A 57,671-nucleotide genomic window follows, 5' to 3' on the forward strand; every position below is an offset into this window, starting at 1 on the left:
GGGGGTCCGCAGCGCCCGCTCGGCGAGCAGCCGCCGCTCCCCCGTGATCGACACCTCCGCCGTCACCGCCGCGTCCGCCGCCGAGGCGCCGGCCGCTCGCGGGGGCGGGCCGGCGGTGCCGGCTCGCGACCCCGCGGAAGTCGCGGTACTCGCGCGCGAGTCCTGCGACTTCCGCGGGGTCGGCGGCCGGGAGCGCGACGGCCGCGTAGCACCGCAGTCGCCAAGCGCAAGGGGCCCGCGCGAGCCGGGGGCCCGGCCTAGCGTGGAAGGAGCGGCGCCGCCGGTGGCGGCCCGCGGAGAAGACCGATGCAGAGGAGAGTCATGCCCGCCCTGACCGACACGTTCACGCTGTCCAACGGAGTCGCCATCCCGAAGATCGGGTTCGGCACCTGGCAGATCCCCGACGGCCCCGAGGCCTACGACGCGACGACCGCCGCGCTCGAGGCCGGCTACCGCCACATCGACACCGCCCGCGCCTACGGCAACGAGGCGAGCGTCGCCCGGGCCCTGCGCGACAGCGGCGTCCCGCGCGACGAGGTGTTCATCACCACCAAGCTCCCGGCCGAGGTGAAGGACTACGAGGGCGCGAAGGCGAGCTTCGAGACCACCATGGCGGCGCTCGAGCTCGACCACGTCGACCTGTACCTCATCCACGCCCCGTGGCCCTGGCAGGACATGGGCTCCGACCACCGCGAGGGCAACATCGCGGCGTGGAAGGCGATGGAGGAGATCCTCGAGGACGGTCGCTCGCGCGCCATCGGCGTCTCGAACTTCCAGGTCGCCGATCTGGAGTCGCTGATCGCGGCGACCGACGTGGTGCCGCACGCCAACCAGATCCGCTGGTTCGTCGGCAACACCCAGGACGAGACGACCGCGTACTGCAAGGAGCACGGCATCCTCGTGGAGGGCTACTCGCCGCTCGCGACGGGCGGCCTGCTCGACAACTCCGACATCGGCGAGATCGCCGCGAAGTACGACAAGTCGGTGGCGCAGCTCTGCATCCGCTACCTGCTCGAGAAGGACGTGCTGCCGCTGCCGAAGTCGACGACGCCCTCGCGCATCGTCGAGAACGCCGACGTCGACTTCGAGATCTCGTCCGAGGACCTCGCGCACCTCGACTCGCTCGTCGACACGGAGTCCTGACCCGCGGGCGCCTGCTCCTGACGGTCCGGAGGCCGTCGCACTCGAGCTCGAGCGCGGCGGCCTCCGTCGTCTCGGCGCGTCCTGCGCCGCCTCCGCTCGCGAGTGCGCAGGAGTTGTCGCAGTGGCCGTCGAGTGCGACGACTCCTGGCTTCTCGCCGGGCTTATCCCGACCGCGGTTCCGTGAGTGTGCAGGAGTTGTCGCAGTCGGTCTCGAGTGCGACGACTACTGGAGTCTCGGGGTGCTCGGCGTAGGAGCGACGGGCGTCCGGCGTCCCGAGGCCGCTCGCGAGTGCGCAGGAGTTGTCGCAGTGGGCGTCGAGTGCGACGACTACTGGCTTCTCGTCGGGCTCATCCCGATCGCGGTTCCGCGAGTGCGCAGGATTTGCCGCAGTCGGTCTCGAGTGCGACGACTCATGGCTTCTCGCCGAGGCGAGCCGGGGCGAGGCGGGGCGAGGCGGGGCGAGCCGGGGCGGGCCCGCCCGCCCCGGCCGGCGCCCGCGCGTCAGGCCAGGCGCAGCAGGCGGCAGCCGTGCGGCTCGAGCTCGAGCTCGACGGCGCCGCCGACGATCGGCAGCTCGGCGCCGCTCCACACGTTGACGGCCGAGGTCGCGCCGGAGCAGCCCAGGTCGGCCAGGTGCGCCGAGTAGGTCCGCGCCGACGAGCCCAGCCAGAACACTCCGCGCCACTGCTCGTCGCCGCGCCACGCCGACCACACCACCAGGTCGCCGTCGCGGACGATCTCGCGGCTGCCGTCGCTGCCGAGGAGCGCGAGGACGTCGCCGTTCGTCAGCAGCGCGAGAGTGTCGGCGGGCGTGTCCGGGAGGTGCCCGCCCATCATCAGCGGCGAGCGGAGCAGGCACCACAGCGTCACGAGCGTCCGCTGCTCCGCGGGCGTGAACCGCGAGAGCCGGTCCTCGCCCACGTGCGCGCGCACGCCGATCCGCCCCAGCGGCAGCATGTCGGCGTCGGCCCACGCGCCGGGGCGCTGGTGCGGCGCCCAGCGCGCGGCCCGCTGGAACTGCTCGTGCAGGTGCGCCCAGTCGTCCCAGAAGTCGTCCGAGATCCGCCACATCTGCGCGGTCGAGCGCAGCAGCTCGAGGTTCTCGAGCGAGAGCTGCTTGCCCGGGGAGAGGCTCAGCACCATCGGGCGGCCGGTCGCGTCGATCGCGCGGGAGAGGGCGGCGATCTCCTCCGCCTGGATCGGCGGGTAGAGCACGTCGTCGAGCTTCACGAAGTCGACGCCCCACGAGGCCAGCTGCGCCATCACGGAGTCGTAGTACTGCTGTGCGCCGGGCGCGCTCATGTCGACGCCGAAGTTGTCCGGGTTCCACGGGCAGACGTTCCCGCGGTCGGCGATGTCGGCGCAGGTCGCCTCCGACCCGAGCACCGGCAGGCCGAGCTCGGCGGCCCGCCGGGGGACGCCGCGCATCAGGTGCACGCCGAAGCGGAGGCCGAGGGCGTGCACGCGCGCGGCCAGCGCCGTGAATCCGCCCCTCGCCGCGGAGGGGAAGCGTCCGGCGGCGGGCTGCGGGCGGCCCCAGTCGTCGAGCACCGGCTCCGACACCTCCTGGTAGCCGCTCGTGCCGGGATCGGGCTCGTACCACTGGATGTCGACGACGACCGTGTCCCAGCCGTGCGGCAGGAGGTGCTCGGCGAGGTACTCGGCGTTCGCGAGCACCTCCTCCTCCGTCACCGAGGCGCCGAAGCAGTCCCAGCTGTTCCAGCCCATCGGCGGGCGGCGGGCGGCCTCCGTGCGCGCGGCGATCACGACAGCTCCAGCGTCACGGTCGCGAAGGAGTGCGGGGGCAGCGTGACGCGCAGTCCTGTCGCCGTGGTCTCGATGCCCTCGAGGGCGACGGGGCTCACCTCGTCGGCGGCGCCAGGCCGGTTGTGCGCGTCGGGGCGGTCGGCCGTCAGGAGGCGGCCGGTCGCGCCGGTCACGGTCCCACCGCGGAAGTCGAGGGAGACCTCGAGCGGCTCCTCCAGGTCGACGTTCGTCAGCGAGACCAGGACGCGGCCGTCCTTCGTGGAGGCGGAGGCGGAGGCGACGGGGATCTCGCGGCCGTCGACCGCGTGCGTCGGGCCGGCGACCGTGGTCGGCAGCACCGTCGCGTCGTGGTGCCCCTTGTTCATCTCGATCACGTGGTAGGTCGGCGTGCGGACCATCTCGCCGCCGTCCGGGTCCGTCAGCAGCATCGCCTGCAGCACGTTCACCGTCTGCGCGATGTTCGCCATCGTCAGGCGGTCGGCGAAGCCGTGGAAGACGTCGAAGTGCCAGGCCGCGACCATCGCGTCGCGGATCGTGTTCTGCTGGAAGAGGAAGCCCGGGTGGGTCCCCGGCTCCACGTCCCACCAGGTGCCCCACTCGTCGAGCACCATCCCGTACTTCTTCTCGGGGTCGTGGACGTCCATCACCGCGGCGTGCGAGCGGAGCAGCTCCTCGATCCCCTGCGCGGCCACGATCGTGCTCCAGTAGGTGTCGGCGTCGAAGTCGGTCGCGCTGCCCTTCGCGTGCCAGCTGCCGCCGATCGTGTAGTAGTGCACCGAGACCGACTCCCACGGCACGGAGGAGAAGGGATGCCCCTCGATCTCGGGGATCACCTCCATCAGCGTCTGCGTCCAGTGGGTGTCGGCGCCGTCGGCTCCGGCCGCCACGCGGTAGAGCGGAGTGTCGTTGCCGCTCTGCACGAAGGTCCCGAACTGCCGCGCCAGGTCGGCGTAGGCGCCGGCGCGCATGTTGCCGCCGCAGCCCCACGTCTCGTTGCCGAGCCCCCAGAAGCGGACGGTCCACGGCTCCTCCCGGCCGTGGGAGCGGCGCAGGTCGGCCATCGGCGACTTGCCCGCGCCGGTGAGGTACTCGGCCCAGTCCGCCATCTCCTGCACGGTGCCGGAGCCGATGTTGCCCGAGATGTAGGCGTCGGCGCCGAGCAGCTCGCAGAGGGCCATGAACTCGTGGGTGCCGAAGGAGTTGTCCTCCGCGACTCCGCCCCACTGAGTGTTGATCAGGCCGGGACGCTCCTCGCGCGGGCCGATGCCGTTGGTCCAGTGGTAGCGGTCGGCGAAGCAGCCGCCGGGCCAGCGGAGGTTGGGGATGTCGAGGGCGCGGAGGGCCTCGACGACGTCCAGGCGGATCCCGCCCTCGTTCGGGACGGGCGAGTCCTCGCCGACCCAGAAGCCGTCGTAGATGCACCGGCCGAGGTGCTCGGCGAAGTGGCCGTAGAGGTGGCGGCTGATGGTGGCGCCGGGGCGGTCGAGGTCGACGGTGACGGTGCTGTTCACGGGGTGCTCCAGGGTGGTGGCGGACGGGTCGGCGGCGGTGTCGGCGGTGTCGAGGACGCCGGGGGCGGCGGCGGTGCTCACGCGGTCTCGCGGACGAGCCGCAGGACGATCGCGCGGTCGGCGTGGAAGGTCGGCAGGTCCAGGCCCGCCTCGCCCAGCAGGCTCCCCGAGTAGGCGGGGGTCGGGGCGTCGGAGTCCAGCGGCACCGTCGACTCCAGCCAGTGCGGGCTCTGCCAGGGCGGGCCGAGCGAGCCGGGGCGCGCGGTCTCGATCCGGTAGCGCGCCCGCGGATCCAGGCCCGGGAGGCGGACGCGGCGGCGCGAGTCCGCGGTCAGCGCGGGCGTGACCAGCGTGTACAGCGCCTCCGAGCCGTCCGGCGCGACGACGCCCCGCAGCGACGGCGCGTCGGGGTCGGAGTCGTCGCCCCCGACGACCCGGCCGGTCGCGATCAGGCCGCGGTGCTCGCGGTACGCCGCGATCCAGCCCGCCAGCACGGGCTCCTCCTCCGCGTCCAGCTCGCGGAGGTCCCACTCGATCCCGAAGTGGCCGAGGAAGGCGATCGCGCAGCGGGTGTGCAGGTCGCTGGTGCGACCGGTGACGGAGTTGACCGGCGAGGCGACGTGCGATCCGAGCATCTCCGGCGGCACGAGCAGCCCGGTCCAGCGCAGCATCCGCGAGCGGTCCAGCGGGTCCTGGTTGTCGGAGGTGTGCACGCGGTCGGTGCGCTCGAGGATCCCCAGGTCGACCCGGCCGCCGCCGGAGGCGCAGCTCTCGATCTCGAGCTCCGGGTGCCGGGCGCGCAGCTCGTCGATCAGCCGGTACAGCGCGAGCGTCTGCTCGTGCACCGCGGCCGTCCCGGTGGCGGGGTGGCCCGCGTCGATCAGGTCGCGGTTGTGGTCCCACTTGAGGTACGCGACGCCGAGGTCGGCGACCAGGCCGTCGAGCACGCCGAGGATGTGCGCGAACGCGTCGGGGTTCGTCAGGTCGAGCACCTGCTGGAAGCGGAACCGCGGCGGCAGCTCCTCGCGGGCCCGCAGGATCCAGTCGGGGTGCGCGCGGGCGAGGTCGGAGTCCTCGTTGATCATCTCGGGCTCGACCCAGAGGCCGAACTCCATGCCCAGGCCGCGGACGTGCTCGGCGAGGGGGAGGAGGCCGTCGGGCCAGGCGACGGGGTCGGGCGTCCAGTCGCCGAGGCCGGCGCGGTCGTCACTGCGGCCGAGGAACCAGCCGTCGTCGAGCACGTAGCGCTCGACCCCGAGGGCGGCGGCGCGGTCGGCCAGCTCGGCGAGGACGGCGAGGTCCTGGTCGAAGTAGACCGCCTCCCAGACGTTGAGCGTCACCGGGCGCGGCCGGCGCGAGGAGCGGGAGACCCCGCGGAGGTGGGCGTGGAAGCGCGCGGCCGCGGCGTCGAGGCCGTGGCCGAAGCTGCCGGAGATCCAGGGGGAGGAGTAGCTCTCGCCGCTCGCGAGGCGCACCTCGCCGGGCAGGAGCAGCTCGCCGCCGCGGAAGGCGAGCCAGCCGTCGCCGCGCTCCACCGCGTGCTCGTGGTTGCCGCCGATGCCGACGTGGCAGAGCCAGACCCGGCCGTCGGCGGAGTCGAAGCCGGGGGTGCCGACCGCGACGACCGTCGTCGCGTCCAGGCCGGTGCGGCCGCGCCGCGAGGAGCGGGAGTGGGTGCCGGTGACGACGGGGTGGCGCTGGGGGATCTTCTCGGTGCCCCAGCGGCCGGAGAAGTCCAGGATCTCGCGGGCCTCGGTCGGGATCCGGAGGGCGGGGTCGACGCCGATCACCTCGAGGTGCCCGGCGCCGTCGTTGCGGACCGAGACGCGGGTCCTGAGCAGTCCGGCAGGGGAGAGAACGATCTCTAGGACCACCCCGATCCGGGCCTGCGCGTCGTGCGCCTCGACGGTCACGGCGGCGCTGCCGGCCTGCGCGACCGCTCCCTCCGCGAGGGCCTCCCCGTCCACCGAGACGGTGTCCACGGTCAGTCTCGGCGACCAGCCGGCGCCCTCCCGGTGCACCCGGAGACCCGGCAGGCCGGCCCAGCCGAAGGTGTGCTCGGGCAGGATCCCGGGCTCGTAGGGGACGTCGGAGGAGCCCTCGATCCCCGTCCGTACGGGAGTTCTTGCGAAAGCTGCGAGATCGTCGTCGCTCGCGTCGAGTCGCGGACCCCAGTGCAGCAGCACGGGCAGGTCGCCTCCCGACTGAGTGAGGAGGGCGGACACGTCATCGGCGACGAGATGGATCACTCTCGGGGATTGCATGTCCCCATTCCTATCGTCGATCCTGGTCTGAGTACAGCGAGAGATCGATCTCGACCCTCGGTCGGATGGACCACCGCGCGGATCGACCCGCGCCGATCGACCACCGCTCGCGCCGCTCATCCCCACCACCCACCGCCTCGACGAGGAGCACCCATGCCGCTGACCCACCCGGCCCCGCACGAGACCCGCCTGGAGCGCGGGGTGCTCGACGCGCGGCGGCGGCTCAACCGCGACTACCTCCTCTCGCTCACCGACGAGGGGCTGCTGCAGAACTTCCTGATCGAGGCCGGGATCGGCGACCAGGGCTGGCACCTGCACCCCTCGCAGGACTCGCGCGAGGCCCGCGGCCTCGACCGGCACTGGGGCTGGGAGACGCCGGGCTCGCAGCTGCGCGGGCACTTCCTCGGCCACTGGCTCTCCGCCGCGGCCCGCGAGGTCGCGGTCACCGGCGACCCGCTGCTGCGCGTCCGGATCGACTCCGTGCTCGACGGACTCGAGCGCTGCCAGGAGGAGAACGGCGGCGGCTGGATCTGGGCGATCCCGCGCGGCTACCTCGACCGCCTCGCGACCGGCCGCCCCATCTGGGCGCCGCAGTACGCGATGCACAAGCTGCTGATGGGCCTCGTCGACCTGCACCTCGACCTCGGCGACGAGCGGGCGCTGCGGATGGCGCGGGCCGCCACGGTCCCGCTGCTGGAGTGGGTCCGCGGATTCGACGACGCCGCGTTCCAGGAGATCCTCGAGGTCGAGACCGGCGGCATGCTCGAGGTCTGGGCCGACCTCCTCGCGATCACCGGCGACCCCGTCTACACCGAGCTGCTCGGCCGCTACGACCGCCGCTCCCTCTTCGAGGGCCTGCTCGAGGGCCGCGACGTGCTGACCAACATGCACGCCAACACCACGATCCCCGAGGTGCTCGGTGCCGCCCGCGCCTACGAGGTCACCGGCGACGAGCGCTGGCGGAGGATCGTCGAGGCCTACTGGGAGCAGGCGGTCACCCTCCGCGGCACCTTCTGCACGGGCGGTCAGACCTCCGGCGAGATCTGGACGCCGCCCTTCGCTTTCGCCGCTCGCCGCGGCGAGAAGACGCAGGAGCACTGCGTCGTCTACAACATGATCCGGCTGGCCGACGTGCTGCTGCGCTGGACAGGCGACCTCGCCTACGCCGACTACATCGAGCGGAACCTCTGGAACGGCCTCCTCGCCCAGCAGAACCCGCGGACCGGGATGGTCGCCTACTTCCTGCCGCTCGAGGGCGGCGCCCGCAAGGACTGGGGCAGCCCGACCGAGGACTTCTGGTGCTGCCACGGCACGCTGGTGCAGGCGCACACGCGCCACTCCGGGCTCGTCTTCTACCGCGGCGGCGACGCCGAGCTGACGATCGCGCAGCACGTCGACGCGAGCCTGCGCCTGCCGTCCGCCGCCGGCGACGCGGCGGTGCGGGTCGAGGTGCTCGACACCGCCGGCTACGTCGGCCCGGACGCCAACGCGGGTGCCGCGGGCGACGTGCACCGCCCCACCGCCTCGCGGATCCGGGTCGAGATCGTCTCGGAGGAGGGGGCCGCGCTGCACGTGCGGCTGCGGGTGCCGGAGTGGACCGTCGGCGAGCCGGGGGTCGCGGGCGACGCCGAGCGCGTCCGGGCGGGCGACGGCGCGCTCCTGATCGAGCACCCCGGCGGCCGCACGAGCGTCGACCTCGCCTTCGGCACCGAGATCCGCGCCGTGCCGATCCCGGACGAGCCGGGCACGGTCGCCTTCGTCGAGGGCCCGATCGTGCTGGCCGGCCTCGTCGACCGCGAGATCGCGCTGCGGGGGCGCCTCGAGGACGCCCCCGCCCTGCTCGCCCCCGACAACGAGCGGCAGTGGACCCAGTGGCTGCGCGGATACCGCGCCGTCGGCCAGCCCGCCGCCGTCCGCTTCCGGCCTCTGCACGAGGTCGTCGACGAACCCTTCTCGCTCTACTTCCCGGTCTCGGCCGGGAGCTGATGGACAGGATCCCCTCCGTGACCTGCGCTCCGCGCTCATGACCGCCTCCACCGCCTCCCCCGCCGTCCGGGCGATGCCCCGCGGCCGCCTCCTGCTGCCGATCTTCGCGATGCTCGTCGGCTTCGGGCCGCTCACCATCGACCTGGTGCTGCCGTTCCTGCCGACGCTGCAGGACGATCTCGGCGTCTCGGTGGCGACCGCCCAGCTGGTCGTCACCGGCGCCACCTTCGGCTTCGCGGCCGGCCAGCTCATCTCAGGACCGCTCAGCGACGCGGTCGGCCGCAAGTGGCCGCTCGGCGTCTCGGCGGCGCTGCACATCGCGGCGAGCCTCGTCGCGGCGATGACCTCGGACACCGCGGTGCTGCTCTCGGCCCGCTTCGTCCAGGGCGCCGCCTGCACCGCCGCGGGCGTCGTCGTCACCGCCATCGTCCGCGACCTCTACAGCGGCAAGCGGCTCGTCACGATGCTCGCGAACCTCGCCGTGATCGTCTCGGTCTTCCCGATCCTGGTGCCCTCCGTCGGCGCGCAGCTGACCAAGGTGATCGACTGGCGCGGCTCCTTCCTCGCGGTCGCCGTCTGGGGAGCGCTCGCGACCGTGATCGCGCTCCTGGTGCTGCCCGAGACGCTGCCCCGCGAGCGGCGGCACCAGGGCGGGCTCGGCCCGTCGCTGCGCAACTCCTTCGGGATGCTCCGCCGGCCGCGCGTGCTGGCGCTCGCCGCCGCCTCGGCCGCGGGCTGGTCGGTCGGCTTCGCGTATCTCGCGACCGCTCCCTTCCTCTACACGAACGTCTACGCGGTCGGGCCCGACCTGTACGGGCTGCTGTTCCTGGTCACCTCGCTCGTGACGATCGCGGTCGGGCAGACGACGGGACGGGTGATCGTGCCGCGCTTCGGACCCCGGTTCGCGATGTTCGCCTCGGCGATAGTCACGGCGCTCGGCGCCGTCGTGGTCGCGGTGCTCGCGCTCACCGGCACGCAGCCGCTGCTCGTCGTCGTCGGCGCGCTGACGTTCGCGCTGGCCGGCCGCTCGCTCGGCTTCGCCCCGGTGCAGTACCTCTCGCTGCAGGGTCCGTCGAGCGAGGCGGGCAGCGTCACGGCGATCCTCGGCACGGTCAGCTTCACGGCGGCCGGACTGGTGATGCCGGTGATGGGCGCGTGGGCCGAGATCTCGCTGATCCCGTTCGCGATCCTGCTGCTGCTCGCGGGCCTGGTCGAGGGCGGCGTGGCGCTGCTGTTCCGGCCGGGCTCGCGGCGCTTCGATCCCGGGGCGCAGCGGCTCGAGGATGAGCCGGCGGGGGCCGCCGCATCGGCCGGCCCCCGCGCGCACGACGAGAAGAGCTGAGATGACCCTCCGGGAAGGAACCACCGTGGAACTGCGCTCCGGCGACTACACCCTCCGCGTCGAGGCGGGCGGCCTCGAGGTGCTCAAGGGCGAGCGCGTCCTTCACGCGAACGACCGGCCGCTGCGCGTCACGGTCAAGACCGTCGCCGCGATCAGCGAGTACTCCGGCGCGCCCTACGACGACGTCTCGCTGTCGGAGGGGGCGATCACCGCGAGCGGGACGATCACCGTCCGCTCCGGGTCGGCCTTCGCGGTCACCGACGTCTGGCGCGTCGCGGGCGACGGATTCTCCGTGCACCGCGACGTCGAGGTGCTGGCGGCCGGCGGCGACCTCGGCTTCTCCACCGCCGTCTCGCTCGGGCTGACCGGGTCCGACGACCTCCGCGACTACGAGTGCTTCGCCCCCGGCGCCTGGTACCGCGACAACGCCTTCGGTCCCGCCGACGCGATGGGCCGCGACCCCGGCAGCGAGTACTTCTGGCGCACCGAGACGCACTACGCGCTGCCGCTGTTCGCCGCGCAGAGCCTCGCGACCGGCGAGACCGTGGCGCTCTCGCGCTGGGCGGCCGACGCGACGCTGCCGCGCCTGGACGTGGTCCGCTCGGAGAACTTCACCGACCCGGAGTGCACCGTCGGCTCGATCGGCCTGAGCCGCCCGCAGGGCACGACGCTGAACTACCTCTACTACGGCTTCGGCGTGCGGACCCCGCTCGACGTGCCGCCCGCGGGCCTGTCGATCGACTACGTCCACCCGGGCGCCGACGGCGAGCGCCCGATCGACAACCCCTACTCCGGCCTCGACTACGACGCCGCCCCGAAGGCCCTGCAGCGGGTGAACCACCCGGTCGAGGTCGGCTTCCGCCAGCGCTACGCCGTCGCGGTCGACCTCGGCCGGTACGACGACTTCGCGACGATGATGCGCGCCACCTGGCGCAGCACCTACGCCCGGCTCCGCGACGACCTGTTCGAGGTCGACAACGAGCGGCACTTCCACCACGGCATGGCGATCCTCCAGCGCCTCACCCGCCGTTACGGCGACTCCTGGGGCCTGCCGTTCGCCTGTCAGCTGCCGGACCTCGACGTCTCGAGCGTCTCCTTCCAGTTCGGCTTCGTCGGGCAGCAGCCGGGCATCGGCTACCAGCTGCTGCGCTACGGCGACCGCGAGGGCGTGCCGGAGGCGTTCGAGCAGGGCGTCGGCATCGTCGACTTCTGGGCGCGGACCGCGCTGCCCGAGTCGGGCCCGCCGCGGATGTGCTTCAACCCCTCGCTCGGCGGCTTCGAGCCGTACCCGCACTACCTGCGGATGCTCGCCGACGGCGTCGAGGCGATCCTCGACGCCTACCTGCACCTGCGGGACCTCGGCGACGAGCGCCCGCTCTGGCTCGAGTTCTGCCGGCGGACCGCCGACTGGCTGCTCGAGGTGCAGGACGCCGACGGCAGCTTCCACCGCGCCTACAACGCCGACGGCTCGGTGCGGATGGACTCGCGCTCGAACACCCCGAGCGTGATCCGCTTCCTCGTGCAGCTGCACCTCGTGACGGGGGAGGGGCGCTACCGCGCGTCCGCCGTGCGCGCCGGCGAGTGGTCGTTCGCGAACATCCACCGCACGCTGGAGTACCGCGGCGGCACCTGCGACAACGCCGACATCCAGGACAAGGAGGCGGGCATCTACGGACTGTTCGGCTTCCTCGCGCTGTACGACCTGACGGAGGAGCCGCGCTGGCTGGAGGGCGCCGTCCGCGCCGCCGACTACACGGAGACCTGGACCTACGCGTGGTCCTTCCCGGTCCGCGCGCCCTGGGCGCATCCCTTCAACCGGTACTCGATCAGCGGACAGAGCATCATCACCCTCGGCGGCGGCGCCGACGTCTACATGGCGGCCTGCTCTTACAGCTACTACCGACTGCACCTGATCACGGGCGACGAGCACTACCTCGATTTCGCCGAGTTCCTGCACCGCAACACCCGCCAGTCGACCGACGTCGACGGCAGCATCGGCTACGCGATGCCCGGCCTCGGCCACGAGAGCGGCGACTTCGCGACCCAGACCCTGCGCAGCCACCACCACTGGCTGCCCTGGTGCACCTTCGTCGAGGTCGACCCGGCCTCGCGCCTGCGCGACACCTTCGGCGTCTACGAGATCGCCGATGCGCAGCGCCTGCCCGCCGCCGAGCGGGCGGCTCGCAACCGCGTCTACGACCGCTACGGGCACTCGCGGAGCTGAACCGACCCCACCGCATCCGGCGCGCGTCTCGTTCTCACGTCGACGCGGCCACACGGCGGGTCCGGCGGCCAGCGGGGACGACACCCGGTGCGCTGCTCCGCCTCCGTCGGCGGACCGGAGCTCGTTCCGCGTGCCGCAGCCGGACCCTCCGCAGCGCCCTCAGCCGCGCCACTCCACGTCCACGCGCACCGCCTCCGCACCGAGCTCCAGCCCGCTCGACACCTCGCGCCCGTCGACCCGCAGCACCGCGTCGCGCAGCGTGCGCACCCGCGTCCCGCCCGCCGGTGCCAGCCACTCCGCGCCCGGCACCCGCCGCACCCACAGCGACGCCCGCCCCGGCGACCACTCCAGCCGGTCCACGACCACCCCGCCGCGCGCGCGCAGCCCCGTCACGGCACCCCGCGCCCACGCGGACGGCAGTGCCGGCAGCACCGTCAGCGTCTCGTCATCCGATCCCAGCAGCATCGCCGCCACGAGCCCCGGCAGTCCGCCGCTGGCGTCGAGGTTGAAGATCCGCCCCGCGTCGTGCCGGGTCGTCAGGGTCGGTGACCAGTGCTCGACCGCGAGCCACTCCGCGCAGGTCAGCGCCGCCTCCCCGTCACCCAGCGCCGCCGCCGCGACGCCCACCTGCACCAGCCCGAACGCCATCTCCATCCGCCCGGGAGGAGCGGTCGGCGCCTCGGCCCGCCACGCGATCTTCGCCGCCACCGTCGCCGCCGCGGCGGCCCGCAGCCGCACCGCGGAGGCGCCGGGGCCCTCGAAGGCCGCGTCGCCCGCGTACCAGAGCGGGTACAGCTGCGACGCGTGCCGGTGCGCTATCTCCTCCGCGAACCGCGGGTCGATCCACTCCGCCAGCGTGCCGTCCTCGGCGACCCGGTACTCCGGCAGCTCCGCGACCACCCGCGCCCAGCGCTCGTCGAGCGAGTCGTCGCCGCGGGCCCGGCCGAGCAGCGCCGTCGCCCGCGCGGCGTCCCGCAGCACGGCGACGTCGATCGTCGCATCGACCGCTATCGGCGAGCGCGCACCACCCGGTGTGTTCTCGGGGGAGTAGGAGGGGACGATCCGGCGCACCCCGTCGACCACGGTCGTCCCGGTCTCGGCGAAGCGCAGCACGCCCTCGGCCAGCTCCCACAGCCGGTCGTCGACGATGCCGCGGTCTCCCGTGGCCGCGACGGCGTCGGCGGCCAGGCGCAGCACCCAGCCGCCGCAGCCCGTCCAGAAGAGGTGCGGGTAGCTCGCCGCGAAGTGGTCCGCGCGGCCGTGCGTCGACATCCGCGACGGCAGCAGCATCCCCTCCGCCCCGTAGACCCGGCGCGCGTTGTCGCGGTAGTCGTCGAGGTGCGGGAGCACCAGCTCCAGGATCGACAGCGCCAGCTCGGGCGTGCCGGTCGGGATCATCCCCGCCATCGCTCCGTTCTGCACGTTGCCGTTCAGCGTGTAGTCGGCCGACCACGCCGGCCGCCAGGTGCCCTGCCAGACGCCCTGCAGCGTCGGCGGCAGCTCGCCGGTCGACGCGACGATGTTCGCGCGGCCGCTGAGGTACGCCAGCTCGACGACGCGGCGGCGCGCGCCCTCGTCGCCGGCACGCGCCTCCTCCCAGAGGTCCTCGGTGAGCACCGCGGAGGAGGCGCCGGCGAGATCGAGGGAGGAGGCGCCGACCAGCCGGCCGTGCCCGTGGCGCTGGGCCTCGCGCAGCTCCGCCCACGAGGCGTCGCCGCTCGTCGGCTCGCCGCCCGCACGCTCCCGGCCCGTCGGCTCGCCGCCCGCACGCTCCCGGCCCCCCGGCTCGTCGCCCGCCAGCGACAGATCGACGCGGAGGAGCGCGCCCGCCCCGGCCGCGACCGGCACCGTCGAGCGGGTCACGACGCCCTCCACGTCCCACGGCGCCCCGGTCGCCGCGGTGACCGTCGCGCGGATCCGCTCGCCCCCGGTCTCGGCGCTCCCGGTCCCGGCGACGGCCAGCAGTCGCCCGACCGCACCGCCCTCGACCGTCGCCTCGACCACGGCCGACGCGTCCGGCACGCCCGTGTCGAACGAGGTGGCGTCCCCGGCGCCCAGCCCGAGCTCGACCGTGCTCTCGCCGTCGCGCTCCGACTCCACCCGCAGCCGGACGCTCTCGCCCCCGTGCGGAGCGATCAGCCGCACCGCGTGCCGCCCGCCGTCGAGGTCGGTCCACTCGACCGCGACCTCGCCCAGCAGCGGGTCGAGCAGGCGCCGGCTCGACGCGACCCCGCCGACCGTGCGGATCGACAGCGTCGCGCACAACCCGAGCGGATCGGTCCAGATCAGGCCGCCGTCGTAGCCGCTCGCCCGCGCCCCGCGCTCGAGCAGGTCGCTCGCCGCGTCGGCGTCCCCGGCCAGCAGGGCGCTCCGCAGCTCGTCCCGCACCGGGGCGAGGTCCGGGGCGGCGGGCCGCGCGTTGACGGGGAGGAAGTAGCGCTCGTGCGCCAGCGAGACGGTGAGCGCGTCGGCCGGGCCGTGCACCACGGCGCCGACGCGGCCGCTGCCGACGATCAGGCCCTCCTCCCAGGTCGGGGCTGCGGTGGCGGTGACGAGGGTGGGCGTGCGCGACAGTGCGCCGTCGATAGGGGCGATGATCGGTTCCTTTCGGGCTCGCGGGAGTGCCTGATATGTTGCGTGGACCCTCAAATTACCTCTCCCGGTGCGATGGCGCGCGGGAGTCGAGAGTTAGGAATCCGCGATGACGCGACCGATCACCCTCTTCACCGGCCAGTGGGCGGACCTCCCCTTCGAGGAGGTGGCCCGCCTCGCGGGGGAGTGGGGCTACGACGGCCTCGAGATCGCCTGCTGGGGCGACCACATCGACGTCGCCCGCTGGGACGATGCGGAGTACGTGCAGAGCCGCAAGGACATCCTCGAGCGCAACGGCCTCCAGGTCTTCGCCATCTCGAACCACCTCACCGGCCAGGCGGTCTGCGACGACCCGATCGACGAGCGCCACCGCGACATCCTCAGCGACCGGGTCTGGGGCGACGGCGACCCCGAGGGCGTCCGGCAGCGCGCCGCCCAGGACCTCAAGGACACCGCCCGCTTCGCCGCCGCGCTCGGCGTGACGCAGGTCAACGGCTTTTCCGGCTCGTCGATCTGGAAGGGCGTGGCCATGTTCCCGCCCGCCTCCGACGAGTGGATCGCCGCCGGTTACCAGGACTTCGCCGACCGATGGAACCCGATCCTCGACGTCTTCGAGGAGGTCGGCGTCCGCTACGCGCTCGAGGTGCACCCGAGCGAGATCGCCTACGACTACTGGACCGCCAAGCGCACCCTCGAGACGATCGGCCACCGCGCCTCGTTCGGCTTCAACTTCGACCCGTCGCACTTCGTCTGGCAGCAGCTCGACAGCGTCGCGTTCGTGCTCGACTTCGCCGACCACATCTTCCACGTTCACGTGAAGGAGTCGGTCACCAACCTCGACGGCCGCAACGGCGTCCTCGGCTCGCACCTGCCGTGGGCGAACCCGCGCCGCGGGTGGACCTTCGTCTCGACCGGGCACGGCGCCGTTCCGTGGGAGCCGGTGTTCCGCGCGCTCAACGCGATCGGCTACACCGGCCCGACCAGTGTCGAGTGGGAGGACGCCGGCATGGACCGCCTCGACGGCGCCCCCGAGGCCCTGGCCTTTGTGAGGAAGCTCAACGCGATCACGCCGCCGGCCGACGCCTTCGACGCGGCGTTCTCGACCTCGCGCGACTGACGCCTCAAAGCCGAGCGTCTCGATCCCGCCGAAGACGGCCGTGCTCGGGACACTCGGCTTTCGTCGTGTGAGCGAGTCGAACAATTTAGCTAACCTGCGTCGAGTTCGAGGCGATCAAATCCACTGCCACGCGTCCTTCGATCTTGATACTTACGGCGCCGCGAAGCAATCCGAAACCTTGAACCGCATGCAGCGGTGTATCGTCAAAAGTGTGACACGGCAGATTATCCGCTAGAAATTTGTTGCACCGTTTAATCAACAGCGCATTGGGGAGGATCACAGAGTGAATGAACGCAGAGACACCGAACCCGAGAAGAAAGCACGCGTGGCGGGGCGGAAAGTGACGGGGCTTAGAAATGAATTGTTACATGCACAAGAAGCATCACTAGAGTTGGCAAAGCTTGGAGTCACCGAATTTGCCCGTCTCGACAACCGTGATTATCGTGCGTCGGTGATTGCCGAGCGACTTGGCATCAAGTCAGAAAATCGTTCCATTGCCCCAGCCCTCTATAGTGCCCTTGAGGACCTGAATAACTCCCTCGCGAAATTGCCAGAATCGCTCTCCGCGACAACCGAAGTAAAAGAAGGTTCTCCAACCTCCGCGCGGGACCGATCACAAGATGGCTCTATTTCTATTCCTGCCCCAGAAGGTTTTGCTGACGCTTTACGGCGAATTCACAGCATTCTCGCGGAGGCGTCGATGCCGCCGCGAATGGAGGGGGAAGCTATTGAGCAGTACTCGAGGATTAAGCGAAGCCGTTCTCGCTCGGACATGATGCTCGAATCCCTTTTCGTGTCCAGTATTGCTGAGTTCGAAATCTTCATTGCCAGATTGGTGGCAATTGGACTAGGGTACAACCCTGCGCCGTTGTATCAGGGTGGAAAGTCTTACGAACTCGCCGAAATCCGCAAACACGAGACCATTGAAAGCCTAGTAGCTAACGCTATCGATGACAAGGTCGATGATCTCATGCGTGACGGTCTAAGCGCCTGGATGAAATATCTGCAAAAAATTCTTCGCGCCGAGACTGACTGGATGACAAATTTACTTATCGAGGTATTCAACCGTCGGCACGTTCTAGTCCACGCAGGTGGGCGTGTTTCGCGGCAATACATCGACAGTGTAAGGCATATAGAACCTACTGTTGTGCTTAACTCGCGTCTTGAGGTCTCTTTCGCTTACCTAGAAGATTCGCAAAATCGTTTGCTCATAGTCGCCATTGCTCTGACGCAACTTGCCCGAGTGGCGATTGCCAATTCCCCCGAGGGGAAGAAGGCGGACAAATTTAGGCCCGACGAGGACTTCACTAAGTTCACATACGACCTGCTCCGGTTCGGACGGTCGGATGTGGTAGCAGACTTATTCCCCAGGATAGATTCGCTATTAACTGAATCTGTAACCATCGAATACTCTCGAGCGAACTGGTTTCATGCTCGAAAAATGCGTGACGGGGTCGCGGCCGTTCGTAAAGATGTCGAGGCGTGGGACGTAAGTGCTATGGATGAGCTTCTCGTCTTGGCCCGACTTTGTATCTTGGAGGATCTGGACGATGCGCGGCGCCTCGCCACTTCTTTATCAAAGAAAGGCAAGTTGTCGCCGACGCAGTTCCTCACGTGGCCAATACTCGAACCTTTGAGACGCGCGAAGAGCCTCGTGGTGTAATGCGCGATTCTCGGTGAGTACTTTCGCCGGTTCGATACTGCCCTCGGGCGAAGATCGGCTGAAGTAGTTAATTTTGTAAGATCTCGTTGTTGCGGCTTGTAACCATTTAAATGCCGAACAGTATGAAAAACCGTCGGCGATCGGAGTTGGAACATCAACTTTGAGGGGTAACTACCGCATCCCCACGTTCCGGCCTCGTTACAACTCGCCACGCGCCGCAACGAACGGACGGCCGACCCCCCGCAGGGAGCCGGCCGTCCGGCCTCGCAGGATCTACAGGCCCTGGGAGAGGCGGTAGTACGCCGCGTTCGAGCGGATGTCGGACTCGAAGCCGCGGAGGGTGGTCGACTCGTCGATCACGAGGAGCTCGACGCCGGCGATGCGGGCGAAGTCCTCCCACGCCTCCAGGCCGATCTGCGTCGTCATCACCGTGTGGTGCGCGGCACCGGCGGTGATCCAGGCGGCGGCGCTGGTGCCGAAGTCCGGAGCGGGCTGCCAGACGGCGCGGCCGACGGGCAGGTGCGGCAGCGTCTGGGGCGGCTCGACGTTCTGGACCTTGTTCGCGACCAGGCGGAAGCGCTCGCGGACGTCGCTCAGGGCGACCACCACGGCCGGGCCGGCGTCGGCGGTGAAGACCAGGCGCACCGGGTCCTCGCGGCCGCCGATGCCCAGCGGGTGGATCTCGAGCGAGGCGCGCTTCGACGACAGGGACGGCGACACCTCGAGCATGTGCGCGCCGAGGATGAGCTCCTCGCCGGGCGTCATGTCGTAGGTGTAGTCCTCCATCAGGCTGGTGCCGCCGGGGAGGCCGGCGCCCATGACGGCGGCGATGCGGATGAGGACGGCCGTCTTCCAGTCGCCCTCGCCGCCGAAGCCGTAGCCGTCGGCCATGAGGCGCTGCACGGCGAGTCCGGGGAGCTGGCGGAGCCCGCCGAGGTCCTCGAAGCTGTCGGTGAACGCCTCGAAGCCGCCCTCCTCCAGGAACGAGCGCAGGCCGATCTCGACCGCGGCGCCGTAGCGGAGCGACTCGTGGCGCTCGCCGCCGGGGAGCAGCTCGGGGACCACGTCGTAGCTCTCGAGGTACTCCGCGGCGAGGGCGTCGATCTGCTCGGAGGTGGCGGCGTCGACGCGCTCGACGAGCTCGTTCACGCCCCAGGTGTTGACGCTGACGCCGAGGCGGATCTCGGCCTCGGTCTTGTCGCCCTCGGTGACGGCGACGTTGCGCATGTTGTCGCCGAAGCGGGCGACCTTCATGCTCTGCGAGGCGGACCAGCCTGCGGCCGCGCGCGACCAGGTGCCGATGGCCTCGGTGACGCGGGCGTCGCTCGCGTGGCCGACGACCGTCTTCCGGGGCACGCTCATCCGGCTGAGGATGTAGCCGTGCTCGCGGTCGCCGTGCGCGGCCTGGTTGAGGTTCATGAAGTCGAAGTCGATGTCCTGCCACGGCAGGGCGACGTTCGCCTGGGTGTGGAAGTGCAGCAGCGGCTTGGCGAGCGCGTCGAAGCCGTGGATCCACATCTTCGAGGGGCTGAAGGTGTGCATCCAGGTGATGACGCCCACGACGGAGTCGTCGGAGTTCGCCTCGATCATGGTGCGGCGGATGGCGTCGGAGCTCTTCAGCACCGGCTTCCACTCGACGGTCACGGGGATCGCGCTCGCCTCGTTGAGCTGCGCGACGACGGCCTGCGACTGCTCGGCGACCTGGCGGAGGGTGTCCTCGCCGTAGAGGTCCTGGCTGCCGGTCAGGAACCAGACGGTGCGGGTGGCGAGGTCGGGGATGATGCTCTGGTACACGCTCATGCGATGGCTCCGGTGGGATTCTGTCCGTAGACGTTCTGGTAGCGGTCGAACAGGGCGTCGATCGACTCCTGCGGGATGGGGACGAGCTCGCCGCCCTGGCGCGCGAGGTGCACGGTGCGGGCGACGTCCTCGGCCATGACGGCCGCCTTGACGGCGTCCTTCGCGTCCTTGCCGATGGTGAAGACGCCGTGGTTCTGCATCAGGACCGCCCGCGAGCGGTGCCCGCTGAGGGTCGCGACGATGCCGCGGCCGATGGAGTCGTCGCCGATGATCGCGAACGGGCCGATGGGGATCTCCCCGCCGAACTCGTCGGCCATCGCGGTGATGACGCAGGGGATCGACTCGGCGCGGGCCGCCCACGCGGTCGCGTAGGTGGAGTGCGTGTGCACGACTCCGCCGACCTCGGGCATCTCGCGGTACACGTAGGCGTGCGCCGCGGTGTCGCTGGAGGGGCTGCGGTCGCTGCCGGGGGTGCCGGGGACGACGTTCCCGTCGAGGTCGCAGAGGATCATGTTCTCGGGCGCGAGGTCGTCGTAGGAGACGCCGCTGGGCTTGATCACGAAGAGGTCGGCACCGGGCACGCGGCCCGAGATGTTGCCGCCGGTCCAGATGACGAGGCCGTAGCGGACGAGCTCGGAGTGCAGCCGCGCGACGTCCTCGCGGACGCGGGCGATCGCCTCCTCGACGGCGGGGGTCTGGGTGGTCATGCGGTGGCTCCCTGGTTCTGCGGGTCGGTGAGGGTCTCGACGGCGGTCTGCTCGACGGCGAGGCCGGCGCGGTAGCGCTCGAGGTAGGCGGAGAAGCCGGCGACGTCGTCCGCGTCGGGGGCGACGGTCTCGAAGCCGGAGTCGCCGAAGACCTGATCGGTGAGGTACGCGTCGAGCGCGACTCCGCTCTGCAGGCGGTAGGCGGCGAGCACCGCCATGCCCCACGGGCCGCCCTCGGAGGCGGTCGCGGCGACCGAGACGGGGGCGTCGAGCGCGCCGGCGAGGAAGCGCTGGGCGACCCCGGCGGTGCGGAACATGCCTCCGTGCGCGAACATCTCGTCGATCCGCACGCCCTCGCCTGCGAGGACGCGCATGCCCAGCGCCAGGGTGCCGAACACGCCGTAGAGCTGCGCGCGCATGAAGTTGGCGAGCGTGAGGCGCGAGTCGGGGGTGCGCACGACGAGCGGGCGGCCCTCGACCAGGCCGGCGATCGGCTCGCCCGCGAGGTGGTTGTAGGCGAGCAGTCCGCCCGCGTCCGCCTCGCCCTCGAGCGCCTCGGCGAAGAGGGTGCCGTAGACGGCGTCGCTGTCGGAGGGTCCGCCGGACGCGGCGGCGAACCGCGAGAACAGGCCGACCCAGCCGGCGAGCTCGCTGGCTCCGTTGTTGCAGTGGACCATCGCGACGAGGTCGCCGGCGGGGGTCGCGACGAGGTCGAGCTCGTGGTGCACGCTCTCCAGTGGGCCCTCGAGGACGACCATGGCGAAGATGCTGGTGCCGGCGCTGACGTTGCCGGTGCGCGGGGCGACGGAGTTGGTCGCCACCATGCCGGTGCCGGCGTCGCCCTCGGGCGGGCAGGCGGGGGCGCCGGGTCGGAGGGAGCCGGTGGGGTCGAGCAGGAGCGCGCCCTCGGCGGTGAGCGAGCCGGCGTCGGCGCCCGCGGGGAGCACGGCGGGCAGCAGCTCGCGCAGCGGCTTCACGGCGCCGGCCGCGCGCTCGTCGTAGAGGTCGACGACGCGCTGGTCGTAGTCGCGGGTCGCCGGGTCGGTCGGGACCATCCCGGAGGCGTCGCCGACTCCGAGGACCTTCTCGCCGGTGAGGCGCCAGTGCACGTAGCCGGCGAGGGTTGTGAGGAAGTCGATCCGCTCGACGTGCGGCTCGGAGTCGAGGACCGCCTGGTGCAGGTGCGCGAGCGACCAGCGCAGCGGGATGTTGGCGCCGAACAGCTCGGTGAGCTCGGCCGACGCGGGGCCGGTGCTGGTGTTGCGCCAGGTGCGGAAGGGGACGAGCAGCCCGCCGTCCGCATCGAAGGGGAGGTAGCCGTGCATCATCGCCGAGACGCCGAGCGCCCCGACGGAGGAGAGCTGCACGCCGTGGCGCGAGGAGGCGTCGGCGACGAGGTCCGCGTAGGCGGCCTGGAGGCCCGCGTGGACGGCGTCGAGGGAGTAGGTCCAGCGGCGGTCGACGAACTGGTTCTCCCACTCGTGGCTGCCGACGGCGAGGACCACGGACGGGTCGGCCGCGTCGACCAGGCACGCCTTGATCCGGGTGGAGCCGAGCTCGATGCCGAGGGCGGTGGCGCCGCTCGTGATCACGTCGGCGGGGGTGGGCCTGCGCTGGTCCATCATGCTCCTCGCTCGGGCGATGTGACCGTTCACAAAGCCCCGGGTCAGCGTAGGCGAAACGGCTCGGGGTCGGCAAGCGAGGGGCCGCCCGACGGGGTCCGACTGCTCCTGCTCCGCCGCAAGCCCCTTCCGCCGGGGCCGCCCGCTTGGTCGCATGAGGCATGCGTGAGATCAGACTCGTCAGACTCGTCACCCGCCTCGAGAACGCCGCCGCCCTCGATCCGCTCGTCGGCCGGGTGAAGCGGGCCGTGAACGCGGTGGTCCGGCCGCAGCCGGTGCGGGACGTGTTGCACGGCGTCCCGGTCGGCCACCCCGTCCATCCGCTGCTCGTCCTCGTTCCCACCGGCGCCTGGGTGTCGGCGGCGGTGCTCGACCTGCTGCCGGGGAACCAGCGCGCGGCGAGGACCCTCGTCGGCGTCGGCGTGATCAGCGTCCTGCCGACCGCCGCCTCCGGCTTCACCGACTGGTCGGAGCTGCACGAGCAGCAGACCCGCGTCGGGCTGGTGCACTCGGCGGCCAACGTGGTCGCGACGGGCCTCTACGCCGCGTCGTGGGTGCAGCGCCGCCGCGGGCGCACCACGAGCGGGAAGGTGCTCGGGATGCTCGGACTCGCCGTCGTCTCGGGCGGCGGCTACCTGGGCGGCCACCTCAGCTACCGGCAGGCGGCGGGGGCGAACCACGCGGAGGACGTGCCGCACCGCTTCCCCTCGGGCTGGCAGGAGCTCGGCGCCCTGGCGGACCTGCCGGAGCGCACGCCGGTGAGGAGGGAGGTCGCGGGCCTCCCCCTGCTCGCCTTCCGGCGGGGCGAGCGGATCGACGTGCTCTCGAACGTCTGCAGCCACCTCTCGGGCCCGCTCGACGAGGGCGAGGTCTCGGCGGACGGCTCGGGGGAGGCGTGCGTCGCCTGCCCGTGGCACGGCAGCGCCTTCTCGCTCGAGACCGGCGAGGTGCTGCGGGGGCCGGCCACCTCGCCGCAGCCGCGGTTCCAGACTCGGGTGCGCGAGGGGCGCGTGGAGGTGCTGCTGCCGCACGCGGGGTGAGGCGGGGGCCGGTGCTGCTCAGGCCTGAGTCGTCGACGCCCGCTCCACCAGCACCGGCGGCACCGGGCGGCCGACGGCGGGCTCCTCGCCGCGCAGCTCCGCGAGCACGACGCCGATCGTGCGGCGGCCGACTTCCGCGAAGTCCTGGCGGATGGTGGTCAGCGGCGGCTGGTAGTGCGCCGCCTCGGGGACGTCGTCGAAGCCGACGACGCTGAGGTCCTCGGGCACGCGCAGTCCCCGCTCGGTGCAGGCGTGCAGGAGTCCGAGGGCCATCTGGTCGTTGCCGACGAACACCGCGGTCGGCAGAAGCGCGGCTCCGAGGAGGCGGAGGCCGGCGCGGTAGCCGGACTCGGCGCTCCAGTCGCCCTCCACGACGGCGACGGGGTCGAGGCCGGCCGCGCTCATCCCGGCGCCGAAGCCCTCGAGCCGCGCCTGCGCCTCCACCCAGTGCTGCGGACCGGCGAGGTGCGCGATGCGGGTGTGGCCGAGGCCGACGAGGTGCTCGGTCGCCAGTCGCGCTCCGGCCGCCTGGTCGACGAGGAGCAGGGAGTCGGCGCCGCGGTCCGTCGCGCCGAGCGTCACCGAGGGGACGCCGATCGCGAGGCTCTCGATCGCCTCCAGCGCGCGCTCCTGCGGGGCGAGGACCACGATCGCCTCCACCGACTCCCGCTGCAGGTGGGCGAGACCGTCGGCCAGCGACTCCGCGTCCGGCGCCGCGTTCACGACCGGGACCCGGTAGCCCGCGTCGCGCGCCGCCTGCTCGATCGCGGCCATCGCGGTGGCGGTGCCGTAGAAGCTGTGGCTCTCGGCGGCGAGGATCCCGATCAGGCCGGAGCGGCTCGTCGCCAGGGCGCGGGCGGCGGCGCTGGGGCGGAAGCCGAGGTCCTCGATCGCGGCGAGCACGCGCTCCCGGGTGCGCGGCCGCAGCTGGGGGCTGTCGTTGAGCACCCGCGAGACCGTCTGGTACGACACTCCGGCCCGCACCGCGACGTCGCGGATGGTCGGCGCGCGGTCGAGGGGCATGGCCACACCGTAGCGGTGCGTGCGCCCCCGCCCCCTCCTGCGAGACGCCTCCCGGGTGCGCGTTCGTCGGCGGGTCGCGTACCGGAGCGGCGTCCCGCGGGCGCGGGTCAGGGGCCGCCGAGCCAGTGGTCGATGCGGTGGTGGTCGGGGGTGAAGCCGTGGTCGACGCCCCAGAGGACGGCCTGCGTGCGGCTGGTCGCGCCGATCTTGCCGTAGACGCTGCGGATGTAGGACTTCACCGTGTTGGGGCTGAGGTAGGTGAGCGCGGCGACGTCGGCGTTGCTCTTGCCCTGCGTGATGAGCGCGAGGATCTCCGACTCCCGGTCGGTGATGCCCTCGTGGCGGCCCGGCCAGTCGAGGCCCGGTGCGCTGCCCGCCCGCCGCGGAGGATCGCTGACGACGACCTCGCCCGCCGCCACCCGCTCGAGCGCGGCCACCAGCTCCCGCGCCGGCAGGGTCTTGGAGAGGTAGCCGTGGACGCCCTGCTCGAGGGCGTCCGCGATGAGCGTCGGCGCGAAGTTCCAGGTGTAGACGACCACGTGCTCGGCCCGCTCGTTGCGCACCAGCTCCGCGATCTCGTGGTGGTCCGACTCCGGCTGGGCGAACGAGTCGTAGAGGACGACGTCGATCCGGTCGGAGAGGGAGGCGTTCGCGTCGATCTCGGCGACGACCACCCGGTCGCGGTAGTGGTCGAACATGTGCGCGAGGCCCGTGAGGACGACGTCGTAGTCGTCGACGAGCGCGACGGTGAGGGGCGCGCGGCGGGTCATGGTCGGACGCTACCGCACGGCTCGTCGGGGCGAGCACACCCCCAGGGGTGTACCGCCGCCTCCTCCGGGGTGGTTGCGTAGCCACCGGTCCCGCAACCGCGGAACCGATCAGCGGGCCCCCGCCCGCACAACGGAAGGACGACCGCCATGCTCGGTCTCATCATCAGCCTCATCGTCGTCGGACTCATCGCAGGAGCGCTGGCCCGCCTCATCGTTCCCGGGAAGCAGAGCATCAGCATCGGCATGACCATCGTGCTCGGCATCGTCGGCTCGTTCGTCGGCGGCTTCCTCGGCTTCCTGATCTTCCAGCACGACCCGATGGACGGCTTCTTCCAGCCCGCCGGCATCATCGGCTCGATCATCGGAGCGATCATCGTCCTGCTCGTCTACACCCGCTTCGCCGGCCGCTCCGCCGCGCGCCGCTGACCCGCAGCGCACGGCGACGGCGAGGTCGCCGCCGACCCGCGCTCCGCGGGCGTGCAGGCACCACGCTGACCGGCGGCCCCGGCCCGGCTCCCTCCACGGGCCGGGCCGTCGTGCTGTGCGCGGGGTGCCCGGGCGTCGTCCGCGGCCTCCGACGCTGCGTCCGGGGGTGCCGACGCTCCGTCCGCGGAGCCCGCGCCGCGTCCTCCGACCTCCGCGTATCAGCGGCGGAGTCCGCGGCTGACGCGTCGGTGGCTGCCGAGTCCGTCGCCGCAGAGTCCGCAGCCGCGCAGTCCGTCACCGCCCAGCCGCTGCGCACCGGGGTGCGCGATGCTCGGGCGATGCCGCTCGTCGTCCCCGATGCCCTCGTCCCGCTCGCGCTCCGGCTCGCCCGCGCGAACCGCACCTTCGTCAGCGCGGAGGGAGCCCGTCGCCGCATTCGGGAGCGCGCGCTCCGTCCCGCCTCCTACGGACCGCCGCCCCGCCTCCGGCCCGGCGTGCGCGTCGACGTGGAGCAGGTCGGCTCCTGGCCGGTCTACACGATCCGCCCGCGGGTGATCCGCGGCGGCGTCGTCTACGTCCACGGCGGCGGCTGGGTGAACGAGATCGCGCCCCAGCACTGGTGGCTCGCCGCCCGCATCGCCGACGAGGCCTCCGTCGCGGTGACCCTCCCGATCTACCCGCTCGTGCCCTTCGGCACAGCGCTCGAGGCGCGCGACGGTGTCCGCGCCCTGGTGCTGCGAAGTCTTGAGCGGCACGGGGCGACCTGCCTCGCCGGCGACTCTGCGGGCGGCCAGATCGCCCTCTCGACGGCCCTCGCCCTGCGCGACGAGGGGGTGGTCCTGCCGCGCACGACCCTCGTCTCGCCCGCACTCGACCTCTCCTGGAGCAACCCGCACATCCCCGAGGTGCAGCCGGCGGATCCGTGGCTCGGCACGCCGGGCGGTCGCGTCCTCGCCGAGAGCTGGCGCGGCTCCCTCGACCTGCTCGATCCCGTGGTCAGCCCGCTGTTCGGAGACCTGGCGGGCTTCGGTCCGCTCACCGTCTTCACCGGCACGCGTGACGTCCTCAATCCGGACGCCCACGTGCTGGCGGAGCGGGCGGCGGCCGCCGCGGTCCCGTTCGAGCTCCACGAGGCCGTCGGGCAGGTCCACGTGTACCCGCTCGTGCCCACGCGGGCCGGCCGCGAGGCGCAGCACGACCTTGTCGAGGGGCTCCGCGCGGCGGTCTGACCACCGGCCGGCCCAGGCGTCCGGCAGGCTCCTCTCAGTCCGTCTTCCGGACGGCGGACGGCGCCGCCGCCCGCTCGTCCACGACGTCGAGGCGAGCCAGCGCGTTCGCCGTCCCCCTGCGGCCCCGTGTCGCGACCAGGCCGATCATCGCGGCCGCCGCGAGGACGAAGGCGAGCAGCGACCAGAACCCGCCCTCGACGGCGAGCAGGGTCGACCAGCCGCCCGATCCCGCCGCCCAGCGCACGAGCCGCTGCCAGAGGAGCGGTCGCGGCTCGGGACGCAGGCGCACCACCGTCTCGCCGAGGGTCCGTCCGGACCGCAGCACGATCACCAGCTGGAGCAGCGGAGCGACGAACGGCAGGGCGCCGACAACCACGTCCCCGGGGCTCGAGCGCGTGTCCACCCCCGCGAGCACGAGGCCGACCCCGGTGATCGAGACGAGCGCGCCCGTGATGAGGCTCAGCGCGAGAACGTCGCAGAACATGCCGAACGCGCGGCGGCGGATCGTGACCGGGCGGGCCAGCTCCGGCACCGCGCCCTCGGCCCGGCGGGTGAAGAGGAGGAGGACGGGGGAGAGGAGGGTGCCGAGCAGGGCGCCGGCCGTGTTGGCCAGCAGGTCGTCGACGTCGAAGAGCCGGTAGGCGCACGGGTAGAGGAACCAGTCGCCCGTGAGCTGCGTGACCTCGATGAGGAGCGAGACGGCGAAGCCGACGGCGGTGCCGCCGATCATCCCGGCGACGAGGCGCCCGCGCAGAGCGAGGTGGCGGACGAGCATCCCGAGGGGGACGAAGAAGACCACGTTCAGGAGCACCTGCGCGGACGCGGGGTTCGTCAGCAGCGCGCGGGGCCCGTCGATCCCGCCCTCCTTCGCGATGTCGCCGACGAAGGCGAACAGGCGCAGCTGCGGACCCGATCCGGTGCGGCAGGCGGCGGTGACCGTCGCCTCGTCGGGCAGGGGGAGGAGCGTGTAGGTGACGAGGGCGAGCGCGTAGACCACGGCGGCGAAGGCCAGCACCGCGTTGCCGATCCCGAGGACGCCGCGCCGCCGGTACTGCAGGGCGGCCCAGGGCACGAGGCCCACGAGGGCGACGGCGGAGCCGAACAGGAGGGCGAGCACGGCGGAGGTCATGAGTCGACAGTAGGAGAGCGGAGGCCCTTCTCGACCGCCCGGCGCATCAGGGGCCTCTGACAGCGCGGTTCGTCCCTCCCCAGCGCGGGATCCGGGCGCTCCTCCACGGATCCGAGCGATCCCCGTCCGCCGCCTCCACGCCCTGCTAGCGTTTCCTGGGTCGCGTCCAAGAAACGCGTGCACCCCCGACCCCTCCACGAAAGACGTCATGCCGCTGCGCTCCCGCCTCCTCGCCCTCCCCGCCGCCGTCGCGGCCGCCGCGCTCCTGCTCAGCGGCTGCACCGCCGAGACGCCGGACGCCTCCAGCACCCCCGTCGACGGCGGGACGCTGACCTACGCGTCCGGCGACGCCGAGCCCACCTGCCTCGACCCGCACGTCGGCGGCAACTACCCGCAGGCGCTCCTCGCGACGCAGGTGCTCGAGTCGCTCGTCTCGCGCGACGCCGACGGCACCATCACGCCCTGGCTGGCCGAGTCATGGACCGTCTCGGACGACGCGCTCAGCTACGACTTCACCCTGCGCGAGGGCGCGACCTTCACCGACGGCACCGCCCTCGACGCGGAGGCGGTCGCCGCGAACATCGCGCACCTGCAGGACCCGGCGACCAAGTCCTCCACCGGCTACCTCGCCGTGGCGAAGGTCGCCTCCGTCACCGCGGTCTCGCCGACCGTGGCCCGCTTCACCCTGACCGCGCCGGACAGCGCGCTGCTCGAGTCGCTCGCGCAGCCGTGGACCGCGATCGAGTCGCCCGCCGGCATCGCTCGCGGCGAGGAGGCCAACTGCGAGGCGCCCGTCGGCACCGGCCCCTTCACCGTCTCGGAGTGGATCAAGCAGGACCACGTGACCCTCACCCGCAACGAGGCCTACGACGCGTCGACCGGCCCGACCGGGGACGGCCACGAGGGCCCCGCGCACCTGGCGAGCATCACCTGGCGCTTCATCCCCGACTCCGCCACCCGCTACGCGGCGCTGCAGTCGGGCGAGGTCGACGTGCTCGACAACGCCCAGCCCGACACTCTGAAGGCCGCGACCGGAGCCACGGACCTCGTCGAGCTCGACGCGCCCCGGCCCGGCTCGGTCAACCGCCTCGAGCTCAACTCCGGCCAGGCGCCGTTCGACGACGAGTCCGTCCGCGAGGCGTTCGTCCGCGGCGTCGGCGTGAACGACGCGATCGACTCCCTCTTCTTCGGCACCGCCGAGCGCTCCTACTCCCCGCTGTCCAGCCGCGAGGCGACCGCGTACTCCGACCCGTCGCTCTTCGAGGACGCCGGGTCCGACTCCGAGACGGCCGCCGCCGAGGATCTGCTCGAGAAGGCCGGCTGGGTGGACTCGGACGGCGACGGCATCCGCGAGAAGGACGGGACGCCGCTGACGCTGCGCTTCCCCGTCAGCACCAACCAGTCGATCCCGGCCGAGCAGTCGCTGTTCGAGCAGATCCAGGCCTCGGCGAAGACCCTCGGCTTCGACGTGCGGATCAGCCTGCTCGACCTGTCGAGCTGGTACACCGCGCTCGCGTCGAACGAGTACGAGCTGGTGAGCGCCCCGTACACGAAGGTCGGACCCGACGTGCTGCGGATCCTCTACTCCTCCTCGGGCATCACCCCCGCGCCGAGCGGCTACTTCGCCAACCACGCGCAGATCGCCGACCCCGCGCTCGACTCGCTGCTCGAGCAGGCGAGCGCCACGACCGACGAGGACGCCCGCGCCGACCTGTACGAGCAGGCCCAGCGGATCGTCCTCGAGGGCTACTGGATCCTGCCGCTCTACGACCAGCAGAACCACTACCTGCACCGGTCGGCCGTCCAGGGCCTCGTCGCCCTCGACACCGTGTCGACCCCCTGGTTCGCCGACGCCTGGGTCTGACCCGGCTCCGCGGAGCCGCCTGCACCGATCGATGAGCGGACGCATGCCGGTCGAGTAGTCGCCGCGGCGGCGCATCGAGACCCCGCGATCGGGACGGGCGGATCTCGATGCGCCCGCTCCGCGGGCTGCTCGATCAGCAGGGATCCGTCCTCCATGCTGGTCGAGTAGCCGCCGACGGTCGCGCATCGAGACCCCGTGCTCCGGAGGGAGCGGACCTCGACGAAGCCCCGCCCCTCCATCGCCCCGACCAGAGAGGACGCCCGCCCGCATGATCCGCCGCGTGCTCCTCCGCCTCGGCGGCGCCCTCGTGGTGCTGTGGGCCGTCGCGACCGCCGTCTTCGTCCTCATCCGCCTCGTCCCCGGCGATCCGGCGCAGGCGATCCTCGGCGGTCCGGGCTCGCAGGCGTCGCCCGAGGCGCTCGCCGCGGTGCGGGAGCAGTACGGCCTCGACCAGCCGCTCCTCGTGCAGTACCTGGTGCAGCTCGGCAGGCTCGCGCGCGGCGACCTCGGCACCTCCTACTCCCTGCGCACTCCCGTCGCGCAGATCCTCGGCGAGCAGCTGCCCGGCACCCTCCTGCTCGCCGTGCTCGCGCTCACCGCCGCATGGATCCTCGCGCTCGCGACCGCCCTCTGGTCGACCCGGGGCGGCCGCCTCGCCGCCGCGGTCGGGTCCGGCCTCGAGCTCACGGCGGCCGCGCTCCCGCACTTCTGGCTGGCGACCGTGCTGATCGCCGTCTTCGCGACCGCGCTGCGCTGGCTGCCCCCGGTCAGCACCGGGTCGCCCGCCGGGCTGGTGCTGCCGACGCTCACCCTCGCGATCCCGCTGGCGGGCTTCCTCGGCCAGGTGATGCGCCGCTCCCTCCTCGACGCGCTGGAGTCGCCGTTCGTGCTCGCCGCTCGGGCGCGCGGCGAGGGCGAGTTCGGCGTCCGCGCCCGCCACGCCCTGCGCCACGCGGTGCTGCCAGGGGTCTCGCTCTCGGGCTGGGCGTTCGGCTACCTGATCGGCGGGGCCGTGGTGGTCGAGACGATCTTCGCGAGGCCGGGGCTCGGCCGGACTCTGCTCGCGGCGGTGACCGTCCGTGACGTGCCGGTGGTGACGGGTGTCGTGCTGGTCACGGCGCTGGCGTACATCGTCGTGACCCTCGCCACCGATCTGCTGACGCGCGTGATCGACCCGCGGCTGGCCCGGCGGGAGGCGGTCGCGTGAGCGAGCTCGAGCTGCGCGCCGCCCGCCCGCTCCGCCGGGGTCCCTCCCGCCTCCGCGCCGGCGAGGTGCTGGCCGCGGTCTTCGTGGTGCTGCTCCTGCTCGCCGCCGTCGCGCCCGGGCTGCTCGCCCCCTCCGATCCGCTCGCCGTCGCCCCGCGCGACGCCTTCACCCCACCGGGTGCCGCCCACCTGCTCGGCACCGACGAGTCCGGTCGCGACGTCCTCAGCCGCCTCATCGCGGGGGCGGGCGCATCCCTCCTGATCGGCGCCAGCGCCACCGCGATCGGCCTCGTCCTCGGCGCGGTGCTCGGGGTGGTCGCGGCGTTCGGCGGCCGCGTCGTCGACGGCGTGATCGGCCGCGTGCTCGAGGTGCTCTTCGCCTTCCCCGCGCTCCTGCTCGCGCTGCTCGTGATCGTGGTCACGGGTCCCGGAGTCGTCCCCGCCACCATCGCGGTCGGCCTCTCCACCGCGCCGGGGTACGCCCGCATCCTGCGCACGCAGCTGCTCGGCATCCGCGACTCCGGCTACGTCGAGGCGGCGCGCGTGCTGGGGCACGGGCCCGTCCGGATCCTCGTCCGGCACGTCCTCCCCAACACCTTCGGGCCGCTCGCCGTGCTGGCGACCCTCGGCGTCGGCCAGGCGATCGTCTGGGCCTCGGCCCTCAGCTACCTGGGCCTGGGCGCCGAGCCGCCCGCGCCGGAGTGGGGCGCGATGCTCTCGGCGGGCCGCACCTACCTCTCGAGCGCGTGGTGGCTGACCGTGTTCCCGGGGCTGGCGATCGTGCTGACCACGATCGCGACGACGGTCCTCGGCGGGCGTCTGCGGGGTGCGCGGTGAGCGCGGTCGTCGTCGAGGGGCTCCGGGTCGCCTTCGACGGAGTCGAGGTGGTGCACGGGGTCTCGTTCCGCGTGGAGCCGGGGGAGTGCGTCGCGATCGTCGGCGAGTCCGGGTCGGGCAAGAGCGTCACCGCGCGAGCGCTGCTGGGGCTGAGCGGAGGCGCCGTGACCGGGAGCGTCCGCGTCGGCGGGACCGAGGTGGTCGGAGCGGGCGAGCGGGAGCTGCGGCGGCTGCGCGGCGGATCCGTCGGCTTCGTCCCGCAGGACGCGCTGCTCTCGCTCGACCCGCTGCGCCCGATCGGCCGCGAGATCGGCGACGTGCTCCGCCTCCACGGCCGCCTCCCCGCGGCCGAGCGCGCGCAGCGGACGGTCGAGGCCCTGGCGAGCGTCGGCATGCCGGAGCCGGCCGAGCGGATGCGGGAGCGCTCCGGCGACCTCTCCGGCGGGCTCCGCCAGCGCGCCCTCCTCGCGGCGGCCGTGGCGCTCGATCCGCCGCTGCTCGTCGCCGACGAGCCGACCACCGCGCTCGACGTGACCGTCCAGGCCCGCGTGCTCGAGCTCTTCGCCGAGCAGAAGGTGCGCGGCCGGGCGCTCGTCCTGGTCTCGCACGACCTCGCGGTGGTGGCGGGCCTCGCCGACCGCATCCTCGTGCTGGCCGACGGCCGCGTGGTGGAGGAGGGGACCGCGGCCGAGGTGCTGCGCGCGCCCCGCAGCCCCGAGGCCCGCGCGCTCGTGGCCGCTGTCCCCGCAGGGCGCCCGCGCGGTTCCCGGCTCACCGACCCGACCGCACCGGCGACCCCGCCCGAGACTCCCGGCGAGGTCGTGGTCGCGGCCCGCGGACTCGCCGCCCGCTTCCCGCTGCCCGGCGGAGGAGTGCGGGTCGCGGTCGACGACGTCGACCTCCGGCTGCGGCGCGGCGAGACCGTGGGGCTCGTCGGCGAGTCCGGGTCGGGCAAGAGCACGGTGGCCCGGCTCGTGCTGGCGCTGCGGCGTCCGGACGCGGGCGCCGTCGAGCTGTTCGGCGAGCCGTGGTCGGCAGCGACCGAGCGCTCCCGCCGTCCCCGCCGCCCGCGGATCGGCGCCGTCTACCAGGACAGCCTCTCCTCGTTCGACCCGCGCTGGAGCGTCGGCCGCCTCCTCCGCGACGCCGGCGCCGCCTCCGTGCCCGCGCTGCTCGAGAGCGTGGGGCTCGACCCCGCCCTGGAGCGGCGCTCGCCGCGGACCCTCTCCGGCGGTCAGCGCCAGCGCGTCTCGATCGCCCGGGCGCTGGCGACGCGCCCCGACGTGCTGATCTGCGACGAGCCCGTCTCGGCCCTCGACGTGTCGGTGCAGGCGCAGATCCTCGACCTGCTCGACGACCTGCAGCGCCGTCACGGCCTCGCCCTCCTCCTCATCTCGCACGACCTCGGCGTGATCGCCCACATGAGCGATCGCATCGCCGTGATGCGCGAGGGTCGGATCGTCGAGGCGGGGCCGGCCGCGTCGCTCCTCGCCGCGCCGCAGGAGGAGTACACGCGCCGCCTGCTCGCCGCCGCCCCGCGCCTCGAGCGCTGAGCCGTCCGCGGCGCGCCCCCCGCGCAAGCCCGCGCCGCGAATCCGCCGCACCTCCACCACGTGTCGGACCTGCGGCGTAGCGTTGCCGAGGTGATGCGCCCGACGACCCAGACCCTCGGCCAGCTCCGTGCCTCCGGGCACGTGCAGAAGAGCCTCCGCACCGAGGTCCGCGACAACCTGCTCGACGCCCTGCGCGAGGGCCGCGATCCCTGGCCGGGCCTGCACGGCTTCGCCGAGACGGTCATCCCGCAGGTCGAGCGCGCCGTCATCGCCGGCCACGACATCGTCCTGCTGGGCGAGCGCGGCCAGGGCAAGACCCGCCTCCTGCGCACCCTCGTCGGCCTGCTCGACGAGTGGACGCCCGTCATCGAGGGGTCCGAGCTCGGTGAGCACCCCTACGAGCCGATCACCACGGAGAGCCGCCGCCGCGCGGAGGAGCTGGGCGAGGACCTGCCCGTCGGGTGGAAGCCCCGCGAGGAGCGCTACGTCGAGAAGCTGGCCACCCCCGACACCAGCGTCGCCGACCTCATCGGCGACGTCGACCCGATGAAGGTGGCCGAGGGCCGCAGCCTGGGCGACCCGGAGACCATCCACTTCGGCCTCATCCCGCGCAGCCACCGCGGCATCGTCGCGATCAACGAGCTGCCGGACCTGGCCGAGCGGATCCAGGTCGCCATGCTCAACGTGATGGAGGAGCGCGACATCCAGATCCGCGGCTACGTCCTCCGCCTCCCCCTCGACGTCCTCGTCGTCGCGAGCGCGAACCCGGAGGACTACACGAACCGCGGCCGGATCATCACGCCGCTGAAGGACCGCTTCGGCGCCGAGATCCGCACCCACTACCCGACGGCTCTCGTCGACGAGGTCGCCGTCATCCGGCAGGAGGCGGACCTCGTCGCGACCGTGCCCGACGCGCTCATCGAGATCCTCGCCCGCTTCACGCGGGCCCTGCGCGAGTCGAGCTCCGTCGACCAGCGCAGCGGCGTCAGCGCCCGCTTCGCCATCGCCGGCGCCGAGACGATCGCCGCCGCCGCCCTGCACCGCGCCACCCGCCGCGGCGAGGAGGAGGCGGTCGCCCGCCCCATCGACCTCGAGACCGCCGTCGACGTGCTCGGCGGCAAGATCGAGTTCGAGTCGGGGGAGGAGGGCCGCGAGGACGAGATCCTCGACCACCTGCTCCGTCAGGCCACCGCCGAGACCGTCCGCGCCCACCTGCGCGGCGTCGACCTCGGGCCGCTCGTCGAGGCGGTCGAGAACGGCGCGATGATCACGACCGGCGAGCAGGTGACCGCCCGCGAGTTCCTGGCCGGCCTGCCGCTGCTGGGCGAGGCCCGCGTGTACGACGAGGTCGCCGAGCGCCTCGACGCCGTGGGGGAGGGGCGCCGCGCCGGAGCGGTCGAGCTCGCCCTCGAGGGCCTCTACCTCTCGCGCAAGCTGAGCAAGGAGACGGGCGGGGGCGAGGCCGTCTATGGCTGATGCTCCGCGCGGCAACCGGCGGCTGAAGCGCGACGCGCGCTACGCGAAGTACGACGGGGGACCCGATCCGCTCGCTCCTCCGGTCGACCTGAAGGAGGCCCTCGACGCGATCGGCGAGGACGTGATGGGCGGCACCTCGCCCGAGCGCGCCCTGCGCGAGTTCCTCCGCCGGGGCACCCGCGACCGCGAGGGCCTGGACGACCTGGCAGCCCGCGTCGCCGAGCGGCGTCGCGAGCTCACGCAGAGGAACAACCTCGACGGTACGCTCCGCGAGATCCGCGAGCTCCTCGACAAGGCCGTCCTCGCCGAGCGCAAGCAGCTCGCCCGCGACACGCAGATGGACGACGGCGACCGCGCGCTCGCCGAGATCCAGCTCGACAGCCTCCCGCCCTCGCCGGCCGCGGCCGTCTCGGAGCTCCGCGACTACCGCTGGCAGAGCCCCGAGGCGCGCGCCGACTTCGAGCGGATCCGCGAGCTCCTGGGCCGCGAGATGCTCGATCAGCGCTTCGAGGGGATGAAGCAGGCCCTCGAGAACGCGAGCGACGAGGACCGCGCCGCGATCGACGCGATGCTCCGCGACCTGAACGAGCTGCTCGAGGCGCACGCGCGCGGGGAGGACACCCCCGAGCAGTTCGACGCCTTCATGGAGCAGCACGGCGAGTACTTCCCCGAGGGCCCGGAATCGGTGGACGAGCTGATCGACGCGCTCGCCGCCCGCGCGGCGGCGGCCCAGCGGATGCGCAACTCGATGACCGCCGAGCAGCGCGCCGAGCTCGACGCCCTCGCCCAGGAGGCCTTCGGCACGCCGGAGCTCATGCAGTCCCTCGGCCGCCTCGACGAGACCCTGCGGGGGCTCCGTCCCGGCGAGGACTGGGGCGGCTCCGAGCGGATGGACGGCGAGCAGGGGCTCGGCCTCGGCGACGGGACGGGCGTGTTCCAGGAGCTGGCCGACCTCGACGCCCTCGCCGACCAGCTCGCGCAGACGGACCGCTCCTCCCTCGACGACCTCGACCTCGACCTGCTGGCGAAGCGCCTCGGCGAGGACGCCTCCGTCGACGCGCAGACGCTGAAGCGCCTGGAGCGGGCCCTGCGCGACTCCGGGACCCTGCGCCGCGGCTCCGACGGCCGCCTCGCCCTCAGCCCGAAGGCCATGCGCCAGCTCGGCAAAGCGCTCCTGCGCGACATCGCCGAGACCGTCTCCGGCCGTCAGGGCGCCCGCGACGTCCGGCGCGCGGGCGCGGCGGGCGAGCGCTCCGGAGCGACGCGCTCGTGGGAGTTCGGCGACACCGAGGCCTGGGACATCCCCCGCACGGTGACCAACGCCCTCACCCGCACCGCCGGCGAGGGCCGGCCGGTCGGCTCGGGGGTGCGCATCCTGATCGACGACGTCGAGGTGCAGGAGACGGAGGCGCGCACGCAGGCCTGTGTCGCGCTCCTCGTCGACACCTCGTTCTCGATGGCGATGGACGGCCGCTGGGTGCCGATGAAGCGCACCGCCCTCGCCCTGCACACCCTGATCAGCAGCCGGTTCCGCGGAGACGCGCTGCAGCTCGTCGCCTTCGGCCGACGCGCCGAGGTGATGGACGTCGAGCAGCTGGTGGGCCTGGACGCCGAGTGGGACAAGGGCACGAACCTGCACCACGCGCTGCTGCTGGCCAACCGGCACTTCCGCAAGCACCCGAACGCGCAGCCGGTGCTGCTCATCGTCACCGACGGCGAGCCGACCGCGCACCTCGAGCCCGACGGCGGCGTCTTCTTCGACTACCCGCCGGACCCGCTGACGGTCGCCGTCTCGGTCCGCGAGCTCGACGCGTCGCTCCGCCTCGGCGCGCACACCACGTTCTTCCGCCTGGGCGACGACCCGGGCCTCGCGCGCTTCATCGACTCGCTCGCCCGCCGGGTCGGCGGCTCGGTGGTGAACCCGGAGGCGGAGGACCTGGGAGCGGCCGTCGTCTCCTCCTACCTCGGCGCTCGCGGCGCGGGTCCGGGAGGCGGCGGGACGCCCGGCGAGGAGCTGTTCGGCCGCGGCTGGACCTTCTGAGCCGCTCAGGATGCAGGAGGGACCCGCTCCCGCCCCTGAGGATCAGCGCGTCTCCGCCGCTCCGCAGGCGTTCGTCCTGAGTTCCGACCGCGCCCGGCTCAGAACAGCGGCCAGGGCACCGCGGGCATCCCGCCCCGCGGGCCCGGGAAGCGGCCGAAGGAGCCGAGCCGCTCGCAGCGCTTCGCGAACGCGGCGACCTCGTCCTCGGTGAGCAGCTCCGAGAGCGCCTCGCCGAGCGGTCCGTCGATCTGCGCGCGCAGGAGCGCCAGCGCCGTCAGCTCCTCCTCGAGCAGCGGTTCGCCGATCCAGCCCCAGAGGACCGTGCGCAGCTTGTGCTCGGAGTGGAAGGTGAGGCCGTGGTCGACCCCGTAGCGGTGGCCGTCGGGCAGCGCGAGCACGTGCCCGCCCTTCCTGTCCGCGTTGTTGGCGACCACGTCGAACACGGCCATCCGGCGCAGCGCCGTCGAGTCCTCGTGCACGAGGGAGATGTCGCGGTCCTCCTCGTCGCTGCCGTCGAGGACGTGCCGCCATCCGTCGGGCACGGCGTCGGCGGGCACCAGGTCGACCGCGTCCTGGTCCGGATCGATGTCCTGCCAGAGCTGGACCATGCCCGGCCCGAGCGGACCGTCGCGGAGCCACGTGCGCGGCACCACGTTCCAGCCGAGCGCCTCCGAGACGAGGTACGCGGCGACCTCGCGGCCCGCGAGCACGCCGTCCGGGAAGTCCCACAGCGGCTTCTCGCCCGAGATCGGCTTGTAGACGACGGACGTCTCGCCGAGCTGCGCGAGGAACGTCGCGTTCGAGGCGATCGTGATCCGGCCGGCCAGCTCCAGCTCGCCGTCGAGCCCGCCCGGGTCGCTCATGCGAGCGGGCAGTCGTGCCCGTCGGGATCCATCGGCTCGCCGCAGCGGGGGCAGAGCGGACGTCCGGCGCCGACGACCTCGAGGGTGCGCTTCGCGAAGGCGCGCGCCGTGCCGACCGGGATCTTCACCTGCAGCATCTCGGTGGGCTCGGGCTCCTCCTCGGAGTCGTCCTCCGCCTCGGTCAGCGGGTAGGCCTCGATCACGATCTGCGCGGTGGACGGGTCCCAGCCGAGGCTGAGACCGCCGACGCGGAACTCGGGCTCCACGGGCTGGTCGAGCGGGTCGTTGTCGACGAGCTCCGGGGGAGTGCCGGCGGGGACGCTGACCGGGTTGCCCTGGGCGGTCATCAGCTGGTCGAGGATCTCGTCGATCTTCTCGGCGAGGAGGGCCGACTGCTGCTTCTCGAGGCCGACGCTGACCACGCGGGGCCCGGTCTTGGCCTGGAGGTAGAAGGAGCGCGAGCCGGGTGAGCCGACGGTCCCCACGACGACGCGATCGGGCCAGTCGAATCCGTGCACGATCGGAGGCATGCCCCCAGTCTACGAGCGCCCGCCTCCGCGGTGGCTGCGCGCGTCGGGCTCGGGCGGCCTGCTGATCGAGCAGCCGTTTCTTCTGCTGACCGAGCCCCCCGCGGAGCGGGCGCATCGAGATCCACCGCCGCCGAGCACCCGCGTCCCTGCCGCTCGGTCGAGCCCTGAAGCGGCCCTCCCGAACCGCGCCTACTCGTGCCCCGCCCCGCCCCCCACAGCGGCGTCCGCCACGGGGGCCGCCTTCCGCAGCCAGCCCAGGTCCCCGGCGTCCGTGTTCATCGCGACGACCTCGGGCCGCCCCGCGCCGTAGCGGATGATCGACACCGACGCCGGTCCGACGCTGAGCCTCTGGAACAGGTCGAGGTGCATGCCGAGCGCGTCCGCGAGGATCGCCTTGATCGTGTCTCCGTGGCTGACCGCCGCCCACACCGCGCCGGCCCCGTGCTCCTCCGCCACCGCCGCGTCGTGCCGCCGGATCGCCGATACGGCCCGGGCCTGCATCGCGAGCATCCCCTCGCCGCCGGGGAACACCACCGCGGAGGGCTGGTTCTGCACCGTCGCCCAGAGCGGCTCCGTCGCGAGATCCCGCAGCGAGCGCCCCGACCAGTCGCCGTAGTCGCACTCGGTGATGCCCTTGTCGATCACGGTCGCCGGCGATCCCGTCTGCCGCTCGAGGACGAAGCGCGTGGTCTGCCGGCACCGCTCGAGCGGGCTCGACACCACGGTCGCGAGCTCGACCGCCGCCAGCCGCTCCCCGGTGCGCGCCGCCTGCGTGCGTCCGACGTCGTCGAGCCGCACTCCGGCGGTGCGTCCGGCGAGGATCCCCGCGGTGTTCGCGGTGGTGCGTCCGTGCCGGACGAGGAGGAGCGTGGGCATGGGGCCAGCGTAGGCGGCCGTGCTCCCGCCCCGCCCCGTCGGACCACCGGGGCCGCGCCGGCGCGTTCAGCGCGACTCCATCGCGGGACGGATGCCCCGGCCGCAGCGCCTGCCTAGGGTGGAGGAGCGGCCGCCCACCGCGGCCCGGAAGGGACACACATGGACGGGACGACGCCCCCCGGCATTCCCCAGGACGGCACGGACACCGAGAGCCCCGCCGCGCGCACCGCCGCCGACGGCACCGCTGCCGAGCACACCGACTCCGCGCACACCGACTCCGCGACCCCCGCGTGGGCCGCCCCCGAGGCCTCCGGCCGCCACGGCGAGGTCGCTCTGCGGATCCGCGGCCTCCGCAAGCGCTTCGGCGACAAGGAGGCCGTGAAGGACATCGACCTCGACGTCCCCGCCGGCTCCTTCTTCGGGCTCGTCGGCCCCAACGGCGCGGGCAAGACGACGACCCTCTCGATGGCCACGGCCCTGCTCCGCCCCGACAGCGGCGTCGTCACGATCCACGAGGTCGACGTCTGGAAGGACACCCTCGAGGCGAAGCGGCTGATCGGCGTCCTCGCCGACGGCGTCAAGCTGTTCGACCGCCTCACCGGTCTCCAGCTCGTCACCTACTACGGCCTGCTCTGCGGGCTCGAGCGCTCCGTCGTCGTCGAGCGGACCGACGACCTCCTCGCCCTGCTCGGCCTCGATCCGGCCGACCGCACGCTCGTCGTGGACTACTCCGCGGGCATGACCAAGAAGATCGCGCTCGCCTGCGCGCTCGTGCGCGCCCCGCGCCTCCTGGTGCTCGACGAGCCGTTCGAGTCGGTCGACCCGGTCTCGGCGGCGAACATCCGCGACATCCTCACCGGCTTCGTCGCGTCGGGCGGCACGGTCATCGTCTCGTCCCACTCCATGGACCTCGTCGAGCGGATGTGCGACCGCGTCGCCGTCATCGCCGACGGCCGCGTGCTCGCCTCCGGCACCCTCGAGGAGGTCCGCGCCGGCTCCAGCCTCGAGGAGCGCTTCGTCGAGCTGGTCGGCGGCCGCACCCACCAGGAGGGACCGGCATGGTTGCGCATCTCCTGAGGCTGCGGCTGCTCCTGCTCCGCAACTCGCTGACGCGGAACGTGTGGCAGCTGATCGGCGTGATCCTCGGCGGTCTCTACGCGATCGCGGTGCTCGGCCTGGTCGCGGCCGGCCTGGTCGCGCTCGGAGGCACGGACCCGGCGTTCGCGAACGTCGCGATCGTCCTCGGCGGCTCCGCTCTGATCCTCGGCTGGGTGCTCGGGCCGATCTTCCTGTCCGGCTCCGACCAGAGCCTCGACCTGCCCACCCTCGCGACCTTCCCGATCCCGCTGCGGACCCTCCTCCTCGGGCTCGCCGCCGCGGGCCTCGCGGGCATCCCCGGCGTGGTGACCACGCTCGGGGCGCTCGCCTCCGCCGCCGCCTGGTGGAGCCGTCCGATCGGCATCCTGCCCTGCCTCGTCGCCGCGGTGATCGGCGTCGCGACCTGCGTGGTCGCGTCCCGCCTGATCGGCGCGCTCACCACGGGCCTGGGCTCGAGCCGCCGCTACCGCGAGGTGATCGGCGGCGTCGTGCTCGTCGTCGTCATCCTGCTCGGACCGCTCTTCTTCGGCCTGACCAACGTGATCCGCGACGGCCTGGACGTCCTGCCCGTGATCGCGGGCGCCCTCGGCTGGTCGCCGCTCGGCGCGATCTGGGCCGTCCCCGGATCCGTCGTCGCGGGCGACTGGGTCGCGGCGATCGCGCGCCTGCTGATCGGGCTCGCGACGCTGGCCGTCCTCGTCTGGGCGTGGGCCCGGGCGCTGCGGCACGCGCTCGCGGAGCCCGCCGCGTCCGGCGCGCACTCCGCCTCCGGATCCGCGGGCCTCGGCCTGTTCGGGCGCTTCCCCGGCACCCCGACCGGCGCCGTCGCCGCGCGTGCCCTCGGCTACTGGTGGCGCGACCCGCGCTACAGCCGTGGGCTCCTCGTCATCCCCGCCGTCGTCGTCCTCGCGGTGTTCTACTCCGCGATCGGCAGCGGCGGCGACACCTTCGTGCTGCTCTCGGCCGTGCTCGTCGGCCTGATCTTCGGCGTGACCCTCTGCGCCGACGTGTCGTACGACGGCACCGCCTGGGCGGCGCACGTCAGCTCCGGAGTGACGGGGTCGGCCGACCGCGCCGGTCGCGTCGTCGCCGCCGCGATCATCGGCGTCCCTGCGGTGGTCGCCGTGGCGGTGGGCACCGCGCTGTACGCGGGACGCGCCGACGCGATCCCGGCCGTGCTGGGCATGGCGCTGGCCCTCGTTCTCAGCGGGTTCGGAGTGTCGAGCGTCGCCTCGTCGCTCGTCGTCTACCCCGTGCCCGGGCCGGGGGACAGCCCGCTGAAGACGCCGCCGGGCTCCGGGATGATCTCGAGCGTCGTGATGCTGGGGAGCATGGCCGCGACCGGTCTGCTGGCGCTCCCGTCGATCGTCCTCGGCGCGATCTCGCTCATCGGCGGCGACCCGGCCTTCGGCCTGATCGGACTGGCGGCCGCCCTCGTGCTGGGCACCGTCTTCGCGCTGGTGGGCATCCGCGTCGGCGGTCGGATCGTCGACCGCCGAGCGCCGGAGCTGTTCGCCGCCCTCGTGACGATCGGCTGACGCGGGTGGCGGGGAGCGGGCGGGCCCCCCCCACCCGCTCCCCGCGAGTGGCCGCGCGCCCGCGAAGGCCCGCACACGGGAGCCGCGGCAGAATGTGGACATGCGCAGCCTCGAAGTCCTCCTCGATCCGGAGTCGGAGGCTCGCGTCCGCAGCCAGTGGGAGGCGCTCGAGGCGGCCGGCATCCCGAGCCTCGCGCTGCACACGTCCGCCAGCAACCGCCCGCACCTCACCCTGGTCGCCGGGCTCGAGCTGACCGCCCCGGAGCCGGGCGCGCTCGGTCCGCTTCCGGCGACGGTCGACCTGGGTGCTGTCCTCCTCTTCCCGCACGCCGGGCGCTTCGTCCTCGCCTGGGGAGTGGTCCGCTCGCCCGCCCTCGACGCTCTGCACGACCGGGCCACGCGCCTCGTGCCGGGCGGCGTCGACACCTCGCTGCCGGACGCCTGGACGCCGCACATCAGCGTCTCGCGCCGCCTCCGCGCCGAGCAGCTCGGCGACGCCGTCCCCCTCCTCGGCGAGCCGTTCACCGTCGGCCTCGCGGGCGTCCGCTTCTGGGACGGCGACACCCGCACCCTCACCGACCTCTGATCCGGGCGCCGCAGAAGACCCCCGACCTCCCCGCAGCCGCCTCCCCAGCTCCCTCCCTGCGGCCCTTCTCCACAGTTCCCCGGACCCCCGGGGCGGCGTCGGAGGCGGCGGGTAGAGTTCCCCGGGTGACAGAGCCCACCGCGACAGCCCTCCCCGCCCCGCCGCTCGCCGACCCCTCGGCGGAGTCCCGCGGCGGCGTCCGGAGCGACGCGGCGAGCGGCGCCCCGGGATCCGGATCCTCCGAGGCGCAGGCGATCCTCGAGAAGGTCTTCGGCTACGGCTCCTTCCGCGGCGAGCAGCAGGCCATCGTCGAGCAGGTCATCGGAGGCGGCGACGCCGTCGTCCTGATGCCCACCGGCGGCGGCAAGTCGCTCTGCTACCAGATCCCCGCCATCGTGCGCCCCGGCACCGGCGTGGTCGTGTCCCCGCTCATCGCGCTGATGCAGGACCAGGTCGACGCCCTCCGCGCGAACGGCGTCCGCGCCGAGTTCCTCAACTCCACCCAGGACGCGGGCGAGCGCAGCCGCGTCGAGCGCGCCTACCTCGACGGCGAGCTCGACCTGCTCTACGTCGCCCCGGAGCGCCTGGGCAACGAGGGCATGAAGCAGTTCCTCGCCCGCGGCCGGATCGCCCTCTTCGCGATCGACGAGGCCCACTGCGTCAGCCAGTGGGGCCACGACTTCCGCCCCGACTACCTCGCACTGGGCGAGCTCGCCGAGCGCTGGCCCGACGTCCCGCGCATCGCCCTCACCGCGACCGCCACAGAGGCGACGCACCGCGAGATCACCTCGCGCCTGCACCTCGGCGCCGCCCGCCACTTCGTCTCGAGCTTCGACCGCCCGAACATCCAGTACCGGATCGTCAACAAGGTCGAGCCGCGCAAGCAGCTGATCGACTTCCTGCGGCGCGAGCACGCGCACGACGCGGGCATCGTCTACGCCCTCTCCCGCAAGAGCGTCGAGGCGACGGCCGAGGCGCTGCGCTCGGCGGGCTTCGACGCCGTCGCGTACCACGCGGGCCTCGACTCGCGGGTGCGCGCCGCCGCCCAGTCGCGGTTCCTCCGCGAGGAGGGCGTCATCGTCTGCGCGACCATCGCCTTCGGCATGGGGATCGACAAGCCGGACGTGCGGTTCGTCGCGCACATCGACCTGCCCAAGTCGGTCGAGGGCTACTACCAGGAGACGGGTCGCGCCGGCCGCGACGGACTGTCGTCCACCGCCTGGCTCGCCTACGGCCTGCAGGACGTGGTGCAGCAGCGCCGGATGATCGACGAGTCGCCGGGAGACCTGGCGCACCGTCGGCGGATGTCCGCGCACCTGGACGCGATGCTCGCGCTCTCCGAGACGGTCCAGTGCCGCCGGGTGAACCTGCTCGCCTACTTCGGCCAGGAGAGCACCGCCTGCGGCAACTGCGACACCTGCCTCGAGCCGCCCGCCTCCTGGGACGGCACCGTCGCGGCGCAGAAGTTCCTGTCGACGGTCGTCCGCCTCAAGCGGGAGCGCAACCAGCAGTTCGGCGCCGGACACATCATCGACGTCCTCCGCGGCAAGACCACGCCGCGCACCACTCAGCACCAGCACGACGGCCTGGCCACCTGGGGCATCGGCGCCGAGCTCAGCGACACCCAGTGGCGCGGAGTCGCCCGCCAGCTCCTCGCGCAGGGCCTGCTCGGCGTGAACGACGACGGCTTCGGCACTCTCGTGCTCACGCCCGCGTCCGGCTCCGTCCTCAGCGGCGAGCGGAAGGTCGAGCTGCGGCAGGAGCCGGAGAAGCCGGCCCGCTCCAGCGGATCCTCCCGCTCCGGGCGGTCCACCGTCGCCGAGCTGTCGGGCGAGGCTCAGCCGCTGTTCGAGCGGCTCCGGGAGTGGCGCGCCGCGCAGGCCCGCGCGCAGGCGGTCCCGGCCTACATCGTCTTCAACGACGCGACCCTCCGCGAGATCGCGACCGCCGAGCCGGCGACGATGGACGCGCTCAGCATCATCGGCGGCGTCGGCCAGAAGAAGCTGCTCACCTACGGCGAGGCCGTTCTCGCCGTCGTCGCGGGGGAGAGCCCCGAGATCGCCGTCCCGGAACCCGGTGAGGAGGCTCCCGCTCCCCGCCGCGCGCCGGCCGCCCGTGGCGGGTCGTCCCGCTCGCAAGGGGCGAAGCCCTCGTTCGGCCGCGAGTCGTCCGGTCCGCCGGTGTCCGCCGCTCAGCCGCCGGAGGACGACTGGGTGCCGCCGGACGAGCCCGACTGGGAGCCCGGCTGGGACAGCTACTGATCCGTCGCTGAGGCGCGCGGTTCACCACCCGCGACGGAGGCGGGCGCCGGCGCGGGCGACCGTGTTCCGGGCTCCGCGTCGGCGATCGTGCCCATCTCGTCACCGACGCGAGCGTCCTCGGTCCGAGGCGTCGGCGAGCGCCCTCAGCCGCCCGCGCCCGTCGACGCCATCCACCCGCCGAGCAGCGTGCAGCAGAACGACACCGCGAGGCCCGCCACCGGCACCCAGAACGCGATGCGCCGCCGCACCAGCAGCACGATCGAGACGGCCAGCGCCGCGAGGAACGGCACCCACACTCCTCCTGCGGCGAGGACCACCCCGCCCTCGATCAGGCCGATGTCGCAGGCGTTCGATCCGCCGCACGAGTCGCTGGCCATCGCGAAGAACAGCCCGAAGAACGACAGCAGCAGCGTCACCGCGGAGGCCACGAGGATCAGCACGATCGTCAGCACCAGGTCCCAGACGCGGACCGGGCGCCCATGCGGAACCCCGGATCCCGGCGCGGCCGGAGGCGCGGGAGGCGCGGCCGCGACGTCCACGGGCGGCGCACCCGGAGTCCGGGGAGGCGCTGCCGCGACGTCCGCGGGCGGCCCGGCCGCCGGGTGTCGGGCGGGCGGAGGGGGAGGCAGCGGCGGCTCGCTCATGCCGAGAGACTAGCGAGGCGGCCTCCGGTGCGGCGTCCCTCCTCCGCAGAAGCAGCCCGTAGGGACAGCCCGTTCAGCACACGGACGAGCCGCCCCCTTCTCCGCTCCCGTCGCAGGGACAGCCCGTCCTGCGCACGAGCCGCGCGCCCCGCCCCCGCCTGGTCGGTTCCGACAACGCGCTTCCGCCTCCGCCCGGCGCCGTTTGTGCCCGGGCGACGGAACGTTTCCGCCGCGCCGCCGCGCGACCTACCGTGCGAGGACCGCCTCCGCTGCCGCGCCCGTCGGCGCACGACGCACCGGGAGCGGCCCGAGCCGCAGACGGTCGAAGGGACACGAACACCATGGTCAGCACCGCTCCCCACCCCCGCTCCGCCGCCGACGCCGCCGACCGGGCAGCCACCGGACGCACGCGGGCCCGGCGCTCCCGCTCGGGCTCGATCGCGCCCACGCCGCCGGTGGACTCCCTCGGCTCCGAGGTCGACGCGCGCCTGGACGAGGACGGCGCCCCCGCCGTCGACGTCGCCGCCCTCGGGGAGACCCTGCTCGGCGCCTGGCGCGAGCAGCGCCTCGCCAGCCGCGCCCTGACCGCCCGCCCCGAGCTGCACCGCACCGACGGCCTCCCGATGAAGGAGCACCGCCTCCGCGTCTCGGAGCAGATGCGCGTGCTCGCGGCCGAGGGCGGCGTGCACCGCGCCTTCCCGGTCGACCTCGGCGGCGAGGCCGACCACGGCGGCAACATCGCCGGCTTCGAGGAGCTGGTCACCGCCGACCCCTCGCTGCAGATCAAGTCCGGCGTGCAGTGGGGGCTCTTCGGCGCCGCGGTCCTGCACCTGGGCACGCGCCCGCACCACGAGAAGTGGCTGCCGGGGATCATGAGCCTCGAGATCCCGGGCGCCTTCGCGATGACCGAGACCGGGCACGGCTCCGACGTCGCGTCGATCGCCACGACCGCCACCTACGAGGACGGCGTGTTCGTGCTGCGGACGCCGTTCCGCGCGGCCTGGAAGGACTACCTCGGCAACGCGGCGGTGGACGGGCGCGCGGCGGTCGTCTTCGCGCAGCTGGTCACCCAAGGGGTGAACCACGGCGTCCACGCCTTCTTCGTCCCGATCCGCGACGAGCAGGGCGCGTTCCTGCCCGGCGTCGGCGGGGAGGACGACGGCCTCAAGGGCGGTCTGAACGGGATCGACAACGGCCGCCTCCACTTCGACGGGGTCCGCGTCCCGCGCGAGAACCTGCTGAACCGCTACGGCGACGTCGCCGCCGACGGCACCTACTCCTCGCCGATCGCGAGCCCGGGCCGCCGCTTCTTCACCATGCTCGGCACGCTGGTGCAGGGCCGCGTCTCGCTCGACGGAGCCTCGGTCGCCGCGGCGAAGATCGCGCTGACGGTCGCCGTCACCTACGGCGACCAGCGCCGCCAGTTCACCGGCGGCGGCGAGCGGGAGGAGGTGCTGCTCGACTACCAGCGGCACCAGCGCCGCCTCCTGCCGCGCCTGGCCACCACCTACGCCGCCGCCTTCGCGCACGAGAAGCTGCTGACGGCGTTCGACGAGGTCTTCTCCGGCGCGAACGACACCGAGCAGTCGCGGCAGGACCTCGAGACCCTCGCCGCGGGGCTGAAGGCGCTCTCGACCTGGCACGCTCTCGACACGCTGCAGGAGGCGCGCGAGGCCTGCGGAGGCGCGGGCTTCCTCGCGGAGAACCGGCTCACGCAGCTGCGCGCCGACCTCGACGTGTACGCGACCTTCGAGGGCGACAACACCGTGCTCCTCCAGCTGGTCGCCAAGCGCCTGCTGACCGACGTCGGACGCCGCTTCAAGGGCGCCCAGCCCGCGGAGCTCGCGCGGTACGCCGCCTCGCAGGTCGCGGGGGCGACCGTCGACAACTCGGGTCTGCGCCGTCTGGCCCAGGTCGTCGCCGATCGCGGATCGACGGCCCGCTCGGTCGGCCAACTGCGGGAGGACCAGCGCGAGCTGCTCACCGGCCGCGTCGAGAGCATGGTCGCGGGGATCGCCTCACGGCTGCGCCCGGCGTCGAAGCTGCCCTCCGACGAGGCGGCCCGCCTGTTCAACGCGCACCAGAGCGAGCTCATCGAGGCGGCGCGCGCGCACGCCGAGCTGCTGCAGTGGGAGGCGTTCACGGAGGCGCTCGCCGGCGTCGAGGACGCGGGCACGCGCACCGTCCTCACCTGGCTCCGCGACCTGTTCGGCCTGGGCCTGATCGAGAAGCACCTCGACTGGTACCTCATCCACGGGCGCCTGTCGTCGCAGCGAGCGGTCGCGGTGACGTCCTACATCGACCGGCTGCTCGCCCGCATCCGCCCGCACGCCGCCGACCTGGTCGCGTCGTTCGGCTACGGGCCCGAGCACGTGCGCGCGGCGATCGCGACCGGCGCCGAGGCGGAGCGCCAGGGGGAGGCGCACGCCTGGTACGAGGCCGCCCGCGCCTCCGGCACCCTCCCCACTCTGGAGAAGCGCCGCTGAGCCCCTCCTCGAGATGCCGCTCCGGTACGCGACACGTCGCGCGAGGCGCACCGGAGTGGCATCCCGTGGCGACAGGACGGGGAGGGGCGCGTCAGGACGCGAGGAACGCCAGCGCCTGGTCGCGCTCGGCGCGCAGCTCGAGCACGGACTCGTCGATCCGCGCGCGGGAGTGCGCGTCGATCTCGAGCCCCTCGATGATCCGCCACTCGCCGTCGACGGAGCGGACCGGGAACGAGGAGATCAGCCCCTCCTCCACCCCGTAGGAGCCGTCCGACTCGACGGCGGCCGAGGTCCACGACGTGCCGTCGACCCAGTCGCGCACGTGATCGATCGCGGCGGAGGCGGCGGACGCGGCCGAGGAGGCGCCGCGGACCTCGATGATCTCGGCGCCGCGCTTGGCGACCCGCGGCTCGAACTCCGTGTGCAGCCACTCCGCGTCGACCAGCTCGGGCACCGGCCGTCCGCCGACGGTGGCGTGCGTCGCGTCGGGGTACTGCGAGGCGGAGTGGTTGCCCCAGATCGCGACGCCCTCGATCGCGTCGACGGGGGCGTCGAGCTTCGCGGCGAGCTGCGCGACCGCCCGGTTGTGGTCGAGGCGCGTCATCGCGGTGAAGCGGCCGGCGGGGATGTCCGGGGCGCTGCGCCGCGAGATCCAGGCGTTGGTGTTGGCCGGGTTGCCGACGACCAGCACGCGGATGTCGGAGGCGGCGTGCGCGTTCAACGCGGCGCCCTGGGGCCCGAAGATGCCCGCGTTCGCGGCGAGCAGGTCGGCGCGCTCCATGCCCGCGCTGCGCGGCCGGGCGCCCACGAGGAGGGCGACGCTCGCGCCGTCGAACGCCGCGGCCGGGTCGTCCGTCGCCTCGATCCCGCGGAGGAGGGGGAAGGCGCCGTCCTGCAGCTCGAGCGCCGTGCCCGCGGCCGCGCGGAGGCCGGAGGGGATCTCGAGCAGGTTCAGGCGGACGGGGACGTCCGGCCCGAGGAGCTGACCCGAGGCGATGCGGAACAGGAGCGCGTAGCCGATGGCGCCTCCCGCTCCCGTGACCGTGACCGTGACCGGAGTGCGCTGCTGGTTCATGCGCCGAGCGTATTCCCGCCGGCTGGGGGAGGGGGAGGAGTCAGCCGGACGGCGGGCCCTCGGCGGGAGGCGCCGTCGACCCGCGGAGCACGAGCTTGTTGCGCAGCCGCACGTGCTGCTCGGCCACGCTCCCGCCGTCGATCAGCGTCAGGAGCGCCCGGGCGGCCGCGCGCCCCACGCGGTGCAGCGGCTGCCTCACCGTCGTGAGCGCGGGGACCACCCGGGAGGCGTCGGGCACGTCGTCGTAGCCCACGACCGAAAGCTGCCCCGGCACCGAGAGGCCCAGCGCCCGGGCCGCCTCGATCACGGCGATGGCGGAGGCGTCGTTCGCGGCGAGGACCGCCGTCGGCCGGTCGGGCAGCAGCAGCAGCTCGTGGGCGGCGGCGAGGGAGGGGTCGTGCCGGTAGTAGCCGACCCGTACGAGCGCGGGGTCGTAGGGGAGGCCGGCGTCCGCGAGCGCCCGCTGGTAGCCGGCGCCGCGCCGGTGCGACGACTCCAGGTCGGGGCGGCCCGCGACGAAGCCGATGCGGCGATGGCCGAGCCCGATCAGGTGGCTCGTCGCCAGCTGCGCTCCGCCGAAGTCGTCGGTCGCCACCGAATGCAGCTCGGTCTGCGCGGTCAGCGGATCCACGACGACGAGCGGCAGGTCCGACGAGGGGATCACGCCGGAGGGAGTCACCAGGATCGCTCCCGCTACGTGCGCCTCGGTGAGGCGCCGCAGGGACTCCTGCTCCCAGCCCGCCCGGCCCCGGCGGCTCGCCCCGCTGCCGGCGAGGAGGTCGAACCGGGTCCCCCGGAGCGCCGTCGCCACTCCCTGCAGCACCTCCGTGCCGAACGGCTCGAAGTCGCCCAGGAGCACGCCGATGACGCCCGAGCGCTCCGCGCACTCCGTCGTCACGACCTCCTGCTCGGCCTCCGCCGTCGCCGCCCCTGCGGACATCCTCGTCCCCTCCCGCCGTCCCCGCCCGGCCGCGGCGGAACGCGGTGATCGCCTCGCTGCGCTGCTCCGGACGGTTGAGAACACGTCCTTGCAATCGGGAATGTTCCCGGTAACATTGCCCGCAAGACTAGCTGAGGGAAAGCTCAGCAGTCGAGAGAGACGAGTGTCGGGCAGCCTTTCTCCCCTCAGTGCTGAGGGGGTCGAGAGCTGGAGCTCGCGTGGCCACGCTTTGGAAGCCGCCGCGCACGAGCCGTCCGCCGCTCTCCGCGCGTCCTGCGCTCCAGGCGCGGCCGAACGCCCCTCGGGCTGCGCCGCGCTCCGTCCTCTCGCGGCCTCGGGCCGCGCCACCACTCCGCGCCGTCCGGCGCTCGACCTGATCGGCGACGATGCCGATCGAGTGAGGAACACCATGTCCACGCGACGCACCCCCCGACCCCTCTGGCTCGTCCGCTCGGGCGCAGCTCTCGCCGGCTGCCTGCTCCTGTCCGGCGTCGCCGCCGCGGCCGCGGCCGCCGACACCGAGTACGGCTCCGACGACGTCGACGTGAACGTCAGCATCGAGGAGCTGGAGCAGCCCGGCGCCCTCTCGATGTCGATCGACGGCACCTCCGCCACGCTCGCCGAGGAGGGCTCCACCCCGACCGTGCGCGCCTTCACGGGGCAGCTGCCCGACGTGACCGTGACGGACACCCGGACCGTCGACGAGATCCCGGCCGGAGCCGGCTGGTACGTCCTCGGCTCGGCGAGCGCCTTCACCGGCGACGCGGACCAGGAGGACATCTCCTCCGACCACCTCGGCTGGACGCCGGTCCTCGTGGACGGCGGCGAGTCGGGCCTCGTGTCCGAGGGCGACCCGGTCGACACGATCCTCGACGAGGGTGCCGACGCCGTGGGCCTGTTCGACCAGGAGCTGCTCGCGCTGTCGCTCGACTCGCAGGAGACCGCGACGGATGGGTCCTGGACCGTGTCCGCGGGCCTCACCCTGAAGACCGAGGCCGACGTCGCCCCCGGCGACTACTCCTCCGTCCTGACGCTGTCGCTGTTCGAATGACCCCGATGCGCGCAGTCGCCTCCACGGCGATCGGCGCCCTCCTCGCGGCGGGCCTGCTCGCTTCCGGCGCGGCTCCGGCGACCGCGGCCGGCGCCTGGTCGCCGAAGGCCTCCTACACGTCGACGGACCGCGGCGACGGCACCTACTCCGTGCCGCTGCTGAACGCCGACGTGCCCGACGTCAGCGTCGAGCGCGTGCCCGCGTCCGAGAACGACGAGGGCCGCGACATCTACTACATGATCAGCACCACGATGCACCTCAGCCCGGGCGCCCCGATCATGAAGTCCTACGACCTCGTCAACTGGGAGATCGTCAACTACGTCTTCGACCGGCTCGAGATCGGCGACCGCTTCTCGCTCCGCAACGGGCAGAACTCCTACGGCAACGGCCAGTGGGCCTCGTCGCTGCGGTACCACGACGGCCGCTACTACGCGGTCTTCAACACCAACAACCTCGGCGGCTCCTACCTCTACTCGACCGACGACATCGAGGACGGAGCCTGGACCCGCACAGCCCTCGGCCGCGCCTTCCACGACCCGTCGCTGTTCTTCGACGACGCGGACGGCGGCACGCCGTACATCTTCTACGGCTCCGGATCCACCAGCGCCGTGAAGCTGAGCGAGGACCTGACGACCGTCGTCGCCGAGTACCCGAACATCCTCCGCACCTCGGACTACCCGGGAGCCGGCTACCTCGGCGGCCTGTTCGAGGGCGCGCAGGTGCAGTACATCGACGGGCAGTACTACATCGTCATCATCACGTGGCCCTCGGGCCAGGGCCGCCAGGTGGCGCTGTTCCGCTCGTCCGAGCTGCTGGGCCGCTACGCGACCGCCGACGGCAGCAACCCCTACGAGGGCAGGGGCGTGCTGAACTCCAGCGGATTCGCCCAGGGGAGCCTCGTGCCGATCGCGAAGGAGGACGGCTCGACCGCCTGGCACGGCATGTTCTTCCGCGACAGCTTCCCGACCGGCCGCATCCCCGGGCTCATCCCGGCGACGTGGAAGGACGGCTGGCCGACGTTCGGGACGAACGGCTCGGTGCCGGTGGGCGGGAGCTTCCCGAAGCCGATCCGCCTCAGCCCCGAGGAGGAGCTGTTCGAGCGGCAGAAGAGCATCGTCGTCTCGGACGACTTCGACAACGACGCCCCGGCGAAGGCCTACCAGGACGAGTCGTGGACGATCCCGCCCGCGCCCTCCTACGACGCGTCGCTGCTCGGCGTGCAGCTGCTCCAGAACCCGGGAGCGGAGTCGGGGACGGCGCCGTGGGCAGGCCAGTTCGGCGCGACGCTGTCGGCCGACACGACCGACCCGGCGTCCGGCACCGCCGCGCTCCGCGTGGGCACCCGCACGCTCAACGGCTCAGGCCCGAGCCAGGTGCTCGCGAACAAGCTGCAGCGCGGCGTGACCTACACCGTGTCCGCGAAGGTGAAGTACACGACCGGCCCCGCGTCGGTCCGCTTCAACCTCTGCGCCGACTTCGGCGCGGGACCCGTGACGATGGCGTCCGCCGCCGTCACGCAGGGCCAGTGGACGACGGTCACGGGGACCTACACGGTGCCCGAGACCGCGAACGTCGGCAGCGTGAAGTTCGCCGTCGAGACGCCGTGGGGCAACCCGCAGCCGGCGTCCTCGAGCACCGAGTACCTGCTCGACGACGTCTCGCTCGTCGGCGCCGCTCCCACCCTCGAGCGCCCGACGGCCGCCGAGATCGAGCCGAACGGCTCGACCCTCGCCCTCCCCTGGCAGTGGAACCACGCCCCCGACAACCGCTACTGGTCGCTGACCGAGCGCGAGGGCTGGCTCCGCCTCACCAACGGGAAGGTGCTCAGCGGAACGGCCGCGCACACGCGCCTCTCGGGCTCGCCCGAGATGACGTACCTGGAGGAGGCGCGCAACACGCTCTCCCAGCGCATCGTGGCCCCGAAGCAGTCGGCGGAGGCGGCGTTCGACGTCTCCGGGATGAAGGACGGCGACGTCGCCGGGCTCGCGGCCTACAATCGCGGCTTCTCCTACGTCGCGGTCAAGCGCGTGGACGGCGTCACCACCGTCGGCGTCGTGAACCGCAGCCAGCCGTTCGCGACCACGTTCGACCAGGCGGCCGTGGAGTCCTTCCTCCCCGGCACCACCGCCGCCCTCGGCGATTCCTCGCAGGTGCGCCTGAAGGCCGATCTCGAGCTCTCGGCTCCGGCCGGACAGCTCTGGACGACCTTCTCGTACAGCCTCGACGGGACGAGCTGGACGAAGCTCGGCAGTCGCGTCGGCCCGCAGACCCTCGACGGTCAGCTCACGCACTTCATGGGCCACCGCCTCGGGCTGTTCAGCTACGCGACGAAGACCGCCGGCGGCCACGTCGACGTCGACGAGTTCCTCCTGAGCGACACCCTCTCCTCGGAGGGGAAGGCGCTCGACCGCTCGCAGCTCGACGCGGCCGTCGCTCACGCGGCGACGCTCCGCTCCGACGACTACCCGGCCGACGCCTGGTCCGACCTCCAGTCGGTCCTCGCGAAGGCGCAGGCGGTCGGCACCGCGGGAACGCAGAACCAGATCGACGCCCCGGAGCGCGCGCTCAGCTACCAGCTGGCCCGCCTCGGGACGCTGAAGGAGGCGTCGCTCGATGTGACCGCCGCCGCCGCGACCCGCTGCATCGCGGGGAAGGTCGTTGTGACCGTGCGGGCGACCAACGCCGACGACGTGCCCGTCGCCCTCCGGATGGAGAGCGCCTCCGGCACGAAGACGGTCGCCGCGCTCGCACCCGGCGCCACGACGAGCCACGCCTTCACCACGCGGGCGGCCTCGGTCCCCGCCGCCGAGGTGGTCGTGACCGCGACCGCCACCCTCGACGGCGAGCCGGTGACGACCACGGTGAGAGCGCCCCACCCGGCCGCGTCCTGCGGCTGAGCACTCCGGGGGCGGCCCGCGCGGCCGCCCCCGCCCCCGAACGCGTCAGCGGCACCCGTCGCCGACGATCTCCTGCACGACACGATCAAGGAGGATCCGTGAGATCACCACAACGAGAAGCCGCTCCGAAGGGGCGGTTGCGGCTGAGGCTGCTGGCCACGGCCGCGCTGACCGCGCTCCTGGTGGCCCCCTTCGCCGCCCAGACCTCGTCCGCCGCTGAGGCGGAGCTCATCGTCAACGGCGGCTTCGAGAGCGGCATCAGCAGCTGGTTCGTCAACAACGGCAACGCCGCCGACGCCGGCACCATCGCGACGACCACGGATGCGCGCACCGGCACCGCCGCAGCGCTCGTCACCGGCCGCACGACCACCGGCGCGGGCGCCATGCAGGACCTCAGCGGCAAGGTCGTCGCCGGCCAGACCTACCAGGTCAAGGCGCAGATCAAGTACGAGAACGCCGCGAGCCCCGCGACCAAGCAGTTCTTCGCCACCATGCACTACGGCGGAGGCACCTACACGAACCTCGCGAGCGTCACCGCCACGAAGGGGCAGTGGGCGACGATCAACGGATCGTTCACCATCCCCGCCGGGCAGAGCGTCGCGACCGCGCGCCTCTTCTTCGAGACGCCGTGGACCGCGACTCCCTCGGCCGCGCCCGAGACGCACCTCATGGACTACAAGCTCGACGACGTCTCGCTGGTCGGAGCGGCGCCGCCCGCGCCCGCCTCGCGCACCATCGAGGTCGTGGGCAAGATCCCGGGCGACCACAACCCGCTCATGGGCTGGAAGTTCGGCGCCGACGGCTTCGGCTTCGTCGAGAACGGCCGCGTGTACATGTACATGACGAACGACACCCAGGGCTACGCTCCGAACCCCGCCACGGGCGTCTCGGCGGGCATCGACTACGGCAAGATCAACCAGATCACCGTGATCTCCTCGGACGACCTCGTCAACTGGACCGACCACGGCGAGATCCAGGTCGCCGGCTCCACCGGAGTCGCGCCCTACACCGGCAACTCGTGGGCTCCCGGCATGGCGAAGAAGACCGTGAACGGCGTCGACAAGTACTTCCTCTACTACGCCAACGGCGGCGGCTCCAGCAACGTGATCACCGGCGACTCGCCGGTGGGTCCGTGGACCAGCCAGCGCACCTCCACGCTCATCAACGCGTCCACCCCGGGCGCCGAGGCGGTCGCGTGGAAGTTCGACCCGGCACCGCTCGTCGACGACGACGGCCAGGGCTACCTGTTCTTCGGAGGCGGACCCGCCTCGACCGCGCTCCCCGCGGCCGAGCGCTTCAACAACCCGAAGAACATCCGCGTGATCGAGCTCGGCGACGACATGATCTCGACCCAGGGCACTTCCGCCGTCGTGGACGCGCCCGTCGCGTTCGAGGCGGCCCAGGTGTTCAAGCGCCAGGACAAGTACTACCTCTCGTACTCGTCCCACTTCGGCGGCAACGACTTCGGCGGCAACCAGACCCGCGAGCCCGGCTACCCGGGCGGCGGCGAGATCGGCTACATGATCTCGGACGACCCGATGTCCTGGCCCAAGGAGAACTACGCCGGCGTGATGTTCCCGAACCAGAGCCGCTTCTTCGGAGCCGGCACCGGCGGCAACAACCACCAGTCGGTCTTCGAGCTGGGCGGCAAGTACTACTTCACCTACCACGCGCCGACGCTCAACAAGCGGATCAACGGCGACACCACCCAGGGGTACCGCAGCCCGCACATCCAGGAGCTGCAGTTCAACGCCGACGGCACGGTGCGGCAGGTGGTCGGCGACTACAAGGGCGTCGACCAGGTGAAGGACTTCGATCCGTACCGCACCTTCCCGGCCGAGACCATCGGCTGGAGCAAGGGCATCGCGACGGCGCCGCTCGGCACCCCCGCCGCGGGCGCGACGCAGAACCTCGTGCTGAAGGATCTCGACAACGGCGACTGGACCGCGCTGTCCGCCGTCGACTTCGGGGACACCGGAGCCGCGACGTTCACCGCGAAGGCCAAGGCGCTGCAGGCCGGCGGCACCGTCACCGTCCGCCTCGACTCCGAGACCGGGCCCGTCGCGGGCACCGTCGCGGTGAACGGGACGACCGGTGAGTGGACCGACGTCAGCGCCGCGCTGACCGGAGCGACGGGAGTGCACGACGTGTTCTTCAGCTACTCCGGACCCTCCGGCGACCTGTTCGAGCTCGACACCTTCGCCTTCACCGAGGGCGAGGCTGCTCCGGCGCTCGACATCACGGCGAGCGCTGCGACCCGCTGCATCGCGGGCAAGGCGATCGTCACCGTCCAGGCGAGCAACGGCTCCGACGTCCCCGTCGGCGTGACCTTCACGTCGACGTCCGGCACGAAGTCGTTCACCTCGGTGGCGCCCGGCAAGACCGTGTCGCACGCCTTCACCACCCGTCAGGCGAACCTGCCCGCCGGTGCGGTGACCGTCGAGGCCACGGCCACGATGAACGGCGCCCCCGTCGAGACGGAGGTGAGCGCTCCGTACGCGGCGCGCCCGTGCTCGTAGCGCACGGCTGAACCACCGGGGAGCGCCCCCGGCCCTGCGGGGCCGGGGGCGCTCCTGCGCGTGCGGGGGAGATCTCGATACGCCTCCGGGGCTGCTCGATCAGCATGTTCGCCGTACTGCTGGTCGAGCAGCGGCGCCTCGAGACCCCAGCTCGGTCAGCGGGTGTCGGCCAGGCGCATCGTGCCGCCGGCCTGGGCGGCGAAGGCGCGGGCGGTCGCCGCGATGGTGCGCTGCATGACCCGCGCCGCGGCGGTCGGCGCGAGGTCCGCCGGGCGCGCGAGGCTGATCGTCCGGGTCAGGGTGGGCTTCTCGAGCGTCGGCTCCTCGAGGCGGATCGAGCGCAGCCCCGGGCGCCCCTGCAGCACCATCGCCGGGACGACCGCGACCCCGAGGCCCCGCTCGGCGAAGCGCAGCACCGCGTCCATCTCGGCGCCCTCCAGCACCACGTCCGGCTCCAGGCCCGCGGCGGCGAACGCGGCGTCGGTCGTGCGGCGCAGGTCGTAGCTGGAGTTGAAGACGATCTGCGGGAGGCGGGCGACCGCCGCCAGGTCGAGCGCGCCGGTCGCGGCGAGGGGAGGCTCCGCGGCGGAGGAGACCACGACGAGCTCCTCGACGAGCAGCGGCGTCACCGTGAAGGCGCCGGGAGCGGCCGCGGTCGAGGTCGTCACCAGCGCCAGGTCGAGCTCGCCCCGGGCCAGCCGGTCGAAGAGGCTCCGCGACCCGTCCTCGGCGAGGTGCAGCTCCACGGCGGGATGCGCGGAGTGGAACGCGTGCAGCACCTCCGCGACGAGGCTGATGCAGAGCGTCGGCGTCGCGCCGAACCGCACCCGGCCGCGCTCGAGTCCGGCCAGCTCGGCCAGCTCGCGGCGCACCGATCCGGCGTCGGCGAGCATGCGCCGGGCGAGCGGCAGCAGCAGCTCCCCGGCCGGTGTGAGGGTGCTGCCGGAACGCGCCCGGTGGAAGAGCTCGGAGCCGAGGTCCTGCTCCAGCGCGGCGATCCGGCGGCTCAGCGAGGGCTGCGCGAGATGCAGCTCCTCGGCGGCGCGGGTGAAGCTGCCGAGGCGGGCGACCTCGACGAATCCGGTGAGCTGCTCGAGATCCACATGCATACCCTATGCGCATGGCTGTGCCCAGCATTATGCATTGGAGTAATCGAAGCGCCGTGCCTAGCGTGGAGGCATGACCACTTCAGAGACCACCGCACCGGAGCGTCGGATCTCCACCTCCGTCCTCGTCATCGGCACCGGCGGATCGGGCCTGCGCGCCGCGATCGAGCTCGCCGAGGCGGGCGTGGACGTCCTCGCGCTCGGCAAGCGCTCGAAGTCGGACGCGCACACCTCCCTCGCCGCCGGCGGCATCAACGCCGCCCTCGCCACGATGGACCCCGACGACAGCTGGCAGCAGCACGCGGCCGACACCATCACCGAGTCCTACCAGCTCGCCAACCCGCACACGGTCGAGATCGTCACCTCCAACGCCGCCCGCGGCATCCAGGACCTCGAGCGCTACGGCATGCCGTTCGCCCGCGAGGACGACGGCCGCATCTCGCAGCGCTTCTTCGGCGCGCACACCTACCGCCGGACCGCCTTCGCGGGCGACTACACCGGCCTCGAGATCCAGCGCACGCTCGTCAACCGGGCCGCCCAGCTCGAGATCCCGATCCTGGACACCGTGTACGTCACGCGCATCCTCGTCAACGAGGACGGAGCAGTGTTCGGCGCCTACGGCTTCGACCTCGTCGATGGCACCCGCTACCTGATCCACGCGGATGCGGTGATCCTCGCCGCGGGCGGGCACAACCGCATCTGGCGCCGCACCTCCTCCCGCCGCGACGAGAACACGGGCGACTCGTTCCGCCTGGCCGTCGAGGCCGGCGGCCGCCTGCGCGACCCCGAGCTCGTCCAGTTCCACCCGTCGGGCATCATCGAGCCCGAGAACGCGGCGGGCACGCTGATCTCCGAGGCCGCGCGCGGC

41 protein-coding genes (1 of these 41 running past the window's edge) are annotated in these 57,671 nt (G+C 72.9%); 24 read left to right on the top strand and 17 right to left on the bottom strand.

Annotation, left to right across the window (positions count from 1 at the left end):
• Window positions 1–321: 321 nt before the first annotated feature.
• Window positions 322–1,143 carry an aldo/keto reductase gene (locus tag C5C36_RS07140; protein WP_104261718.1) on the top strand — a complete coding sequence of 274 codons (822 nt, stop codon included), beginning with the start codon at window positions 322–324 and terminating at the stop codon, window positions 1,141–1,143.
• Between the two features lie 502 nt (window positions 1,144–1,645).
• On the opposite strand, the gene C5C36_RS07145 is transcribed toward C5C36_RS07140, so the two are convergent.
• The 3 genes from C5C36_RS07145 to C5C36_RS07155 are packed head-to-tail and all read right to left on the bottom strand — an operon-like array spanning window position 1,646 to window position 6,686.
• Window positions 1,646–2,911 (bottom strand): glycoside hydrolase family 27 protein, encoded by a 1,266-nt coding sequence (locus C5C36_RS07145; protein WP_258072216.1) that lies wholly within the window; start codon window positions 2,909–2,911, stop codon window positions 1,646–1,648.
• Window positions 2,908–4,503, bottom strand: coding sequence for an alpha-N-arabinofuranosidase (locus tag C5C36_RS07150; protein WP_374954345.1), 1,596 nt, complete (start codon window positions 4,501–4,503; stop codon window positions 2,908–2,910). The genes C5C36_RS07145 and C5C36_RS07150 overlap by 4 nt, the downstream gene beginning before the upstream one ends.
• Window positions 4,500–6,686: an alpha-galactosidase gene (locus C5C36_RS07155; protein ID WP_104309471.1), complete on the bottom strand. Its 2,187-nt coding sequence runs from the start codon at window positions 6,684–6,686 to the stop codon at window positions 4,500–4,502. Before C5C36_RS07155 ends, C5C36_RS07150 begins: the two co-directional genes overlap by 4 nt.
• Window positions 6,687–6,839: 153 nt before the next feature.
• Here C5C36_RS07155 and C5C36_RS07160 point away from each other — a divergent pair, with 153 nt between their 5' ends.
• Genes C5C36_RS07160 through C5C36_RS07170 form a run of 3 tightly spaced genes read left to right on the top strand, consistent with a single transcriptional unit; the run spans window position 6,840 to window position 12,238 of the window.
• Complete coding sequence (locus C5C36_RS07160) at window positions 6,840–8,672, top strand: beta-L-arabinofuranosidase domain-containing protein (RefSeq protein ID WP_181072934.1); 1,833 nt, start codon at window positions 6,840–6,842, stop codon at window positions 8,670–8,672.
• A gap of 37 nt (window positions 8,673–8,709) precedes the next feature.
• Window positions 8,710–10,014, top strand: a complete 1,305-nt coding sequence (locus tag C5C36_RS07165) for a multidrug effflux MFS transporter (RefSeq protein WP_104309473.1) — start codon at window positions 8,710–8,712, stop codon at window positions 10,012–10,014.
• Between the two features lie 25 nt (window positions 10,015–10,039).
• Window positions 10,040–12,238: a hypothetical protein gene (locus tag C5C36_RS07170; protein WP_104309509.1), complete on the top strand. Its 2,199-nt coding sequence runs from the start codon at window positions 10,040–10,042 to the stop codon at window positions 12,236–12,238.
• Between the two features lie 159 nt (window positions 12,239–12,397).
• Here C5C36_RS07170 and C5C36_RS07175 read toward each other — a convergent pair whose 3' ends face one another.
• The gene (locus C5C36_RS07175) at window positions 12,398–14,887 is read right to left on the bottom strand and encodes a glycoside hydrolase family 95-like protein (protein ID WP_104309474.1); all 2,490 of its coding nucleotides are present in this window, start codon (window positions 14,885–14,887) and stop codon (window positions 12,398–12,400) included.
• A gap of 52 nt (window positions 14,888–14,939) precedes the next feature.
• Here C5C36_RS07175 and C5C36_RS07180 point away from each other — a divergent pair, with 52 nt between their 5' ends.
• Both C5C36_RS07180 and C5C36_RS17320 read left to right on the top strand, forming a co-directional pair.
• Window positions 14,940–15,947, top strand: coding sequence for a sugar phosphate isomerase/epimerase (locus C5C36_RS07180; protein WP_104309475.1), 1,008 nt, complete (start codon window positions 14,940–14,942; stop codon window positions 15,945–15,947).
• A 283-nt stretch (window positions 15,948–16,230) separates the two neighbouring features.
• Entirely contained in the window at window positions 16,231–17,610 is a 1,380-nt protein-coding gene (locus tag C5C36_RS17320; RefSeq protein WP_146085315.1) for a hypothetical protein, read from the top strand.
• A gap of 273 nt (window positions 17,611–17,883) precedes the next feature.
• Here C5C36_RS17320 and araA read toward each other — a convergent pair whose 3' ends face one another.
• The 3 genes from araA to C5C36_RS07195 are packed head-to-tail and all read right to left on the bottom strand — an operon-like array spanning window position 17,884 to window position 21,739.
• Entirely contained in the window at window positions 17,884–19,410 is a 1,527-nt protein-coding gene (gene araA / locus C5C36_RS07185; protein ID WP_104309476.1) for an L-arabinose isomerase, read from the bottom strand.
• Window positions 19,407–20,117 (bottom strand): L-ribulose-5-phosphate 4-epimerase, encoded by a 711-nt coding sequence (locus C5C36_RS07190; RefSeq protein ID WP_104224687.1) that lies wholly within the window; start codon window positions 20,115–20,117, stop codon window positions 19,407–19,409. Before C5C36_RS07190 ends, araA begins: the two co-directional genes overlap by 4 nt.
• Window positions 20,114–21,739: a xylulokinase gene (locus C5C36_RS07195; protein WP_104248018.1), complete on the bottom strand. Its 1,626-nt coding sequence runs from the start codon at window positions 21,737–21,739 to the stop codon at window positions 20,114–20,116. Before C5C36_RS07195 ends, C5C36_RS07190 begins: the two co-directional genes overlap by 4 nt.
• Window positions 21,740–21,900: 161 nt before the next feature.
• Here C5C36_RS07195 and C5C36_RS07200 point away from each other — a divergent pair, with 161 nt between their 5' ends.
• Window positions 21,901–22,779 carry a Rieske 2Fe-2S domain-containing protein gene (locus tag C5C36_RS07200; protein ID WP_104308061.1) on the top strand — a complete coding sequence of 293 codons (879 nt, stop codon included), beginning with the start codon at window positions 21,901–21,903 and terminating at the stop codon, window positions 22,777–22,779.
• Window positions 22,780–22,797: 18 nt separating this feature from the next.
• On the opposite strand, the gene C5C36_RS07205 is transcribed toward C5C36_RS07200, so the two are convergent.
• Together C5C36_RS07205 and C5C36_RS07210 are read right to left on the bottom strand one after the other, a co-directional pair.
• Complete coding sequence (locus C5C36_RS07205; RefSeq protein WP_104308079.1) at window positions 22,798–23,802, bottom strand: LacI family DNA-binding transcriptional regulator; 1,005 nt, start codon at window positions 23,800–23,802, stop codon at window positions 22,798–22,800.
• Between the two features lie 107 nt (window positions 23,803–23,909).
• A complete protein-coding gene (locus C5C36_RS07210; RefSeq protein ID WP_104225041.1) occupies window positions 23,910–24,572 on the bottom strand; it encodes a response regulator transcription factor in 663 nt (220 codons plus the stop codon).
• Between the two features lie 147 nt (window positions 24,573–24,719).
• Here C5C36_RS07210 and C5C36_RS07215 point away from each other — a divergent pair, with 147 nt between their 5' ends.
• Window positions 24,720–24,998: a GlsB/YeaQ/YmgE family stress response membrane protein gene (locus C5C36_RS07215; RefSeq protein ID WP_104225042.1), complete on the top strand. Its 279-nt coding sequence runs from the start codon at window positions 24,720–24,722 to the stop codon at window positions 24,996–24,998.
• 248 nt (window positions 24,999–25,246) lie between these two features.
• Entirely contained in the window at window positions 25,247–26,227 is a 981-nt protein-coding gene (locus C5C36_RS07220) for an alpha/beta hydrolase fold domain-containing protein (RefSeq protein ID WP_258072217.1), read from the top strand.
• Window positions 26,228–26,261: 34 nt separating this feature from the next.
• Here C5C36_RS07220 and C5C36_RS07225 read toward each other — a convergent pair whose 3' ends face one another.
• Complete coding sequence (locus tag C5C36_RS07225) at window positions 26,262–27,356, bottom strand: VanZ family protein (RefSeq protein WP_181133787.1); 1,095 nt, start codon at window positions 27,354–27,356, stop codon at window positions 26,262–26,264.
• A 208-nt stretch (window positions 27,357–27,564) separates the two neighbouring features.
• On the opposite strand from C5C36_RS07225, the gene C5C36_RS07230 reads away from it, so the two are divergent.
• The 6 genes from C5C36_RS07230 (at window position 27,565) to C5C36_RS07255 (ending at window position 36,333) form a co-directional block, all read left to right on the top strand.
• Window positions 27,565–29,220 (top strand): ABC transporter substrate-binding protein, encoded by a 1,656-nt coding sequence (locus C5C36_RS07230; protein ID WP_104309478.1) that lies wholly within the window; start codon window positions 27,565–27,567, stop codon window positions 29,218–29,220.
• 268 nt (window positions 29,221–29,488) lie between these two features.
• Window positions 29,489–30,427 (top strand): ABC transporter permease, encoded by a 939-nt coding sequence (locus tag C5C36_RS07235; protein ID WP_104226048.1) that lies wholly within the window; start codon window positions 29,489–29,491, stop codon window positions 30,425–30,427.
• Window positions 30,424–31,263, top strand: coding sequence for an ABC transporter permease (locus C5C36_RS07240; RefSeq protein WP_104226047.1), 840 nt, complete (start codon window positions 30,424–30,426; stop codon window positions 31,261–31,263). The genes C5C36_RS07235 and C5C36_RS07240 overlap by 4 nt, the downstream gene beginning before the upstream one ends.
• Window positions 31,260–32,816: an ABC transporter ATP-binding protein gene (locus C5C36_RS07245; RefSeq protein WP_104309479.1), complete on the top strand. Its 1,557-nt coding sequence runs from the start codon at window positions 31,260–31,262 to the stop codon at window positions 32,814–32,816. The genes C5C36_RS07240 and C5C36_RS07245 overlap by 4 nt, the downstream gene beginning before the upstream one ends.
• Window positions 32,817–32,909: 93 nt before the next feature.
• The gene (locus C5C36_RS07250) at window positions 32,910–34,292 is read left to right on the top strand and encodes a magnesium chelatase (RefSeq protein ID WP_104309480.1); all 1,383 of its coding nucleotides are present in this window, start codon (window positions 32,910–32,912) and stop codon (window positions 34,290–34,292) included.
• On the top strand, window positions 34,285–36,333 hold the full coding sequence (locus tag C5C36_RS07255) for a VWA domain-containing protein (protein WP_104309481.1): 2,049 nt from the start codon (window positions 34,285–34,287) through the stop codon (window positions 36,331–36,333). The genes C5C36_RS07250 and C5C36_RS07255 overlap by 8 nt, the downstream gene beginning before the upstream one ends.
• Window positions 36,334–36,431: 98 nt before the next feature.
• Here C5C36_RS07255 and C5C36_RS07260 read toward each other — a convergent pair whose 3' ends face one another.
• From C5C36_RS07260 to C5C36_RS07270, 3 genes are all read right to left on the bottom strand, one after another.
• Window positions 36,432–37,196, bottom strand: a complete 765-nt coding sequence (locus C5C36_RS07260; protein WP_104226043.1) for an SCO1664 family protein — start codon at window positions 37,194–37,196, stop codon at window positions 36,432–36,434.
• Complete coding sequence (locus tag C5C36_RS07265; RefSeq protein ID WP_104225051.1) at window positions 37,193–37,726, bottom strand: DUF3090 domain-containing protein; 534 nt, start codon at window positions 37,724–37,726, stop codon at window positions 37,193–37,195. Before C5C36_RS07265 ends, C5C36_RS07260 begins: the two co-directional genes overlap by 4 nt.
• Window positions 37,727–37,915: 189 nt before the next feature.
• Complete coding sequence (locus tag C5C36_RS07270; protein WP_104226042.1) at window positions 37,916–38,602, bottom strand: histidine phosphatase family protein; 687 nt, start codon at window positions 38,600–38,602, stop codon at window positions 37,916–37,918.
• 159 nt (window positions 38,603–38,761) lie between these two features.
• Between C5C36_RS07270 and C5C36_RS07275 the strand changes: the two genes are divergently transcribed.
• From C5C36_RS07275 to recQ, 4 genes are all read left to right on the top strand, one after another.
• A complete protein-coding gene (locus tag C5C36_RS07275; RefSeq protein WP_104225053.1) occupies window positions 38,762–39,679 on the top strand; it encodes an ABC transporter ATP-binding protein in 918 nt (305 codons plus the stop codon).
• On the top strand, window positions 39,661–41,238 hold the full coding sequence (locus tag C5C36_RS07280; RefSeq protein ID WP_104309482.1) for a transporter: 1,578 nt from the start codon (window positions 39,661–39,663) through the stop codon (window positions 41,236–41,238). Before C5C36_RS07275 ends, C5C36_RS07280 begins: the two co-directional genes overlap by 19 nt.
• A gap of 100 nt (window positions 41,239–41,338) precedes the next feature.
• Window positions 41,339–41,824, top strand: a complete 486-nt coding sequence (locus C5C36_RS17555; RefSeq protein ID WP_104272953.1) for a 2'-5' RNA ligase family protein — start codon at window positions 41,339–41,341, stop codon at window positions 41,822–41,824.
• A gap of 125 nt (window positions 41,825–41,949) precedes the next feature.
• Window positions 41,950–44,085, top strand: a complete 2,136-nt coding sequence (recQ, locus tag C5C36_RS07285) for a DNA helicase RecQ (protein ID WP_181133788.1) — start codon at window positions 41,950–41,952, stop codon at window positions 44,083–44,085.
• Between the two features lie 143 nt (window positions 44,086–44,228).
• Here recQ and C5C36_RS17865 read toward each other — a convergent pair whose 3' ends face one another.
• On the bottom strand, window positions 44,229–44,729 hold the full coding sequence (locus tag C5C36_RS17865; protein ID WP_219812269.1) for a DUF6264 family protein: 501 nt from the start codon (window positions 44,727–44,729) through the stop codon (window positions 44,229–44,231).
• Between the two features lie 341 nt (window positions 44,730–45,070).
• On the opposite strand from C5C36_RS17865, the gene C5C36_RS07295 reads away from it, so the two are divergent.
• Window positions 45,071–47,215: an acyl-CoA dehydrogenase gene (locus C5C36_RS07295; RefSeq protein ID WP_104309483.1), complete on the top strand. Its 2,145-nt coding sequence runs from the start codon at window positions 45,071–45,073 to the stop codon at window positions 47,213–47,215.
• Window positions 47,216–47,306: 91 nt separating this feature from the next.
• Here the strand turns inward: C5C36_RS07295 and C5C36_RS07300 are convergent, their stop codons facing one another.
• Both C5C36_RS07300 and C5C36_RS07305 read right to left on the bottom strand, forming a co-directional pair.
• On the bottom strand, window positions 47,307–48,290 hold the full coding sequence (locus C5C36_RS07300) for a malate dehydrogenase (protein ID WP_104309484.1): 984 nt from the start codon (window positions 48,288–48,290) through the stop codon (window positions 47,307–47,309).
• A 40-nt stretch (window positions 48,291–48,330) separates the two neighbouring features.
• Window positions 48,331–49,230: a LacI family DNA-binding transcriptional regulator gene (locus C5C36_RS07305; protein WP_104226034.1), complete on the bottom strand. Its 900-nt coding sequence runs from the start codon at window positions 49,228–49,230 to the stop codon at window positions 48,331–48,333.
• A 409-nt stretch (window positions 49,231–49,639) separates the two neighbouring features.
• Here C5C36_RS07305 and C5C36_RS07310 point away from each other — a divergent pair, with 409 nt between their 5' ends.
• The 3 genes from C5C36_RS07310 to C5C36_RS07320 all read left to right on the top strand — a co-directional run bounded on the left by C5C36_RS07310 (window position 49,640) and on the right by C5C36_RS07320 (window position 55,697).
• A complete protein-coding gene (locus tag C5C36_RS07310) occupies window positions 49,640–50,281 on the top strand; it encodes a hypothetical protein (RefSeq protein ID WP_104233676.1) in 642 nt (213 codons plus the stop codon).
• A 5-nt stretch (window positions 50,282–50,286) separates the two neighbouring features.
• A complete protein-coding gene (locus tag C5C36_RS07315; RefSeq protein WP_258072219.1) occupies window positions 50,287–53,178 on the top strand; it encodes a family 43 glycosylhydrolase in 2,892 nt (963 codons plus the stop codon).
• A gap of 98 nt (window positions 53,179–53,276) precedes the next feature.
• The gene (locus C5C36_RS07320) at window positions 53,277–55,697 is read left to right on the top strand and encodes a family 43 glycosylhydrolase (protein WP_219814131.1); all 2,421 of its coding nucleotides are present in this window, start codon (window positions 53,277–53,279) and stop codon (window positions 55,695–55,697) included.
• A 155-nt stretch (window positions 55,698–55,852) separates the two neighbouring features.
• Here C5C36_RS07320 and C5C36_RS07325 read toward each other — a convergent pair whose 3' ends face one another.
• Window positions 55,853–56,806, bottom strand: coding sequence for a LysR family transcriptional regulator (locus C5C36_RS07325; RefSeq protein ID WP_104226031.1), 954 nt, complete (start codon window positions 56,804–56,806; stop codon window positions 55,853–55,855).
• A 70-nt stretch (window positions 56,807–56,876) separates the two neighbouring features.
• On the opposite strand from C5C36_RS07325, the gene C5C36_RS07330 reads away from it, so the two are divergent.
• Window positions 56,877–57,671 carry the start of an L-aspartate oxidase gene (locus C5C36_RS07330; protein WP_104224384.1) on the top strand. The gene runs 957 nt beyond the window's last position, so 795 of the gene's 1,752 nt are visible here — the first part of the coding sequence; its start codon is at window positions 56,877–56,879; its stop codon lies off the right edge, out of view.

Origin of the sequence: Rathayibacter sp. AY1G1 (genome assembly GCF_002932095.1) — a bacterium.
Lineage (GTDB): Bacteria > Actinomycetota > Actinomycetes > Actinomycetales > Microbacteriaceae > Rathayibacter.

Coding starts and splice junctions, on each gene's coding strand:
- C5C36_RS07140 (WP_104261718.1), top strand. CDS start 322: ATGCCCGCCCTGACCGACACGTTCACGCTGTCCAACGGAGTCGCCATC.
- C5C36_RS07155 (WP_104309471.1), bottom strand. CDS start 6,686: ATGCAATCCCCGAGAGTGATCCATCTCGTCGCCGATGACGTGTCCGCC.
- C5C36_RS07160 (WP_181072934.1), top strand. CDS start 6,840: ATGCCGCTGACCCACCCGGCCCCGCACGAGACCCGCCTGGAGCGCGGG.
- C5C36_RS07165 (WP_104309473.1), top strand. CDS start 8,710: ATGACCGCCTCCACCGCCTCCCCCGCCGTCCGGGCGATGCCCCGCGGC.
- C5C36_RS07180 (WP_104309475.1), top strand. CDS start 14,940: ATGACGCGACCGATCACCCTCTTCACCGGCCAGTGGGCGGACCTCCCC.
- araA (WP_104309476.1), bottom strand. CDS start 19,410: ATGAGCGTGTACCAGAGCATCATCCCCGACCTCGCCACCCGCACCGTC.
- C5C36_RS07190 (WP_104224687.1), bottom strand. CDS start 20,117: ATGACCACCCAGACCCCCGCCGTCGAGGAGGCGATCGCCCGCGTCCGC.
- C5C36_RS07195 (WP_104248018.1), bottom strand. CDS start 21,739: ATGGACCAGCGCAGGCCCACCCCCGCCGACGTGATCACGAGCGGCGCC.
- C5C36_RS07200 (WP_104308061.1), top strand. CDS start 21,901: ATGCGTGAGATCAGACTCGTCAGACTCGTCACCCGCCTCGAGAACGCC.
- C5C36_RS07205 (WP_104308079.1), bottom strand. CDS start 23,802: ATGCCCCTCGACCGCGCGCCGACCATCCGCGACGTCGCGGTGCGGGCC.
- C5C36_RS07210 (WP_104225041.1), bottom strand. CDS start 24,572: ATGACCCGCCGCGCGCCCCTCACCGTCGCGCTCGTCGACGACTACGAC.
- C5C36_RS07215 (WP_104225042.1), top strand. CDS start 24,720: ATGCTCGGTCTCATCATCAGCCTCATCGTCGTCGGACTCATCGCAGGA.
- C5C36_RS07225 (WP_181133787.1), bottom strand. CDS start 27,356: ATGACCTCCGCCGTGCTCGCCCTCCTGTTCGGCTCCGCCGTCGCCCTC.
- C5C36_RS07230 (WP_104309478.1), top strand. CDS start 27,565: ATGCCGCTGCGCTCCCGCCTCCTCGCCCTCCCCGCCGCCGTCGCGGCC.
- C5C36_RS07235 (WP_104226048.1), top strand. CDS start 29,489: ATGATCCGCCGCGTGCTCCTCCGCCTCGGCGGCGCCCTCGTGGTGCTG.
- C5C36_RS07250 (WP_104309480.1), top strand. CDS start 32,910: ATGCGCCCGACGACCCAGACCCTCGGCCAGCTCCGTGCCTCCGGGCAC.
- C5C36_RS07255 (WP_104309481.1), top strand. CDS start 34,285: ATGGCTGATGCTCCGCGCGGCAACCGGCGGCTGAAGCGCGACGCGCGC.
- C5C36_RS07260 (WP_104226043.1), bottom strand. CDS start 37,196: ATGAGCGACCCGGGCGGGCTCGACGGCGAGCTGGAGCTGGCCGGCCGG.
- C5C36_RS07265 (WP_104225051.1), bottom strand. CDS start 37,726: ATGCCTCCGATCGTGCACGGATTCGACTGGCCCGATCGCGTCGTCGTG.
- C5C36_RS07270 (WP_104226042.1), bottom strand. CDS start 38,602: ATGCCCACGCTCCTCCTCGTCCGGCACGGACGCACCACCGCGAACACC.
- C5C36_RS07275 (WP_104225053.1), top strand. CDS start 38,762: ATGGACGGGACGACGCCCCCCGGCATTCCCCAGGACGGCACGGACACC.
- C5C36_RS07280 (WP_104309482.1), top strand. CDS start 39,661: ATGGTTGCGCATCTCCTGAGGCTGCGGCTGCTCCTGCTCCGCAACTCG.
- C5C36_RS17555 (WP_104272953.1), top strand. CDS start 41,339: ATGCGCAGCCTCGAAGTCCTCCTCGATCCGGAGTCGGAGGCTCGCGTC.
- C5C36_RS17865 (WP_219812269.1), bottom strand. CDS start 44,729: ATGAGCGAGCCGCCGCTGCCTCCCCCTCCGCCCGCCCGACACCCGGCG.
- C5C36_RS07295 (WP_104309483.1), top strand. CDS start 45,071: ATGGTCAGCACCGCTCCCCACCCCCGCTCCGCCGCCGACGCCGCCGAC.
- C5C36_RS07300 (WP_104309484.1), bottom strand. CDS start 48,290: ATGAACCAGCAGCGCACTCCGGTCACGGTCACGGTCACGGGAGCGGGA.
- C5C36_RS07305 (WP_104226034.1), bottom strand. CDS start 49,230: ATGTCCGCAGGGGCGGCGACGGCGGAGGCCGAGCAGGAGGTCGTGACG.
- C5C36_RS07310 (WP_104233676.1), top strand. CDS start 49,640: ATGTCCACGCGACGCACCCCCCGACCCCTCTGGCTCGTCCGCTCGGGC.
- C5C36_RS07315 (WP_258072219.1), top strand. CDS start 50,287: ATGCGCGCAGTCGCCTCCACGGCGATCGGCGCCCTCCTCGCGGCGGGC.
- C5C36_RS07325 (WP_104226031.1), bottom strand. CDS start 56,806: ATGCATGTGGATCTCGAGCAGCTCACCGGATTCGTCGAGGTCGCCCGC.